Below are 53,857 nucleotides of genomic sequence, written 5' to 3' on the forward strand. Positions count from 1 at the left end.
CCTCCCAGCTCTCGCCGAGCGGGCCGCCGGCCAGGAGCTGCGCGGCGACCGCCGCGGCGGGCGCGCCCCTGGCGTGCAGCGCGCGGGCGGCGTGGGCGCGCAGGGCGGTGTGGGCGGTGGGGGAGAGGTCGGCGAGCAGGGCCTCGGCGAGGACGGGGTGGCGCGGGCGGCCGGTGTGGAAGAGGGCCGACGCGGTCAGGGCGTCGAGGGCGGGGCCGACGTCGCGGGGGGCGATGCCGGAGACGGTGGCCAGCAGGGTGGTGACGTCGGTGCCGCTGCCGTCGGTGTTGTCGGCGCTGTCGCCGAGCACGGCGACGGCGCGGGCCACGGCGAGCGCGTCGTCGCCGCTTCGGTGGACGCAGGCCAGGGCGGCCGCCCGGTAGGCGTCGCCCGGGACGGGGGCGGGGGTGGCCGCATCGGCGGTGTCGTCGAGCAGGGCGTGGAGCAGCAGCGGGTTTCCGCCGCTGAGCCGGTGGAACCCGGCGGCCAGGCGTTCGGCCGCGGGCTCGCCCAGCCGGCCCGCGACGATCCGGTCGACGCCGCTCGCGCCGAGCGGCGCGAGCGTCAGGCGGCGTATTCGGGGCTGGTACTGGAGTTCGCCCAGCAGGGTCCGGTGCGCGGTGCCGTGCGGGGCCTCGGTGACGACGAAGGCGGTACGGGCCGTGCGCAGCCGCCGGATCAGGTACAGCAGGCACTGCTGTGACGCGTGGTCCGCGTACTGGAGGTCGTCGACGCACAGCAGCAGGGGCTGCTCGGCGGCCAGGTCGAGGGCCGCGCAGTGGAGGCGGCGCATCACGTGCGGCGGGACGGCGGTGCCGTCCCGCCCGTCCGTGGCCAACGCCTCGTTGTGGAGGGCGAGTTCGGGGAACAGCTGGTCGGCGAGCGCGTACGGGTAGGGCTGCTCGGCGGGGCTGCCGAGGGCGGTCAGGACCGTGAAGCCGTGCTCCGCGGCGCGGGTGCGGAGGCTGTGCAGGAGCTCGGTCTTGCCGAGGGCGGTGCCGCCGCGGACTACCGCGAAGCCGGCGATGCCCCGGGCGCTCTCCGCCAGCATCGCGGAGAGGGCGGCCAGTTCGGCTTTGCGGTCGACGAGCATTGGGTGCCCCTTTCCCCCGGTGAGGCAGCCTCCGGAACGGCGGGGCAGCACGATAGCAAGGTGGGGTGGGGGTGGGGGGTGTGGTGCCGGTGGGGTCGGTGAAGCGCGGGTTGGGGGTGGGGGCCCCAGTCCCTCCCCCAGAGGGGGCACCCCCAACGGGCTAAGTGTTCTCCGGCCGCCAGATCCACGGGCTCGCGTCCGGCCCCAGCCCCACCACGCACAGCCGGTGCGCCCCGTCCGTATGGAGGGCCGGGGTGCCGACGGGGGCCGGGCGGCCGTCGGCGCGGGTCGGGCGGGCGTCGTCGGAGGTGGCGTCGATCACCTGGGCGCGGCCTTCGAGGTCCTTGCCGAGCACCATCAGGGCGTCCCGGTGGCCGCGCAGGGGGAGGGCCCGGGCGGTGAGGGCGCCGTAGCCGGTGAGGTCGCGGACGGAGGAGTCGCCGAGGTGCTCGGTGCCGGCGCCGCCGGTGAGGCGGTAGGCGGCCGGGCGGGCGTCCTGCGGGCGGCGGTAGACGACGACGAGCTTGCCGTCGTCGCCGGGGTGGGCGGCCACGGGGTCGCCCGCCGGCTTGGGGAGGCCGTCCAGGGGCAGGAAGCGCATCGGCTTGCCGGGGTCGTCCTGGCTCCAGTGGTGCACGGTGTCGCGGCCGACGCCGAGGACGTGGACGCGGCGGTCGCCGTCCAGGGCGACGGTCAGTCCCTCCTGGATCTCCGGGCCGCCGAGGTTGCGCCACTTGCCCCACTTGCCGTTGGGCTCGCGCACCCGGGTGGAGACGCCCTTGCCCGCGTTGCGGACGAACAGGTGGACGCGGCCGCCGGGGTCGGTGACCGCCGCCGGGATGCCCACCCGGCGGCCCCGGTCGGGGGTGTGCTCGGGGTTGCCGAGCCCCGCCCAGCCGGTGAACGGCCCGTCGGGGGAGCGCTGGGAGAGGACGACGATCTCGCGGGTGTCGGCCCGGCCCTCGCCCTCCAGGGCGGAGAAGCGCAGCGCGAACACCAGGCGCCGCCCGGCGGCGTCCTTGACCGTGGCCAGGGCGGGGGCCAGCGGGCCGCCGCCGAGGTTCTGCGGGGCGCCCCAGCGCCCGCTGCCCGCCGAGCTCTCCTGCCAGCGCACGGCGTGCAGGCCGAGGACCCCATAGGCCTCCAGGCGGCCGCCGCGGTCGCTGTCGACGACGGGGGTCGCGCCCGGGTGGCGGTAGTGGGTGGAGCGGATCCAGCCCTTGCGGTTCTTCAGCGCGCGGTCGCCGCCCTGCCCGTAGTCGCCGCAGCCGCCGTCGTTGCCGCAGTGCCAGTCGGGGCCGCCGCCGTAGGCCTCCACCAGCCGGTGCTTCTGCTTGATGATCTCCATCGGGAGGTTGTGGGGCCAGCGCTGGTTGTAGTAGCCGCGGAACGAGGTGGTGACGAACGGTGGCGGATGCTTGTCGCGCCGTGTCGCGTCGGCCGACCACTGGGAGAGCGCCTTCCAGGTGAAGAGCGCGGTCGGGGTGTGGTCGCGGTGGTCCGAGCACGCCCCGTAGTCGTTGTCCTTGGGGTGGGTGGCGTCGTGCACCTGGTAGTCGGGGTCCGGGTCCATGGTGTGGACCACGGTCGGCCGGAATCTGTCCATGATCGTTGCGAGTGCGTCCACCAGTGTGCTGTGCCGGTATCTGCTCACCTCGGTGCACGGCGAGCCCTTGGCCACCAGCGTCTTCGCCACCGCCCCCGGCTCGTCCCACAGCTGCGGCATGCGGACGTTGCGGTCGGAGAGCATCGCGATATTGAGGAAGACCAGCCGGGCCCGGCGGTTCCCGGCGACGAGCTCGTTGGTCTCCGCCTTGACGCCGCCCGGCAGGTCCATGACGGACTTCTGCCAGCGGGTGAACCGGTGCTTGCCGAGCATCTCCGCGTACGCCTGGCGGAGCCCCTGGTGGCGGGCGGAGGAGTACGCCGCCTTGTCGTGGTGCTCCTTCTCCTTCGGGGGCATGCCCTCGACCCAGTTCTGTCCTATGGCCTCGCCTGCCGTCACATAGACGGAGACCACCGGGACCCCGGCCCTGACCAGGTGCAGGGCGTCCGGGTTCATGAAGAACAGGTCGTCGTCGGGATGGGCCATGACCTGGAGCAGCAGCGGGCCGCGGGGGCGGCCGAACGACTGGGTGGTGCGGGGGTCCACGGCGCGGACGGGGGAGACGGAGGGCGCGGACTTCTCGGAACCGCTGTCGCTGCATCCCGTCGCCACGACGGCCGTGACGGCCGCGATCCCGGCGAGCACGGACCGACGGGTGACCGGACGAGCGTTCTGCAACGGAACGGTTCTGCGCTGTGAGATGTTCAACTACCTGACTCCGCTTCGTTGTCCAGCGCCCCCCAGCGTGAAAAGGGACGGGGAAGAGGCCCGGCGGGTTGCCCAACTTGCTACAAAGCCTGAATCCCGATCGTGTGACACAGCGCGTTTCGGCCACTGTGGCGCGTCGAGCACTCCCATGCCAGCACGCCATGGGGAACAATGGCCGTTCCGCCCGGAATGTCGGCAGGGCGGTTTGACATCTGCGCCGGTCGGGGTACCTTCTTCGGCTGCGATTGGCGCCCCTTCGGGCTCGTATGGCACACTGTTCAGGTTGCTCGGTTGAGTGCCGATGCTGCGCGCCTCCCGCCGGGAGGACTGGAAGCGAGTCCCGCAGTACTCGTCACCCCTTCTCAGGGGTGGAAGTACGGGAATCTTCCGGGAAGCGTCAGCGGGGCCCCAGCCAGGCACTCGGTGGGTGTCCTTCCCCCACGAACCCCTTGAGCAGGGATCTTCCTTCGGGGAGATCTGCTGGAAGGGGCGCGACACGCCCGACCGCGTGGGTCGGAGGTGAGCGGGAAGGGACGGTGCGGTTCCCCAGGGAACGGCACAGCCCGGCCGAGTCCCAGAGCGTTACGAGAGACAGGACTACTGAGTAGCCATGGCGGGACAGAAGATCCGCATCCGGCTCAAGGCCTACGACCACGAGGTCATCGACTCCTCGGCGAAGAAGATCGTCGAGACGGTGACCCGCACTGGTGCGTCGGTCGCGGGCCCGGTGCCGCTGCCCACTGAGAAGAACGTGTACTGCGTCATCAAGTCGCCGCACAAGTACAAGGACTCGCGCGAGCACTTCGAGATGCGCACGCACAAGCGCCTCATCGACATCCTCGACCCCACGCCGAAGACGGTTGACTCGCTCATGCGCCTCGACCTGCCGGCCGGCGTCGACATCGAGATCAAGCTCTGAGGTGACGCGCGAGATGGCTAAGAACATTAAGGGCGTCCTGGGCGAGAAGCTCGGCATGACCCAGGTCTGGGACGAGAACAACCGGGTTGTCCCGGTGACCGTCGTCAAGGCCGGGCCCTGCGTCGTCACCCAGGTCCGCACCAACGACAACGACGGCTACGAGTCGGTCCAGATCGCCTTCGGCGAGATCGACCCGCGCAAGGTGAACCGGCCCCTCAAGGGTCACTTCGCCAAGGCCGACGTCACCCCGCGCCGCCACCTGGTGGAGCTGCGTACCGCTGACGCCAGCGAGTACACGCTCGGCCAGGAGATCACCGCTGCCGTGTTCGAGTCGGGCGTCAAGGTCGACGTCACCGGCAAGAGCAAGGGCAAGGGCTTCGCCGGTGTCATGAAGCGCCACAACTTCCGTGGCCTCGGCGCCGGGCACGGCACGCAGCGCAAGCACCGCTCCCCCGGCTCCATCGGTGGCTGCGCCACCCCGGGCCGTGTGTTCAAGGGCCTCCGCATGGCGGGCCGTATGGGCAACGAGCGGGTCACCACCCAGAACCTGACCGTCCACGCCGTTGACGCGGAGAAGGGCCTGCTCCTGATCAAGGGCGCGGTCCCTGGTCCGAACGGCGGCCTCGTCCTGGTCCGTACCGCGGCCAAGGGGGCCTGAGGTAACGATGAGCACCATTGACATCCTTTCGCCGGCAGGCGACAAGGCCGGGACCGTCGAGCTCCCCGCGGAGATCTTCGACGCGAAGGTCAGCATCCCGCTGATCCACCAGGTCGTCGTCGCGCAGCTGGCCGCTGCCCGTCAGGGCACGCACAAGACCAAGACCCGTGGCGAGGTCCGCGGTGGTGGGCGCAAGCCCTACCGCCAGAAGGGCACCGGTCGCGCCCGTCAGGGTTCGACCCGCGCGCCGCAGTTCGCCGGTGGTGGCGTCGTGCACGGTCCCGTGCCGCGTGACTACTCGCAGCGGACCCCGAAGAAGATGAAGGCCGCCGCCCTGCGCGGTGCCCTCACCGACCGGGCCCGCCACAGCCGTATCCACGTCGTCTCCGGCGTGGTCGACGGCGCGGTGTCCACCAAGGCCGCGAAGACCCTGTTCGGCAAGATCTCGGAGCGCAAGAACCTGCTCCTGGTCGTCGACCGGGCCGACGAGGCCGCGTGGCTGTCCGCCCGCAACCTGCCCCAGGTTCACATCCTGGAGCCGGGCCAGCTGAACACGTACGACGTGCTCGTCTCCGACGACGTGGTCTTCACCCAGGCCGCCCTCGAGTCCTTCGTGTCCGGCCCCAAGGCCACCGTTGAGACCGAAGGGAGCGAGGCCTGATGACTGAGGCCGTCGTCACCAGCAAGACCTTCTCGGACCCGCGCGACCTTCTGGTCAAGCCGGTTGTCTCGGAGAAGAGCTACGCGCTGCTGGACGAGAACAAGTACACGTTCATCGTCGACCCGCGCGCCAACAAGACCCAGATCAAGCAGGCCGTCGAGGCGGTCTTCTCGGTCAAGGTCACCGGGGTCAACACGATCAACCGTCAGGGTAAGCGCAAGCGCACCAAGACCGGTTTCGGCAAGCGCGCCAACACCAAGCGCGCCATCGTGACCCTCGCCGAGGGCGACCGTATCGACATCTTCGGCGGTCCGACCGCCTGAGGGCGGTCTGGATCGTCCGGAATCGGACGAGGACTGAGAAATGGGTATCCGCAAGTACAAGCCGACGACCCCGGGCCGTCGTGGCTCCAGCGTCGCCGACTTTGTCGAGATCACGCGGTCCACGCCGGAGAAGTCGCTGGTCCGCCCCCTGCACAGCAAGGGCGGCCGTAACAACACCGGTCGTGTGACCGTCCGTCACCAGGGCGGTGGCCACAAGCGCGCCTACCGCGTGATCGACTTCCGTCGTCACGACAAGGACGGCGTGCCGGCCAAGGTCGCTCACATCGAGTACGACCCGAACCGCACCGCGCGCATCGCGCTCCTGCACTACGCAGACGGCGAGAAGCGCTACATCATCGCCCCGGCCAAGCTGAGCCAGGGCGACCGGATTGAGAACGGCCCCGGCGCCGACATCAAGCCGGGCAACAACCTCCCGCTCCGCAACATCCCGGTCGGTACCACGATCCACGCGATCGAGCTCCGTCCCGGTGGTGGCGCCAAGTTCGCCCGCTCCGCCGGTTCTTCCGTGCAGCTGCTGGCGAAGGAGGGCCAGTACGCCCACCTGCGTATGCCGTCCGGCGAGGTCCGCCTGGTCGACGTCCGCTGCCGCGCCACGGTCGGCGAGGTCGGCAACGCCGAGCAGTCGAACATCAACTGGGGCAAGGCCGGCCGTATGCGCTGGAAGGGCGTTCGCCCGACCGTCCGCGGTGTCGCGATGAACCCGGTTGACCACCCGCACGGTGGTGGTGAGGGCAAGACCTCCGGTGGTCGCCACCCGGTCTCCCCGTGGGGTCAGAAGGAGGGTCGTACGCGTTCTCCCAAGAAGGCGAGCAACAAGTACATCGTCCGCCGCCGCAAGACGAACAAGAAGCGCTAGGAGCGGGTTTAGATGCCGCGTAGTCTCAAGAAGGGGCCCTTCGTCGACGACCACCTCATCAAGAAGGTGGACGCCCAGAACGAAGCCGGCACCAAGAACGTCATCAAGACCTGGTCCCGTCGCTCCATGATCGTGCCGGCCATGCTGGGCCACACGCTCGCGGTGCACAACGGCAAGACCCACATCCCGGTGTTCGTCACCGAGTCGATGGTCGGCCACAAGCTCGGCGAGTTCTCGCCGACCCGCACCTTCCGCGGCCACGTCAAGGACGACCGCAAGTCGAAGCGCCGCTAAGCGGGGTGTGAACGACTATGACTGACACCGAAGGGACAACCATGGAAGCCAGGGCCCAGGCGCGGTACATCCGCGTCACGCCCATGAAGGCCCGCCGCGTGGTGGACCTCATCCGTGGCATGGACGCCACGGAGGCTCAGGCGGTCCTGCGTTTCGCCCCGCAGGCCGCGAGCGTGCCGGTTGGCAAGGTGCTGGACAGCGCCATCGCCAACGCTGCACACAACTACGACCACACGGACGCCTCCACGCTGGTCATCAGCGAGGCGTACGTGGACGAGGGCCCGACCCTGAAGCGGTTCCGTCCGCGTGCCCAGGGCCGTGCCTACCGGATCCGTAAGCGGACCAGCCACATCACCGTGGTCGTCAGCAGCAAGGAAGGAACCCGGTAATGGGCCAGAAGGTTAACCCGCACGGGTTCCGGCTCGGCATCACCACCGACTTCAAGTCGCGCTGGTACGCCGACAAGCTGTACAAGGACTACGTCAAGGAAGACGTCGCCATTCGTCGCATGATGACGAAGGGCATGGAGCGCGCCGGTATCTCGAAGGTTGAGATCGAGCGCACCCGCGACCGCGTCCGCGTTGACATCCACACCGCTCGTCCGGGCATCGTCATCGGCCGCCGCGGCGCCGAGGCCGACCGCATCCGCGGCGAGCTGGAGAAGCTGACCGGCAAGCAGGTCCAGCTGAACATCCTCGAGGTCAAGAACCCCGAGGTCGACGCTCAGCTGGTGGCCCAGGCCGTCGCCGAGCAGCTGTCCTCCCGCGTCTCCTTCCGTCGCGCCATGCGCAAGAGCATGCAGTCGACGATGAAGGCCGGCGCCAAGGGCATCAAGATCCAGTGTGGTGGCCGTCTCGGCGGCGCCGAGATGTCCCGCTCGGAGTTCTACCGCGAGGGCCGTGTGCCCCTGCACACGCTCCGCGCGAACGTCGACTACGGCTTCTTCGAGGCCAAGACCACCTTCGGCCGCATCGGCGTGAAGGTCTGGATCTACAAGGGCGACGTCAAGAACATCGCCGAGGTCCGCGCCGAGAACGCCGCCGCGCGTGCGGGCAACCGCCCGTCCCGTGGCGCGGGCGACCGCCCGGCCCGTGGTGGCCGTGGCGGCGAGCGTGGCGGCCGCGGCCGCAAGCCGCAGCAGGCTGCCGAGGCCCCCAAGGCCGAGGCCACCGCTGCTCCGGCTGAGTCCACCGGAACGGAGGCCTGACCGACATGCTGATCCCTCGCAGGGTCAAGCACCGCAAGCAGCACCACCCCAAGCGGAACGGCATGGCCAAGGGTGGCACCGAGCTCGCCTTCGGTGAGTACGGCATCCAGGCCCTGACCCCGGCCTATGTGACGAACCGGCAGATCGAGTCCGCTCGTATCGCCATGACCCGTCACATCAAGCGTGGCGGCAAGGTGTGGATCAACATCTACCCGGACCGTCCGCTGACGAAGAAGCCGGCCGAGACCCGCATGGGTTCCGGTAAGGGTTCCCCCGAGTGGTGGATCGCGAACGTCAAGCCCGGTCGGGTGATGTTCGAGCTGTCCTTCCCGAACGAAAAGGTCGCTCGTGAGGCGCTGACCCGCGCCGCCCACAAGCTTCCGATGAAGTGCCGCATTGTTCGGCGCGAGGCAGGTGAGTCGTGATGGCTGCCGGTACCAAGGCGACCGAGCTGCGTGAGCTGAACAACGAGGACCTCGTTGCCAAGCTGCGCGAGGCCAAGGAAGAGCTGTTCAACCTCCGCTTCCAGGCGGCGACCGGACAGCTTGAGAACCACGGCCGGCTGAAGGCCGTCCGCAAGGACATCGCCCGGATCTACACCCTGATGCGCGAGCGCGAGCTCGGCATCGAGACGGTGGAGAGCGCCTGATGAGCGAGAAGAACATGACTGAGACGAACGAGCGCGGCTTCCGCAAGACCCGTGAGGGCCTCGTCGTCAGCGACAAGATGGACAAGACCGTCGTCGTCGCTGTCGAGGACCGCGTCAAGCACGCGCTGTACGGCAAGGTCATCCGCCGTACCAACAAGCTCAAGGCGCACGACGAGCAGAACGCCGCGGGTGTCGGCGACCGTGTCCTCCTGATGGAGACCCGGCCGCTGTCCGCGACGAAGCGCTGGCGCGTCGTCGAGATCCTCGAGAAGGCCAAGTAATCACCTGAGGGCATTAGCCCCCAGGTAAGTTCCGCCAGGCTCGGCGCGGGGCCTCGAATACGCAGGTGTTCGGGGCCCCCGCCGGGAACCGGCAGACGATCAGGAGATAGACGTGATCCAGCAGGAGTCGCGACTTCGCGTCGCCGACAACACTGGTGCCAAGGAGATCCTTTGCATCCGTGTTCTCGGTGGCTCGGGTCGCCGCTACGCGGGCATCGGTGACGTCATCGTCGCCACCGTCAAGGACGCGATCCCCGGTGGCAACGTGAAGAAGGGTGACGTCGTCAAGGCGGTCATCGTTCGCACCGTCAAGGAGCGTCGTCGTCAGGACGGCTCGTACATCCGCTTCGACGAGAACGCGGCCGTCATCCTCAAGAACGATGGCGACCCCCGCGGCACCCGTATCTTCGGCCCCGTGGGCCGAGAGCTGCGCGAGAAGAAGTTCATGAAGATCGTCTCGCTCGCGCCGGAGGTGCTGTAAGCATGAAGATCAAGAAGGGCGACCTGGTACAGGTCATCACCGGCAAGGACAAGGGCAAGACGGGCAAGGTCATCCAGGCCATGCCCGCCGAGGACCGTGTCCTGGTCGAGGGTGTCAACCGGGTCAAGAAGCACACCAAGGCCGGCCAGACCGCCCGCGGTTCCAAGACCGGCGGGATCGTCACGACCGAGGCCCCGATCCACGTGAGCAACGTTCAGCTCGTCGTGGAGAAGGACGGCAAGAAGGTCGTCACCCGCGTCGGCTACCGCTTCGACGAGGACGGCAACAAGATCCGCGTTGCCAAGCGGACCGGTGAGGACATCTGATGACTGCCACCACCAACGCACCGCGCCTCAAGCAGCGCTACCGCGAAGAGATCATCGGCAAGCTGCGTGAGGAGTTCTCCTACGAGAACGTCATGCAGGTTCCCGGCCTGACCAAGATCGTGGTCAACATGGGTGTGGGCGACGCCGCCCGCGACTCCAAGCTGATCGAGGGCGCCATCCGCGACCTCACCACGATCACCGGCCAGAAGCCCGCCGTGACCAAGGCCCGCAAGTCCATCGCGCAGTTCAAGCTGCGTGAGGGCCAGCCGATCGGTGCCCACGTCACCCTCCGTGGCGACCGCATGTGGGAGTTCCTGGACCGCACCCTGTCGCTCGCGCTCCCGCGCATCCGCGACTTCCGTGGTCTGTCCCCGAAGCAGTTCGACGGCCGGGGCAACTACACCTTCGGTCTCACGGAGCAGGTCATGTTCCACGAGATCGACCAGGACAAGATCGACCGCGTCCGGGGTATGGACATCACCGTGGTCACCACGGCGACCAACGACGACGAGGGCCGCGCCCTCCTTCGTCACCTCGGCTTCCCCTTCAAGGAGGCGTGACCGAGATGGCGAAGAAGTCTCTGATCGCGAAGGCCGCGCGCAAGCCGAAGTTCTCGGTCCGCGCGTACACCCGCTGCAACCGCTGCGGCCGGCCGCACTCCGTTTACCGCAAGTTCGGCCTCTGCCGTGTGTGCCTTCGTGAGATGGCTCACCGCGGCGAGCTGCCGGGCGTGACCAAGAGCTCCTGGTAATCCCCTACTTGGGTAACCAGGGCTCTCGGTAAGCCTATGGTCGGCGGGCACCCGCCCCGGCTCTCCCGTAGAGTTGAGGGGTTGGGCGCCCGCCGCCCATGACCGCACGCGAGCCGTACCCCTGTACGGCCCGCATAACGTCGCTTACTACGCCGTAGGTCCCCGCGCCGCACCCGCTCCGACTGATGTTCGGGGAGAGGGATGGCGCAGATAGGAAACCCCGGCGAGAGAGGCCGAAGGCCAAACATGACCATGACCGATCCGATCGCAGACATGCTGACCCGTCTGCGGAACGCGAACTCGGCTTACCACGACTCCGTGGCCATGCCCCACAGCAAGATCAAGGCGCACATCGCCGAGATCCTGCAGCAGGAGGGCTACATCACCGGCTGGAAGGTCGAGGACGCCGAGGTCGGCAAGTCCCTGATCCTCGAGCTGAAGTTCGGCCCGAACCGCGAGCGCTCCATCGCGGGCATCAAGCGGATCTCGAAGCCGGGCCTGCGGGTCTACGCAAAGTCCACCAACCTGCCGAAGGTCCTCGGCGGCCTGGGCGTGGCGATCATCTCCACGTCCCACGGTCTCCTGACCGGCCAGCAGGCCAGCAAGAAGGGCGTGGGTGGGGAAGTCCTCGCCTACGTCTGGTAACCCGGGAACGGAGGAATAGCTCATGTCGCGTATTGGCAAGCTGCCCATCCAGGTTCCCGCTGGTGTGGACGTCACCATCGATGGCCGTGCCGTGCAGGTGAAGGGTCCCAAGGGCACCCTGAACCTCACCCTGTCGGCGCCCATCGTTATCGATAAGGGCGAGGACGGCGTGCTCAACGTCATCCGCCCGAACGACGAGCGTCAGAACAAGGCCCTGCACGGTCTGTCGCGCACGCTGGTGGCGAACATGATCACCGGCGTGACCCAGGGCTACAGCAAGAAGCTCGAGATCAGCGGTGTCGGTTACCGCGTCCAGGCGAAGGGCTCCAACCTGGAGTTCGCCCTGGGCTACAGCCACCCGATCCTGGTCGAGGCGCCCGAGGGCATCACCTTCAAGGTGGAGTCCCCGACCAAGCTGACGGTCGAGGGCATCGACAAGCAGAAGGTCGGCGAGGTCGCCGCGAACATCCGCAAGCTGCGGAAGCCCGACCCGTACAAGGCCAAGGGCGTCAAGTACGAGGGCGAAGTCATCCGCCGCAAGGTCGGAAAGGCGGGTAAGTAAGCCATGGCATACGGTGTGAAGATCGCGAAGGGTGACGCCTACAAGCGCGCCGCCGCGAAGCGCCGCCACATCCGCATCCGCAAGCGGATCTCCGGTACGGCCGAGCGCCCCCGCCTGGTCGTCACGCGCTCCAACCGTGGTATCACCGCCCAGGTCATCGACGACATCAAGGGTCACACCCTGGCGTCGGCGTCGACCCTGGACGCGTCGATCCGCGGTGGCGAGGGTGACAAGAGCGCCCAGGCCAAGAAGGTTGGCGCCCTGGTCGCCGAGCGTGCCAAGGCCGCCGGTGTCGAGGCCGTCGTGTTCGACCGCGGTGGCAACCAGTACGCCGGGCGCATTGCCGCTCTGGCGGACGCCGCCCGCGAAGCCGGGCTGAAGTTCTAAGCCCCGGTTCCGGAGCTAGCGGACGTAACAGAGAGAGGTAATTCCAATGGCTGGACCCCAGCGCCGCGGAAGCGGTGCCGGTGGCGGCGAGCGGCGGGACCGGAAGGGTCGCGACGGTGGCGCTGCCGCCGAGAAGACCGCGTACGTTGAGCGCGTAGTCGCGATCAACCGCGTCGCCAAGGTTGTCAAGGGTGGTCGCCGCTTCAGCTTCACCGCGCTGGTCGTGGTGGGCGACGGTGACGGCACGGTCGGTGTCGGTTACGGCAAGGCCAAGGAAGTTCCGGCTGCCATCGCCAAGGGCGTGGAAGAGGCCAAGAAGAACTTCTTCAAGGTCCCCCGGATCCAGGGCACCGTCCCGCACCCGATCCAGGGCGAGAAGGCGGCCGGTGTCGTCATGCTCAAGCCCGCGTCCCCCGGTACCGGTGTTATCGCCGGTGGCCCGGTGCGCGCGGTGCTCGAGTGCGCCGGCATCCACGACATCCTGTCGAAGTCGCTCGGTTCTTCGAACCCGATCAACATCGTGCACGCCACGGTGGAGGCCCTCAAGGGACTGCAGCGTCCCGAGGAGATCGCCGCCCGTCGTGGTCTGCCGCTCGAGGACGTCGCACCCGCCGCTCTGCTGCGGGCGCGTGCGGGGGCGGGTGCGTAATGGCTCGTCTCAAGGTCACCCAGACCAAGTCCTACATCGGCAGCAAGCAGAACCACCGCGACACCCTGCGTTCGCTCGGTCTCAAGAAGATCAACGACGTGGTTGTCAAGGAGGACCGCCCCGAGATCCGCGGCATGGTGCAGACCGTCCGCCACCTCGTGACGGTCGAGGAGGTCGACTGATATGGCGGAGCAGAACCCGCTGAAGGTCCACAACCTCCGTCCTGCCCCGGGCGCCAAGACCGCCAAGACCCGTGTGGGTCGTGGTGAGGCGTCCAAGGGTAAGACCGCAGGTCGTGGTACCAAGGGCACCAAGGCCCGTTACCAGGTTCCGGAGCGCTTCGAGGGTGGGCAGATGCCCCTCCACATGCGCCTCCCGAAGCTGAAGGGCTTCAAGAACCCCGCCCACAAGCAGTTCCAGGTCGTGAACCTGGACAAGCTGGCCGCGCTCTACCCGCAGGGTGGCGAGGTCACGGTGGCCGATCTGGTCGCCAAGGGCGCGGTGCGCAAGAACGAGCTCGTCAAGGTCCTGGGCCAGGGCGAGATCTCCGTGGCGATCCAGGTGACGGTCGACGCCGTCTCCGGTTCCGCCAAGGACAAGATCGCCGCTGCCGGCGGCACCGTCACCGAACTCATCTGAGTTCGTTGATCCGACAACCGGGGATGTCCCATCAGGGGCATCCCCGGTTGGTCGTTCCTAGCCGGGCACGGTCGCCGGTAAGGTGGCGTGGACTGTTGCTGTACCCATGGGGGGAATCACCCCCGGGCCGTGCGGACCGTGCCCGTACGGCCATGGCTGATATGTATTCGTCGATCCTCAAGACCGTTACCTCTCACGCGTGCGTGTGAGAGGCGCAGGAGGCACCGTGCTCACCGCGTTCGCCCGGGCGTTCAGGACGCCCGACCTGCGCAAGAAGCTGCTGTTCACATTGGGCATCCTGGTGCTCTACCGGTTGGGGTCCAACATCCCCGTACCCGGTATCGACTACCAGAACGTCCAGGCGTGCCTTGACCAGACCAAGAGTGGTGCGGGTCTGTTCGGCCTCGTGAACATGTTCAGTGGTGGCGCGCTGCTGCAGATCACGATCTTCGCACTGGGGGTCATGCCGTACATCACGGCGAGCATCATCCTCCAGCTGCTCACGGTCGTGATCCCCAGGCTGGAGGCCCTGAAGAAGGAGGGCCAGTCCGGTCAGGCCAAGATCACGCAGTACACGCGTTACCTGACCGTCGCACTCGCCGTGCTCCAGGGCACCGGACTCGTCGCCGTCGCGCGCAATGGTGCGCTCTTCCAGGGCTGTTCGGTGGGGAACGAGATCGTTCCCAACCCCTCGATCTTCACGACCATCACGATGGTCGTCACCATGACGGCGGGCACCGCGCTGATCATGTGGCTCGGTGAGCTCGTCACCGACCGCGGCATCGGCAACGGCATGTCGATCCTGATGTTCACCTCGATCGCCGCCCAGTTCCCGAGCGCGCTGTGGGCGATCAAGCTCCAGGGCAAGCTGATGGACGGCTGGCTGGAGTTCGGCCTGGTCATCCTCTGCGGTCTGGCCATGGTCGGGCTGGTGGTCTTCGTCGAACAGGCGCAGCGCCGCATCCCGGTGCAGTACGCGAAGCGCATGATCGGCCGCCGGTCCTACGGCGGGACGTCCACGTACATCCCGCTCAAGGTGAACCAGGCCGGTGTGATCCCGGTGATTTTCGCCTCGTCGCTGCTCTACATCCCGGCGCTGCTGGTGCAGTTCACCAACTCGAAGGCGGGCTGGGCGAACTGGGTCAACGCCAATCTGGTCAAGGGTGACCACCCGATCTACATGGCCACTTACTTCCTGCTGATCGTTTTCTTCGCCTTCTTCTACGTCGCCATCTCCTTCAACCCCGAAGAAGTTGCAGACAACATGAAGAAGTATGGTGGGTTCATCCCGGGCATCCGGGCGGGACGTCCCACCGCGGAGTACCTGAGCTACGTGCTGAACCGCATCACGTGGCCCGGCGCTCTCTATCTGGGTCTGATCGCCCTGGTGCCCACCGTGGCGCTGGTCACACTCAACGCGAACCAGAACTTCCCATTCGGGGGAACCAGCATCCTGATCATCGTGGGTGTCGGTCTGGAGACGGTGAAGCAGATCGAGAGCCAGCTTCAGCAGCGCAACTACGAAGGGTTCCTCCGCTGATGCGAATCGTCCTCGTCGGGCCGCCCGGCGCCGGCAAGGGTACGCAGGCCGCGTACCTCGCCAAGAATCTCGCGATCCCGCACATCTCGACGGGCGACCTCTTCCGGGCGAACATCAGCCAGGGCACCCCGCTGGGTGTCGAGGCCCAGGAGTACATGCGGGCCGGACAGCTGGTCCCGGACTCGGTGACCATCGCGATGGCCGAGGACCGGATGAACCAGACGGACGCCGCGGGCGGCTTCCTGCTGGACGGCTTCCCCCGCAACATCGGGCAGGCCGAGGCGCTGGATTCGTACCTCAAGGGCAAGGACCTGAAGCTGGACGCCGTCCTGGACCTGGAGGTCCCGGAGGACGAGGTCGTCAAGCGGATCGCCGGCCGGCGGATCTGCCGGGCGGACAGCAGCCACGTGTTCCACGTGATCTACAACCGTTCGAAGACCGAGGGTGTCTGCGACCTCTGCGGTGGCGAGCTCTACCAGCGCGACGACGACCGCGAGGACACGGTCCGGAAGCGGCTGGAGGTCTACCACAGCGAGACCGAGCCGATCATCGACTACTACAAGGCCCAGGGCCTGGTGGTGACGATCTCGGCGCTCGGCAAGGTCGCCGAGGTGACCCGGCGGGCCATGGAGGCGCTCCCCTCGCGGGACGGCGCCTGAGCCACAGGTGGTCTACGGCCGCGATGCCCGTTGGGGCGTCGCGGCCGTAGTGTTGTTTGAACAGTTTTCTCAGGACATGTCGTCGAGTCGAGGAAGGCCCCCATGGCGGTAGAGATCAAGACCCCGGACCAGATCGCGAAGATGCGCGAGGCGGGGCTGGTCGTCGCCGCCATCCACGCCGCCACCCGGGAGGCGGCCGTCCCCGGCGCCACCACCAAGGACCTGGACGACGTGGCCCGCAAGGTGCTGGCCGAGCACGGCGCCAAATCGAACTTCCTCGGGTACGGCGGCTTCCCCGCGACGATCTGCACCTCGGTGAACGAGGTCGTCGTCCATGGCATCCCGAGCTCGGAGACCGTCCTGAAGGACGGCGACATCATCTCGGTCGACGCCGGCGCGATCGTGGACGGCTGGCACGGCGACGCCGCCTTCACGGCCTTCGTGGGCACCGGGCACGCCCCGGAGCTGGTCGAGCTCTCCCGGGTGACCGAGGAGTCCATGTGGGCCGGCATCGCCGCCGTGAAGAACGGCAACCGGCTGGTGGACGTCTCCCGGGCCATCGAGACGTACATCCGCCGCCAGCCGCGTCCGGCGACCGGGAAGTACGGGATCATCGAGGACTACGGCGGGCACGGCATCGGCTCCGAGATGCACATGGACCCGCACCTGCTGAACTACGTCTCCCGCAAGCGGGGCCGCGGACCCAAGCTGGTCCCCGGCTTCTGTATCGCGATCGAGCCGATGGTCTCGCTCGGCACCCCCAGGACGCACGTCCTGGAGGACGACTGGACGGTCCTCACCGACGATCTGACCTGGTCATCGCACTGGGAGCACTCCGTTGCCCTGACGGAGCAGGGCCCGCTGGTCCTCACCGCGGTGGACGGCGGCAAGGCGAAGCTGGCGGAGCTGGGCGTCACGGCCGCTCCGGATCCGCTGGCTTAAGGATCACCGCGACCGGGCAAGCACCCCTGGATTAGTCTTTCCGGTTGCCCTGACGTAGACTGATGCGTCGGCTCTCGTGTATCGGCATGCCCGCGTTCGCGCGGGGGTACGAATCACGGAGTCGATCAAGGTAGCCGATTCGAAAGGCGAAGCGTGGCCAAGAAGCAAGGTGCCATCGAGATTGAGGGCACCGTGATCGAGTCTCTGCCGAACGCCATGTTCAAGGTGGAGCTCCAGAACGGTCACAAGGTCCTCGCGCACATCAGCGGCAAGATGCGGATGCACTACATCCGTATCCTTCCCGACGACCGGGTCGTGGTGGAGCTCTCTCCGTACGACCTGACGCGCGGACGGATCGTCTACCGCTACAAGTAGATCTTGCCCGCACCCCGTCCGCGGGGTGAAGGCACTGACCCGGAGAACCTCACATCCCATGAAGGTCAAGCCGAGCGTCAAGAAGATCTGCGACAAGTGCAAGGTGATCCGCCGCCACGGCCGGGTCATGGTCATCTGCGACAACCTGCGCCACAAGCAGCGCCAGGGCTGACGCACGCCGACCTGCACTCCGCAGTTCTTCGCGCGACGCAAGCGATATGTACATAAGCAGGACCCGTCCCTCTCTGTGATGGAGGGCGACACCCCCGGTCGGAGGCCGGGGACCCGGTCCGTACCACTGCCCCGTATCCGGGGCGGTCGGCGGTCGGGAGCGGTTCTGTGGAAGACCTCCGACGAACATCTGGAGCCATTCAATGGCACGCGTTTCCGGTGTTGACATCCCGCGCGACAAGCGCGTGGAGGTTGCACTCACCTACGTCTTCGGTATCGGCCGCACCCAGTCGCAGGCGACTCTCGCCGCGACCGGTGTGAACCCGAACACCCGCGTTCGTGACCTGGCCGAAGAGGACCTGGTCAAGATCCGCGAGTACGTGGACGCCAACCTCAAGACCGAGGGTGACCTCCGTCGCGAGATCCAGGCCGACATCCGCCGCAAGGTCGAGATCGGCTGCTACCAGGGTCTGCGCCACCGCCGTGGCCTGCCCGTCCACGGTCAGCGCACCAGCACGAACGCCCGTACCCGCAAGGGCCCGCGTCGCGCCATCGCCGGCAAGAAGAAGCCGGGCAAGAAGTAGTCCTCAGCGGACACTTGACCACGCGGTCTTCGCTGTAGGACCGACCACCTCCCTGTAGGAGTTATAGATGCCCCCCAAGGGTCGTCAGGGCGCTGCCAAGAAGGTGCGCCGCAAGGAAAAGAAGAACGTCGCTCACGGCCACGCGCACATCAAGAGCACGTTCAACAACACGATCGTGTCCATCACGGACCCGACCGGCAACGTGATCTCCTGGGCCTCCGCCGGCCACGTCGGCTTCAAGGGCTCGCGCAAGTCGACCCCGTTCGCCGCGCAGATGGCCGCCGAGTCGGCCGCGCGTCGCGCTCAGGAGCACGGCATGCGCAAGGTCGACGTCTTCGTCAAGGGCCCGGGCTCCGGTCGTGAGACCGCCATCCGTTCGCTCCAGGCGACCGGTCTCGAGGTCGGCTCCATCCAGGACGTCACCCCGACCCCGCACAACGGCTGCCGTCCGCCGAAGCGTCGCCGCGTCTGACGCTGCGCCGTTCGCACGGCTGCTGCCTTGAGAGTGTGGGCGGCACGGCTCTTCGGAGCCGTGCCGCCCGTACCCTTGTAGTACCTCAGGACATCAAATAGTGGGTGTCCATGACTGAAGGATTCATCGCATGCTGATCGCTCAGCGCCCCTCGCTGACCGAAGAGGTCGTCGACGAGTTCCGCTCGCGGTTCGTGATCGAGCCGCTGGAGCCGGGCTTCGGCTACACCCTCGGCAACTCCCTGCGCCGTACGCTCCTCTCCTCGATCCCGGGTGCGGCGGTCACGTCCATCCGCATCGACGGTGTCCTGCACGAGTTCACCACCGTGCCGGGCGTCAAGGAGGACGTCACCGACCTCATCCTCAACATCAAGCAGCTGGTCGTCTCCTCGGAGCACGACGAGCCGGTCGTGATGTACCTGCGCAAGCAGGGCCCGGGTCTGGTCACCGCCGCCGACATCGCCCCGCCGGCCGGCGTCGAGGTGCACAACCCCGACCTGGTCCTGGCGACCCTGAACGCCAAGGGCAAGCTGGAGATGGAGCTGACCGTCGAGCGCGGTCGCGGCTACGTCTCCGCCGTCCAGAACAAGCAGGTGGGCCAGGAGATCGGCCGTATCCCGGTCGACTCCATCTACTCGCCGGTCCTCAAGGTCACCTACAAGGTCGAGGCGACCCGTGTCGAGCAGCGCACCGACTTCGACAAGCTGATCGTCGACGTCGAGACCAAGCAGGCCATGCGCCCGCGCGACGCCATGGCGTCCGCCGGCAAGACCCTGGTCGAGCTGTTCGGTCTGGCCCGCGAGCTCAACATCGACGCCGAGGGCATCGACATGGGCCCGTCCCCGACGGACGCCGCCCTGGCCGCCGATCTGGCGCTGCCGATCGAGGAGCTCGAACTCACCGTTCGGTCCTACAACTGCCTCAAGCGCGAGGGCATCCACTCCGTGGGTGAGCTCGTCGCCCGCTCCGAGGCCGACCTGCTCGACATCCGCAACTTCGGTGCGAAGTCGATCGACGAGGTCAAGGCGAAGCTGGCCGGCATGGGCCTGGCGCTCAAGGACAGCCCGCCCGGATTCGACCCGACCGCCGCCGCCGACGCCTTTGGCGCCGACGACGACGCGGACGCCGGGTTCGTCGAGACCGAGCAGTACTAAGAGCTCGGGACCGACCACCGGTTCCTGGGTGTGGGTGCACTGTGCTTGATCGCACAGTTCCCCGCGCCCCTTCCGGAGCCCCTTCGGGGCGTTCCGGATCTCCGACAGGCGACCGCCTGCTCGGATACTGACCTCGGTACCTGATACGGCCGGGGCAGACCAAAGGAGAAACACCATGCCGCGTCCCACCAAGGGTGCCCGTCTGGGCGGCGGTGCCGCGCACGAGAAGCTGATGCTGGCGAACCTCGCCAAGTCGCTCTTCGAGCACGGCCGCATCACCACGACCGAGGCCAAGGCCCGCCGCCTGCGTCCGGTCGCCGAGCGCCTGATCACCAAGGCGAAGAAGGGCGACATCCACAACCGTCGCCAGGTGCTGCAGACGATCACCGACAAGGGCATCGTCCACACCCTCTTCACCGAGATCGCCCCGCGCTACGCCGAGCGTCCGGGTGGCTACACCCGTATCACCAAGATCGGTAACCGCCGTGGCGACAACGCGCCCATGGCCGTGATCGAGCTGGTCGAGGGCGAGATCGCCAAGAAGGCGACCGTCGCCGAGGCCGAGGCCGCCACCAAGCGTGCGGTCAAGGAGTCCGAGACGGCTGCCGCCGAGGCGCCGGCCGAGGAGTCCAAGGACGCCTGACGCATCCGGTGATGCGTGTGTGCACGGACGGGTCCGCTCCCTTTGCCGGGGGCGGGCCCGTCCCGCGTTTTTCTGAGAGGAACTCTGGGTGAGTGACGAGGTGGAGCCCGGCTTCGTCCGGGTGCGGCTGGACCTGTCGTACGACGGCAAGGACTTCTCCGGCTGGGCCAGGCAGCGTGAGGGACAGCGCACGGTGCAGGGGGAGCTGGAGGACGCGATCCGGACCGTGACGCGGTCCAAGGTGACGTACGAGCTGACGGTCGCCGGACGTACGGACGCCGGGGTGCACGCCCGCGGCCAGGTGGCCCACGTCGACCTGCCCGTCGAGGTGTGGGCGGAGCACGAGGACAAGCTGCTGCGCCGGCTCGCGGGCCGGCTGTCGCACGACGTCCGGGTGTGGCGGGTGGCGGAGGCGCCGGCCGGGTTCAACGCGCGGTTCTCCGCGGTCTGGCGGCGGTACGCGTACCGGGTGGTGGACCACCCGGCCGGGGTGGACCCGCTGCTGCGCGGGCACGTGCTGTGGCACGACTGGCCGCTGGACGTCGACGCGATGAACGCGGCGGCCGAACGCCTCGTCGGGGAGCACGACTTCGCCGCGTACTGCAAGAAGCGCGAGGGTGCCACGACCATCCGTACGCTCCAGCGGCTCGACTGGGAGCGGGACGCGGACGGAGTGATCACCGCGACCGTGAAGGCCGACGCCTTCTGCCACAACATGGTGCGGTCGCTGGTGGGCGCGCTGCTGTTCGTCGGGGACGGGCACCGGCCGGTGGACTGGCCGGGGAAGGTGCTGGCGGCCGGGGTGCGCGACTCGGCGGTGCACGTGGTGCGCCCGCACGGGCTGACCCTGGAGGAGGTCGGCTACCCGGCCGACTCGGAGCTCGCGGCCCGCAACCGGGAAGCGCGTAACAAGCGCACGCTCCCCGGCTCCTCCGGTTGCTGCTAGTCCGTCACTTCGCTTCGGCGGCCGGGCAGTTGACGGCCAGGTCGCTGTTGACGGTGAGGTAGGGGCGGACACCGCCGACGGTCGGGTAGATGTCCGTCTTGTTGCGGTCGACGATGTCGCCGACGATCCGGCCGATCCGCACCGGCTCGGCGTCGCCGGCCAGGCGCAGCGCCAGGTCCCAGATGGCGCCGTCGTCGCCGCGCGCCGCCTTGAGCTGGGAGTGGCGCAGGGTGAAACGGAAGGTCGTCGGGTCCATGACGGTGACCTCGGCCGAGATGTCGGCCGCGGTCTCCGAGCGCGGGGTGCCGATGACGAACGGCTTGGTGTCCTCGGTGAACGTGGTGCCGTACAGCCGGCCCTGGACCGTGAACGACGCCTCCGACTGACGGATCGTCAGCGCCTCGGCGTGGGCGGGGCGGTGCCAGGCGCGCAGCGCCAGGTACCCGTCCACGGTCGGGTAGGCGATCATCCAGGTGAACGGCGCGCCCGGCAGCGGCTCCAGGCCGAGCAGGTTCTTGCCCTCCGCGAGGTGGGAGACGACGCGGCGGCGCGCCTTGTCCTCGTCCCGGACGACGTGCAGGTCCCAACGGCCCTCGCCGAGCCGCAGTTTGGAGCGGTCCAGGACGGCGGTGTAGGGGGCTCCCGGGGTGGCGGGAGTGGCGAGGGGGACGCTGGCCGGCTTCCCCTCCTTGCGCCGGGTGACGGTCAGCGAGAGGTCGTCACCGGCCAGGCCCTTGCTGTCGACGGAGACGACGATGTTGCCGTCGGCGTCGACGCGGGTGGAGGCGGTCGCCTTCAGGGGCCGGCGCACTATCTCCTTGAGCGCCTCCGTGACCGGCTTGCGCGCAGGCTGGGCGACGGGGCGGCGGCGCAGCGGCCGGATGACCTTGCCGACGGTGCGGCGGAGGCTCTGGCCGAGCGGGACGGCCTTCTCGGGCGCGGGCGTGGCGGTGGACGTCCCGGGGGTGGTGTCGACGCCGAGGCTGCGGATCAGGTTCTCGTAGGCGTCGGCGATCTGCTCGGGGGAGTAGCGCTGGGACGAGACGCGGGCGGCGGCGCCCATGGTGCGGCGCAGGTCGTCGTCCCCGATGAGCTTGAGGAGGCCCTTGGCGATGCCCTCGCTGTCGCCGACGGGGACGAGGAGGCCGTCCTTGCCGTCGGTGATGATCTCGCCGGGGCCGTGCGGGCAGTCGGTGGCGACGACGGGGACGCCGCAGTTCATGGCCTCCACGATCGTCATGCCGAACGACTCCTCGCGGGAGGTGACGGCGGCGATGGAGCCCTTGGCCCACTCGGTCTCGATGGGCGAGTGGGCGCCCATGAGAGTGATCGTTTCCGTGAGGTCCAGACGCTCGATCTGGGCGCGGAGCTTGGCCAGTTCGGGGCCGCGGCCGTAGATGCGAAGGTTCCAGTCGGGGCGCTGGGCGTGCACGGTGGCCCAGGCGGCGACGAGCAGGTCGTAGCGCTTGACGGGGATGAGGCGGCCGGCGGCGACCACGAGCTTGGTGGCCGGGTCGGCGGGCTCGACCTCCGACGGCGGGCAGCCGTTGGGGATGCAGATGATCTTCGTCTTGACGTCGGGGAACTGCTCGCGGTGGGTGCGGGCGTCCGCCTCGGAGACGGTGGTGTGCGCGTCCAGGTGTGGGATGGCGCGGTCCTGCGCGGCGCGGATGTTCGGCTCGTGGGTGCCGTAGATCCGGTGCTCCTGGCCGATCTTCAGATAGCGGCTCTCCCCGAAGCCGGCCAGGTACATCACCAGGCCGGGCCGGGTGGCGACGACGACGTCGGCGTCCGTCTCGGCGAGGTGTTCGGCCACGCGGCGGTCGGTGAGGGCGCTGAAGTGGGCGCCCTTCGCCTCCTTGGGCGGGATGTAGGCGCTGTCCTGCGACAGAAGCGGGTCGTCGCGGTCGGCTCCGTGGTCCTCGCGGGTGTCGATGAGGTTGACCAGCTTGACCTTGGGGTGCAGGGGCAGCCGGGGGACCTTGCCGGTCCTGAGCGTCGACACGATCTCCACGTCGTGCCGGGCGGCGAGCGCACTGGCGACGTTGAACGTGGAGCGGATGGTGCCGCCGATGCCGTACGCGTTCTGCAACAGGAAAGAGATCTTCATGGCGGTGTGTGCGCGACGCGCTTCTGCCGCCGCGTCCGTCCTTCCCCCTGGCCTGGGTATCGGGGTCCGTCCCCTGCCGGACCGGCCCGTGAACGGCCGGTCTGTACCGGATGAGACTGCTGGCATGGGGTTCGGTTGCCTGCGCAGCCTACATTGTGGCCTCTGTCACGTCGTGGACGGCGGCGGGCCGGTCCCGTCCGGGGGCGAACCGGGGGCGCGCGAGGGGCGGGGAGGGCGTTCGCCGGGCCGTGCGCCGCCGCGAAGGACGGCCTTCCGGGGGACGGTTCGCCGTTGTGTTCGTGATGTGACGATTCCGTGGATGAATCACGGTGCTATTACCCGCATTCTGAGGTCACATGATCTTGATGTCCCGCTGGGGACCCGAGGGCCGGTACGACCGCCGGAGCCGGGTGTGGGACGCGGGGGCCGGGGGGCCGTCGGTGTGGCGCGACGGGCAGGCCCCGAACGACTGGGAGGGTGGGGGACGTGAAGGCGAGAGTGGCGGCCGCGGTGTGCGTGGCCGTGATGCTGGGGACGCTGGGATCCACGACCGGCTGTGCCGGGGGCCGGGGGGACCGCGAGGCCGACGGCAAGAGCGCGACCGGGACCGCGGCCGGGAGTGCTGTCACACGGAGCGGGGCCCCCGGACCCGGTGAGCCCGCGGAGCCGGAGGAGACCGAGGGGCCGGCGGTGACCGGCGACGACCGTGGGACCCCGCGCCTCCGCGGCGTCGAGCTGGGCAAGGACGAGGTGCCCGGGCTGGTGATCGAGCAGGCGCAGCCGGGTACGGCGGGCCGCGGGATGCCCGTCGCCGACAGCCCGGAGTGCCGCCCCCTGGCCGTCGCGCTCGGCTCACGGCCGCAGCCGCAGCCGCTGGGTTCCGTGGTGACCACCTTCGCCGGTGAGCAGGACGGCCCCGACGAGGGCCTGCTCGGCACCGTCCGGGTCGCCGAGTACCGGCCCGGCGACGCGGTGGACACCTTCCGGAGCCTGGAGGAGGCGGCGGAGGACTGCGCGGGCGGCTTCGGGATGCGCACCGGCGAGGGCGAGCGGCAGATGTTCGACGCGGTGGAGAGCGTGCCGGCGCCCCGGCTGGGCGACGAGGCCGCGGCGTACCGGCTGACCAACGCGGTGGAGGAGGCGCCCACGCTGATCACCGTCGTGCGGTCGGGCGACGTGCTCTCCATGTTCTTCGCCACCAGCCTCGGGGACCCGCAGCAGACGGAGATCCCCGAGCGGCTGGTCACGGCGCAGGTGCGGAAGGTCGAGGCGGCGGCCCGGCCGGAGGGGGCCGGGCCGGAGCGGCCCGAGGCCCAGGAGGTCCAGGAGGCTGACGGGGTCCGAGGGCCTCATGAGGCTGATGAGGCGGCGGAGGCGCAGGAGGGGAGCGAGGGCTGAGTCGCGGGGCGGTCAGTGGGTGACCGACGACGAGGCCGCGGCCGCCGCTGCCGCCCGTCCGCGGGCGAGGACCCGTCCGAAGGCGTACGTCGAGATGTCCCGCCCTGCGGCGAGCGCCTTGGTGTCGTCCCTGGTGACCGGCTTGTTGTCGGCGTACCCCGCGACCGTGAAGTACGCGTAGCGCCCCTCCGCGTTGGCGGTCAGCCGGCAGGCCGTGGCCCGGCAGAAGGGCGCGGCGCCGTCGCCCGGCAGCGCGGTGACGTTGCCGGTCGACTGTGCCTTCGCCTTGTCGGCCGCGGCCTTGGTGTCGAAGACGGCGACGCCGACCGTGACGGCCACCCCGTCGCGCACGTAGGTGGCGCGCAGCACCTGGCGGCAGCCGTTGGCGGCGAGGACGGATCCGAGGCCGCCCTGGGTGACGGAGGCGCAGTCCGGGGTGGCCGCCGTGGCCGTCCGCTCGTACGTCCGGCCGGACGGCACCGCCCTGCTGTCGGGGAACAGTGTCTCCGTGGACAGCGGCGCCTTGTCCTTCTCCGCGCTGGATATGAAGTCCCGCGGGTCCTGCGGGGAGGGCGGGGCCACCGGGGCGAAGGTGGGCTCGGGTGTCCCGGGGGAGCCGGACGGCGCGGAGGCATGGGAGGTGTTCTGCTTGCCGCCCCCGTCGCCCCCGTCCGAGCGCACGATCGCGGTGGCCACGATCGCGGCCACCCCGGCGGCGGCCAGCGCCCCGCCGCCGATCATCAGCAGCTTGCGCCGCCGGCCCCGCGCCGCCGTGTCGTCGGCGAGCGCCGCCCAGTCCGGCGTACCGCCGGGCGGCGATCCCGGCCCCCACGGCCCCTGCCCGCCCGGCTCCCCCTGGGCCCCGTGCGGCCCCCCCTGCCCAAAGCTCATGGGGCGCATCGTAGACCGGGCGACGGGACGTGTCGCCCTGCGCGACGGGTCGGGTGGCCGGACGCTGCGGGGCGGTGGCCGGGTGCTTCGGGGGCCGGTGGCCGGGCGCGGCCCGGCGCCGGGAATCCGGGGCCGGGCGCCGCCCCGTAAACCGGTTGGTGGGGGCCGGGAAAGCCGGGACAATCGCGGCATGGGTCATGTCGAGGTCGCACACGTCGAGTACTACCTGCCCGATGGGCGGCCGTTGCTCGGGGACGTGTCCTTCCGGGTCGGCGAGGGCGCGGCCGTCGCGCTGGTGGGGGCGAACGGGGCGGGCAAGACGACGTTGCTGCGGCTGATCGCGGGGGAGCTGCAGCCGCACGGGGGGTCGGTCACGATCGGTGGCGGGCTCGGGGTGATGCCGCAGTTCGTGGGGTCGGTACGGGACGAGCGGACCGTCCGGGACCTGCTGGTCTCGGTCTCCCAGCCGCGCATCCGGGCGGCGGCGGAGGCCGTCGACGCGGCCGAGCACCGCATCATGACCGTGGACGACGAGGCCGCGCAGATGACGTACGCGCAGGCGCTGAGCGACTGGGCGGAGGCGCGCGGCTACGAGGCCGAGACGCTGTGGGACATCTGCACGACGGCGGCGCTGGGGGTCCCGTACGAGAAGGCCCAGTGGCGCCAGGTGCGCACACTTTCCGGCGGTGAGCAGAAGCGGCTGGTCCTGGAGGCGCTGCTGCGCGGCTCGGACGAGGTGCTGCTCCTGGACGAGCCGGACAACTACCTGGACGTACCGGGTAAGCGGTGGCTGGAGGAGCGGCTGAAGGAGACCCGCAAGACGGTCCTCTTCGTCTCGCACGACCGCGAGCTGCTCGCGGGGGCCGCCGAGAAGATCGTGGCCGTGGAGCCGGGTCCTGCGGGCTCCGACGTATGGGTGCACGGCGGCGGCTTCGGTACGTTCCACGAGGCGCGGCGCGAGCGTTTCGCGCGCTTCGAGGAGCTCAAGCGCCGCTGGGAGGAGAAGCACGCCCAGCTGAAGAAGCTGGTGGTCAACCTGCGGCAGGCCGCCTCGATCAGCCATGAGATGGCCTCGCGCTACGCAGCGGCCCAGACCCGGCTGCGCAAGTTCGAGGAGGCGGGGCCGCCGCCCGAGCCGCCGCGCGAGCAGGACATCAGGATGCGGCTGCGCGGCGGGCGCACCGGGGTGCGGGCCGTGACCTGCGAGAACCTGGAGCTGACGGGCCTGATGAAGCCGTTCGGCCTGGAGGTCTTCTACGGGGAGCGGGTCGCCGTCCTCGGCTCCAACGGGTCGGGGAAGTCACACTTCCTGCGGCTGCTCGCGGGCGAGGACGTCGCCCATACGGGGATGTGGAAGCTCGGCGCGCGCGTGGTCCCGGGGCACTTCGCGCAGACCCACGCCCACCCCGAGCTGCTGGGCCGCACGCTTGTCGACATCCTGTGGACCGAGCACGCCAAGGACCGGGGCGGGGCGATGTCGGCGCTGCGCCGCTACGAGCTGGAGCGCCAGGGCGACCAGCCGTTCGAGAAGCTCTCCGGGGGGCAGCAGGCGCGCTTCCAGATCCTGCTGCTGGAGCTCGCGGGCACCACGGCCCTGCTGCTGGACGAGCCGACGGACAACCTGGACCTGGAGAGCGCGGAGGCACTGCAGGAGGGGCTGGAGGCGTACGAGGGGACCGTGCTCGCCGTCACACACGACCGCTGGTTCGCGCGTTCGTTCGACCGTTTCCTGGTCTTCGGGGCGGACGGGCGGGTGCGGGAGGTCGCGGAGCCGGTGTGGGGCGAGGGGCGGGTGGCCCGGGCGCGATAGGGGCGGACGGTGGCCCGGGTGCGTGGCCCGGGTACGTGGCTCGGCCACCGGTGGGACCATGTGTTTTGACCCCATGGGTACACGCCCGGTACTCTACGAGTTCGTTATGCGTATTGGCTTGGTCGTTCTCACGCGAGGGGCCCTTACGCTTGTCCGCCAGGCCGATCGCCGGCGGCCGGCACACGGGTTGCGTCCCCGTTGTGCGGCCAAGCCCGCGTGATCGTCCATGCGGACCGTGTCAGGACCCACACTCACTGAAGAAGCGAAGGCTACGACCGTGCGTACGTTCAGCCCCAAGCCCGGCGATGTCCAGCGCCAGTGGCACATCATCGACGCGCAGGACGTCGTCCTGGGCCGTCTGGCCTCGACGGCCGCATCCCTGCTGCGCGGCAAGCACAAGCCTGTGTACGCGCCGCACATGGACATGGGTGACTTCGTCGTCATCATCAACGCCGACAAGGTGCACCTGTCCGGCAACAAGAAGACCCAGAAGATGGCCTACCGCCACTCCGGGTTCCCGGGCGGTCTGCGCGCCGTGCGCTACGACGAGCTGCTCGACAAGAACCCCGAGAAGGCCGTCGAGAAGGCGATCAAGGGCATGCTGCCCAAGAACTCCCTCGGCCGTCAGATGCTCACCAAGCTGAAGGTGTACTCGGGCGACCAGCACCCGCACGCCGCCCAGCAGCCGGTGCCGTTCGAGATCACCCAGGTCAAGCAGGGCTAAGTCCCGGCCACCGCCGAACCAGAAAGTCTGAGGAGAATCGTGGCTGAGACCACCGCCGAGATGCCGGTCGAGGGCGTCGAGGAGTACACCACCGAGACCGAGGTCGTTGAGTCGGAGTACACCTCCGAGTCCCTCGCGTCCCGCTTCGGCGACCCGCAGCCGGCCGCCGGCCTGGGCCGTCGCAAGAACGCCATTGCCCGCGTCCGGATCGTTCCGGGCTCCGGCAAGTGGAAGATCAACGGTCGCACCCTTGAGGACTACTTCCCCAACAAGGTGCACCAGCAGGAAGTCAACGAGCCCTTCAAGGTGCTCGAGCTCGACGACCGCTACGACGTCATCGCCCGTATCTCGGGTGGCGGCGTCTCCGGCCAGGCCGGCGCCCTGCGCCTCGGCGTGGCCCGTGCGCTCAACGAGGCGGACGTGGACAACAACCGCGGCCCGCTGAAGAAGGCCGGCTTCCTCAAGCGCGACGACCGTGCGGTCGAGCGCAAGAAGGCCGGTCTGAAGAAGGCCCGCAAGGCTCCGCAGTACAGCAAGCGCTAATCCGGCGGTTCGCTGCTCTGCTCGAACGCCCCGGCGGCACGATCCGTGCTGCCGGGGCGTTCGGCTATTGGCCACCCGGGGCGGGTACCCCGTATACCTGGAAGACTCTTCGGATACCTGGCGGCAACGCCCCGGCCCAGGGCTCGACACCTCAAGTACACAGGGGCTCCCTCCCGGGCCCCGCACTCCCGCGTTATTCGGAGGACACCAGTGGGACGACTCTTCGGTACGGACGGTGTGCGCGGCGTCGCCAACGCCGACCTGACGGCCGAGCTGGCGCTCGGTCTGTCGGTCGCTGCGGCGCATGTGCTCGCCGAAGCGGGGACGTTCGAGGGCCATCGCCCGGTGGCGGTGGTCGGCCGTGATCCGCGCGCGTCCGGGGAGTTCCTGGAGGCCGCCGTGGTGGCCGGGCTGGCCAGCGCGGGCGTGGACGTGCTGCGCGTCGGCGTGCTGCCGACGCCCGCCGTCGCGTACCTCACCGGGGCGCTCGGCGCCGACCTGGGCGTCATGCTCTCCGCCAGCCACAACGCGATGCCGGACAACGGCATCAAGTTCTTCGCCCGCGGCGGTCACAAGCTCGCGGACGAGCTGGAGGACCGGATCGAGCGGACGTACCGCGCCCACTCCACCGGCGAGCCCTGGGACCGGCCCACCGGTGCCGGCGTCGGCCGCGTCCGCGACTACGACCAGGGCTTCGACAACTACGTCGCCCACCTGATCGGCGTGCTGCCGAACCGCCTCGACGGCCTCAAGGTCGTCATCGACGGCGCCCACGGTGCCGCCTCCCGCGTCTCCCCCGAGGCGTTCTCCCGGGCCGGCGCCGAGGTGATCACCATCGGCACCGAGCCCGACGGCCTCAACATCAACCACGAGTGCGGCTCCACCCACCTGGACAAGCTGCGCGCCGCCGTCGTCGAGCACGCCGCCGACCTCGGGGTCGCCCACGACGGCGACGCGGACCGCTGCCTGGCCGTCGACGCGACCGGCGCCGAGGTCGACGGCGACCAGATCCTCGCCGTCCTCGCCCTCGCCATGCGCGAGGCGGGCTCCCTGCGCAAGAACACCGTCGTCGCCACCGTGATGTCCAACCTGGGCTTCAAGCTGGCCATGGAGCGCGAGGGCGTCGAGCTCGTCCAGACCGCGGTCGGCGACCGCTACGTCCTGGAGGAGATGAAGGCCAACGGCTTCGCCCTCGGCGGCGAGCAGTCCGGCCACGTCATCGTCCTCGACCACGCCACCACCGGCGACGGCACGCTCACCGGCCTGATGCTGGCCGCGCGCGTCGCGGCCACCGGGCGGCCGCTGCGCGAGCTGGCCGGGGTGATGGAGCGGCTGCCGCAGGTGCTCATCAATGTCCGGGACGTGGACAAGACGCGGGTCGGGTCGTCGCAGGAGCTCGCGGAGGCCGTTACGGATGCGGAGCGGGAGCTCGGCGCTACGGGGCGGGTGCTGCTGCGGTCGTCTGGGACCGAGCCGCTGGTGCGGGTGATGGTGGAGGCTGCGGATATTGAGCAGGCTCGGGCTGTGGCTCAGCGGCTGGCGGATGTGGTGAAGTCGGCGCTGGGGTAGGCGGCGCCGGTCGGGGCGGGATGGGGGTTGCCCCTGTCCCTCCCCCAGAGGGGGCACCCCCACTTCCCGTTTCTTGCGGGGGCTGCGCCCCCGCCCCCCCCGAGCGCGCCTGCGGCGCGCGTCCTCAAACGCCGGACGGGCTGGAGGGCCTGCGCGCGCTGTCCTCAAGCGCCGGACGGGCCGGGGCGCCTTCGGGTCCAGAACCACTTCTGCGCCAGCAGCGTCAGCGTTCCCGCGGCCACGATGCCCAGGAGGTTCAGCGCCAGTTGGACCGCCGAGCCGCGGGTCTCCGTCCAGTTGCCGTAGGAGAGGGCCACGGCCGCGTTGGCGGCGGCCGGGACCGTGGTGACGGAGATCGCCACGCCGATGAGGGCGCCCGACTTGGCGGAGGTCAGGGAGAGGATCCCGGCGGCGCCGGCCAGGAACGCCACGACGAACGAGAAGGCGTCCGGCTGCCAGATGAACGAGGTCTGCGGCCGGCCCGCGAGGAACCGCGCCTCGTGGAAGAGGCCGAGCGAGTCCATCAGCAGGCTGAAGCCGCCGGTGACGGCCATCGCCACCGGGAACCCCACCAGCAGCGCCGCGAGCGACTGCCGGGCCAGCCGCGGCGCGCGGCGCACGATCGCCGTGCAGAGCCCGGCCAGCGGGCCGAACTCCGGGCCCACGGCCATCGCGCCCACGATGAGGATGGCGCTGTCGATGATCACGCCGCAGGCGGCGAGCATGGTCGCGAGGGTGAGGAAGGCGAGGAAGGTGAAGGTCAGGGTGGACTCCTCGTGGGTCTCCTCGACCAGTGACTCCCAGACGATCGCGTCCGCGCCCTCGCCGGGCGCCGCCTCCTCCGCGGCGTCGGCCCGCCGGGAGAGCGTCAGGCCCACGTCGTCGACGGAGACGGCGCCCCACTCGGGCACGCCCACCGCGCGCAGCGCCTCCAGCAGTTCGTCGGCGGCCTCCCGGGCCACGTCGCACAGCACGAGGTCGCCCCTCGGATCGCGGGCGGCGTCGGTCAGGACGGCGAGGTGGGTGGTGCCGGTGACGCCCTCGACGAGGGCGACGACCTCGTCGGTGCGGTCGGCGGGGGTGATCATCCGTACGTGCAGCATGGGGCTCCCCGGGGGTCAGAGCTTGCGCAGCGAGAGCCGCTGGACGGTGTGGTCCGGGCCCTTGCGGAGGATCAGGTTGGACCGTCCGCGGGTCGGGGCCACGTTCTCCAGGAGGTTGGGCTTGTTGATGGTCCGCCAGTTGCGGCGGGCGAAGGCCAGGGCCTCCTCCTCGGAGACCTGGGTGTAGCGGCGGAAGTAGGAGTCGGGGTCGTGGAAGGCGGTCTCGCGGAGCTTCTTGAACCGTGAGTAGTACCAGCGCTCGATGTCCTCGGCCCGGGCGTCCACGTAGATGCTGAAGTCGAAGAAGTCGGCGAGGCCGACGCGGGTCCGGCCGTCGCGGCCGGGCAGGGCGGGCTGGAGGACGTTGAGGCCCTCGATGATGAGGATGTCCGGGCGGTGCACGGTCAGCCGCTCGTCGGGGACGATGTCGTAGATCAGGTGGGAGTAGACGGGCGCGGACACCTCGTCCTTCCCGGCCTTCACGTCGGCGACGAAGCGCGTCAGCGCCCGCCGGTCGTACGACTCGGGGAAACCTTTCCTCGACATCAGGCCGCGCCGCTGGAGCTCCGCGTTGGGCAGCAGGAAGCCGTCCGTGGTCACCCGCTCGACGCGCGGGTGCTCGGGCCAGCGGGCGAGCAGGGCGCGCAGCAGCCGGGCGGTGGTCGACTTGCCGACGGCGACGCTGCCGGCGACGCCGATGACGAAGGGCGTGCCGCGCTGGGCGCCCTTCTCGCCGAGGAAGGTGTTGAGGGCGCCGCGCAGCCGCCCGCTGGCGCCCACGTAGAGGTTGAGCAGCCGGGAGAGCGGCAGGTAGACGTCGCGGACCTCGTCGAGGTCGATGACGTCCCCGAGCCCGCGCAGGCGCTCGACCTCCTCCGCGGTGAGGGGGAGGGGGGTGTTCTCGCGCAGGGCGCTCCACTCGGCGCGGGTCAGGTCGACGAAGAGCGACGACTGGTGCGCTGAGGAGGGAGCCGCGCGGCGTCGGTGCGGCGGCTGCTCTGAGGTGGTCGGCACGGGGCCCATTGTGCGGGGGAGGTGCCAGGCGATCACTGCGGGGTGTGGGGTTCGGGCGTATCGGTGGGATTTGCGGGGCACCCGTAGGGGACCGCGCGGCGCACGGGGGTGAAGTTCCGGCGCGGGCCCTGTACCTACTCACGGGTCAGGAATACGGTCCCACCTTCGGCCGCCCCGGCATCCTGCGAGGAACCCCCCGTGTTCGTTCTCCGGCTCGTGCTCAGGCTCATCCGCAAGACCGTCCACCGTGTCGTGCGCCCGCGCGCCGGCGCGTCCGGCGCCCGCCCGGGGGTGCCCGAGGCGGGGGATGCCTTCGCCGACCTCGTGCGCTCCGAGCTCTGCGACGAGCTGCCCGACGAGGACCTGGGCCAGGACCTGGGGGACTGCATCGACCAGTACCACCTGGGCAGCAAGCCGCGCTGTGAGGAGGTCGAGTACCTGGAGCTGGTCCAGGACGCCATCGACCGCATCGAGCGCGGCCGTTGACCGGCGGGCGGTGACGCCGGGGCCGTACGCTGCACTCCATGTGCGGAATCGTGGGTTATGTGGGAGGGCAGTCCGCCCTCGACGTCGTCCTGGCCGGGCTGCGGCGGCTGGAGTACCGCGGCTACGACTCGGCCGGGGTCGCGGTGCTGGCCGACGGCGGGCTCGCCGCGGCCAAGAAGGCGGGCAAGCTCGCCAATCTGGAGAAGGAGCTCGCCGGCCGGCCGCTGCCGTCCGGGACCACCGGCATCGGCCACACCCGCTGGGCCACCCACGGCGGCCCCACCGACGCCAACGCCCACCCCCACCTGGACAACCCGGGCCGCGTCGCCGTCGTCCACAACGGCATCATCGAGAACTTCGCCGTCCTGCGCGCCGAGCTCACCGACCGCGGCCATGCGCTGTCCTCCGAGACGGACACCGAGGTCGTCTCGCACCTGCTCTCCGAGTCCTTCTCCTCCTGCGGCGACCTCGCCGAGGCCATGCGGCAGGTCTGCCGCCGGCTGGAGGGCGCGTTCACGCTGGTCGCGGTGCACGCCGATGATCCCGACACGGTGGTGGGCGCCCGCCGCAACTCCCCGCTGGTGGTGGGCGTCGGCGACGGCGAGGCGTTCCTCGCGTCCGATGTCGCCGCCTTCATCGCCCACACCCGCGAGGCCGTCGAGCTGGGCCAGGACCAGGTCGTCGAACTGCGCCGGGACGCCGTGACCGTCACCGACTTCGACGGCGCCCCGGCCGACGTCCGGACGTACCACGTGGACTGGGACGCGTCCGCCGCCGAGAAGGGCGGCTACGACTACTTCATGCTCAAGGAGATCGCCGAGCAGCCGAAGGCCGTCGCCGACACCCTGCTGGGGCGCATCGACGCCTCGGGGTCGCTCACGCTGGACGAGGTCCGGATCCCGGCGTCGGTGCTGCGCGAGGTCGACAAGGTGGTGATCGTCGCGTGCGGGACGGCGTACCACGCCGGGATGATCGCCAAGTACGCCATCGAGCACTGGACGCGGATCCCCTGCGAGACCGAGCTGGCCAGCGAGTTCCGCTACCGCGACCCGATCCTCGACCAGCGCACGCTGGTGATCGCCATCTCCCAGTCCGGCGAGACGATGGACACGCTGATGGCCCTGCGGCACGCCCGCGAGCAGGGCGCGAAGGTGCTCGCCATCTGCAACACCAACGGCTCGACGATCCCGCGGGAGTCGGACGCCGTGCTGTACACCCACGCCGGGCCGGAGGTCGCCGTCGCCTCGACCAAGGCGTTCCTGACCCAGCTGGTGGCCTGCTACCTGGTCGCCCTCTACCTGGGCCAGGTGCGCGGGACGAAGTGGGGCGACGAGATCCAGTCGGTGATCCGCGAGCTGGACGGCATCGGGGACCAGGTCGAGGAGGTCCTGGAGACCATGGAGCCGGTGCGCGAGCTGGCGCGCTCGCTCGCCGGCAAGAACACCGTCCTCTTCCTCGGGCGGCACGTCGGCTACCCGGTGGCCCTGGAGGGCGCGCTCAAGCTCAAGGAGCTCGCCTATATGCACGCCGAGGGCTTCGCGGCCGGTGAGCTCAAGCACGGTCCGATCGCGCTGATCGAGAAGGACCTGCCGGTCGTGGTCGTCGTCCCGTCGCCGCGCGGCCGGTCCGTCCTGCACGACAAGATCGTCTCCAATATCCAGGAGATCCGGGCCCGCGGCGCCCGCACCATCGTGATCGCCGAGCGCGGCGACGAGGCGGTGCGGCCGTACGCCGACCACCTCGTCGAGATCCCGGCCACCCCGGTGCTGCTCCAGCCGCTCGTCGCCACCGTGCCGCTGCAGGTCTTCGCCTGCGAGCTGGCCACGGCCCGCGGCAACGAGGTGGACCAGCCGCGCAACCTGGCGAAGTCGGTGACCGTCGAATGATCGTCGGAGTGGGCATCGACGTCGCCGAGATCGACCGCTTCGACGCGGCCCTGCGGCGCACCCCCGGGATGGCCGGACGGCTCTTCGTCGAGCGGGAGTTGTACCTGCCCGGCGGCGAGCGGCGCGGCATCGCCTCCCTCGCCGCCCGCTTCGCCGCCAAGGAGGCCCTGGCCAAGGCCCTGGGCGCGCCGCCCGGCCTGCTCTGGACGGACGCCGAGGTGACCACCGGCGAGCACGGCCGCCCGGGGCTCACCGTCTCCGGGACCGTCGCGGCGCGGGCCGAGCTGCTGGGGGTGCGGTCCTGGCACGTCTCGCTCAGCCATGACGCGGGGGTGGCGTCGGCGGTGGTGATCGCGGAGGCGTAGCCCCGGCTTTCCGGTGCTCCGGTTCTCCGTTGCTCCGGCTCTCCGGCTTCGGTGTGATCTTGGCGCTGGCGGCCGGTGGTGGGTGTCGGGCACGATGCCGGGCATGGCAGACGCTACCCACATCACCCACATCGCGGCCCCCGAAGGGGTCGCCCCCGCCGGCGGCTACAGCCACGTCGTGACCGGGACCGGCCGGCTGGTCGCGATCTCGGGGCAGGTCGCGCTCGACGCGGACGGCCAGGTCGTCGGCGCGGGCGACATCGGAGCCCAGACGCGGCAGGTGTTCGAGAACCTGCGGCGGTGTCTTGTCGCGGCGGGCGCGACCTTCGACGACGTCGTCAAGCTCACGTACTTCCTGACGGATGTGGCGCATCTGCCGGTGATCCGGGGGGTGCGGGACGAGTTCGTGGATGCGGGGCGGTTGCCGGCGAGTTCTGCGGTGCAGGTGGTGGCGTTGTTCCGGCCGGAGTTGCTGATCGAGGTGGAGGCGTTCGCGGTGGTGCGGGGGTGACCCTTCGGGCGGGGTGCCCCGGGCCCGCCCCTTCCCGTTTCCCGGGGAGGGCCCCGGACCCCCTGCAAAAGCGGCTTCGCCGCTTTGTCCTCAAACGCCGGACGGGCTGAATCAGCCCGTCCGGCGTTTGAGGACAGCGCGCGCAGCGCGCTTCTGGGGGTGCGGGGGCTTGCCCCCGCAAGAAACGGTGAAAGGGCGGGCCAGGGGCACCCCACCCGATCCGCGCGTTCCCTCCCGCTCCCCATCTTCCCCGCGTATGGTCGGCGTTGGGGCTGGCGCGTGGGAAAGGGACGGATGTGCATCCCGCAAAGGAACGCATCGCGGCGGTGTTCGGACGCGGTCAGGGCAGTGGCTACCTGCTCACCCCCCGGGTGGTGCTCACCGCCGCCCATGTGGTGGGTGACTGCGAGGCGCCGCGGGTGATCGTCCCGGGTGGGGTGGGGCAGGTGTCCTGCCGGGTGGTGTGGGCGCGGGACGACAACCGGCGGTGCGATGCCGCGCTGCTGGTCGCGGAGCGCGACATCGTCCCGGAAGAGGTGGGGCTCGCGTTCGAACCGCTGGTGTGGGGGCGGGCGTACGACCTGCGGGCCTGGGCCGGGGCGCAGGCCATCGGGTTTCCGCAGATCCAGCGGGACGGGCTCGGCGAGCTCGACACCGAGCAGCTGCTCGGCACGCTGAAGCCGGGGAGCAATCTGCTGAGCGGCCGGCATGTTCTCGACTGCGAACACGGGGCGCCGGCGCCGGAGGGCGACGGCGGCTCGCCCTGGGCCGGGATGTCCGGGGCGGCCGTCTTCGTGGACGGGCTGCTCGCGGGCGTGGTGTGCGCCGATCCGGCCGGCTGGCGGCACGGCCGGCTGACGGTGACCCCGTCGGCGACGCTCTGGGCGGACTTCCGGTTCCTGAGCGACTGCCTGCTGGCCGGGCACAAGCCGGAGTCGCGGTCGCTGGCCTCGCCCCGGCAGCTGGAGACCGAGGAGTTCGAACGGCGGCTGCGCGACTACGTCGTGGAGAAGTCGGGCGAGCTGACGATCATCGGGCTGACCCTCTCCGACGGCGAGGCGGAGACCTGGCCGCTCGACACCGCGTACCTCAGCCTGGAGCTCGTCGGCCCGGCGGGGGACGCGCGCCGCGACGGGTTCGGGCTCCGGGCGGCCGTCGAGCCGCCCGACCGCTCCGAGCCGTCGCCCCGCCGCGCGGAGGAGGCGCTGGCCGGGCTCCGGCGGGTGCTGCTGCGGGGCGCGGCGGGCTCGGGCAAGACGACGCTGCTCCAGTGGCTGGCCACGGTCACCGCCCGCGGCGATCTCCCGCCGGGGCTCGGCCACTTGAGCGGCTGCTTACCGCTGATGCTGCCGCTGCGGACCCTCACCCGCGGGGGCGCGCTGCCGCAGCCGGAGGAGTTCCTGGCGGCGGCGGCCAAGCCGCTGGCCGGGCTGCCGGCCGCGCAGGGCTGGGTGACCCGCCGACTGGTCGAGGGCACGGTGCTGCTGCTGATCGACGGGGTGGACGAGGTCCCCGAGGCGGACCGCCGGCGCACCCTGATCTGGGTGAAGGACCTGCTGGCCGCCTATCCCGAGGCGCGCTACGTGATCACGACCCGGCCGTCCGCGGTCCGGGAGGGCTGGCTCGCCGACGCCGGCTTCAGCGAGCTGGAACTGCTGCCGATGGGCCGCGGTGACGTCCTCGCCTTCATCGACCGCTGGCACACGGCCGCCGGGCAGGAGCGGGACGAGCGGCTGCGCACGTTCCGGGACGCGCTGGCCGCGGCCGTCGTCACCAAACGGGACCTCGGCCGGCTGGCCACCAACCCGCTGATGTGCGCGATGATCTGCGCCCTCAACCGGTCCCGACGTGGCTATCTCCCGCACGGCAGAATGGAGTTGTACCGCGCCGCCCTGGACCTGCTGCTGATCCGCCGGGACCGCGAGCGCGACATCGCGGTCGGTCCGGAGGGGCCCGAGCTGGAGCAGGCCCAGCCCGCCCTGCTCCAGAAGATCGCGTACTGGCTGATCCGCAACGGCCGTTCGCAGATCGAGTGGCACAAGGCCGTCGAGATCCTGGAGCGGGCGCTGCCCGCCATGCCCGCCGTCGCCGCGCGCGGCAGCGCCGAGGAGATCCTGCGCCACCTGGTGCTGCGCAGCGGCCTGCTGCGGCAGCCCACGACCGAAAGCCTGGACTTCATCCACCGCACCTTCCAGGACTTCCTGGGGGCCCAGGCCGCCGTGGACGACTGGGATTTCGACCTCCTGGTCAACAACGCCCACGACGACCAGTGGGAGGACGTCCTGCGGATGGCGGTCGGCCACGCCCCGCCGCGCGCCCGCGGCGAGCTGCTGCGGATGCTGCTGGACCGCGGCGAACGCGAGGAGCACCACCGGCACCGGCTGCGGCTGCTCGCCGCGGCCTGCCTGGAGCACGCGACGGAGATCGCCCCGGACGTCCGGGACCTGGTCGAACGGGCCGCCGCCGAGCTGGTGCCCCCGCGCGACACGGAGGCGGCGAAGGCCCTCGCGGACGCGGGCGAGGTCGTCCTCGACCTGCTGCCCGGCCCGGAGGGGCTGAGCGACGAGGTCGCGCACGCGGTGGCCGTCACCGCGACGGCGGTCGCCGACGACCGGGCGATCCCACTGCTGGCGCGCTACGCCACGCACCCGTTCCGCCAGGTCAGGGCCCAGCTCGCCTGGTCCTGGGACAACTTCGACACCGAGCACTACGCGGAGGAGGTGATCGGCCGGCTGGCGTACGACGACGGGCTGGCGTTCGTCGCGAAGAGCGTCGCCCACCTGCGGGCGCTCGCCCGGCTGGGCGGGCGGCCCGAGGTGTGGTGCCGGGGGCTGTGGCGGGGCGAGGACCTGCGGGAGGTGGTGACGCCGGCCCTGCGGGACCTGTCGATCCGGGAGAGCCCGGAGGAGGTCGACCTCCGCGTCCTCCGCGACTGCCCGCCCCTGAGATCCCTGCGGATCGCCGACACCCGGCGCGTCGCCCACCTGGCGACGGTGCCGACCGGAGCGCTGGAGCGGCTGCGGCTCTCCCTCCGGGAGCGCCCGGACGGGATGGAGCGGCTGCCCGGCATGGTGCGGCTGCGCTCGCTCCACCTCGACTGGCTCCAGTCGGAGGGCGACACCCCCGCCCTGCGGCTGCCGCCCGGCCTCGACGAGCTGATCCTGGGCCGCTGGGCCTCGGCCTGGGAACCGGACGCCATCCGCCTGGAGGACCACCCCGGCCTGCGCCGGCTCTCCTTCGAGTACTCCCTCTTCCCCGCCGACGCGCGGTCCGCCCTCGCCACGCTCCGGGGCCTGCACACCCTGAGCATCATGGGCGAGGACCCGAAGTTCCTCGAACACGCCGAGCCCCTGCCCCAGGTCCGCCACCTCTCCCTGGGCCTGGAGGCCCTCTCCGGCCTCTCCCACCTGCCGTCCGCCTACCCCTGCCTCAAGGTGCTCACCCTCCACTCCCCCGAGGGCACGCCCGAGGTCATGGACCTGGCCTTCCTGCGCGACCTGCGGGGCGTCGAGGTGTACATCAAGCACTCGGGGCCGCTGGCCAACGCGCATTTGCTGACGGGGTATCAGGAGACAATGCGGGGGCGGTTCCTGACGTATCGGGGGGAGTGAGGCGGGAGTCGTCCGGTCCTCGTCAGCGGCCGACGTCGAGTACCCGGACCGTCTGGCCTGCCCAGCGGCCGGGGGCCGCGGTGGCGACGAAGGCGCCGTTCGGGCGGTCGGCGGTCGGCTGCGCCGCGTGCTGTGTGTGAGCCATGGCCCAAGTGCTGCCTCGGGCGACAGCCAGGGCAGCCGGCAGATCCAGATCCAGTACGACGATGGCGGGAAGGGCGGCGATGTGCTCGGCGGTGCCAGGGCGAGCGCGGTCGGCTTCCACGAGTGCGCATGTCGGTGCGTACACGTACCACCCTTGCTCTGCGCTCGCCCGGTGGATCAGCCGCGACGTCATGATGTTGCCTTGGCCGGCGGCGACCATGGCGGTGTCGTCGAGCACGACGTGCACGTGATCGCTCACTTGGCGGCCTCGGCGAGGCGGCGGTCCAGTTCCAGGTCGAGCTGTGCTTCTTCCTCGGGGGTCGGGTCGTAACCGTTCCACGCCTTCAGCAATTGGCTGGTGCGTGCGGCTTGTTCGGCCCGTTCTGCAGGCGTGAGGAGGCTGTCGGCGAGGCGCGCGAGGTAGGCGCGCAAGGACATGCCTTCTGCTGCGGCGACCTCGGCGAATCGATCACGCGCCTCGGCGGGGATGCGGATATTGGCGTCAGCCATGATGAGATGTCCCTTCACGTGCTTGAGGGTACGGGTGCGTACCCGTATCTTGCCCGGGATAACGAGAGAATCACCCGAAGGGGAGATTCGGATGTGTCGGACAACGGTGGACCATCAGCGACCGTCTGCCAAGAGCGTGTATTGACGCCGGAGTCGGACCCCAGGAAGCCACCGCCATCACCCCGCCGTCACGTCCCCCCACACCCCCCGCAGCTCCTCCGCCACCCCCATCGCCGTGAGCGGTGCCTCGCCCAGTTCGCGCGCCGCCAGGCCGTGGAGGTACGCCCCCGCAGTCGCGGCGTCGCGCCCGGGGAGGCCCGCGGCGAGGAGGGAGCCGGTGAGGCCGCTGAGGACGTCGCCGCTGCCGGCGGTGGCGAGCCAGGCGGTGCCGGTGGGGTTGACGCGGACGGGGGTGTCGCCGGGGGAGGCGATCACGGTGGTGGAGCCCTTGAGGAGGGCGGTGGCGCCGTAGCGCTCGGCCAGGGCGCGGACGGCGGCGAGGCGGGCGCCCTCGACCTCCTCGCGGGCGATGCCGAGGAGGGCGGCGGCCTCGCCGGCGTGCGGGGTGAGGACGGTCTCGGCGCGGCGGGAGCGGATGTCGGCGGGGGAGAGGAGGCGGAGGCCGTCGGCGTCCACCAGGACGGGGACGTCGGAGGACAGGACGTCGTCGAGGGCCCGCCGGGCCTCCGTGCCGTCGCCCAGGCCGGGGCCGACGACCCAGGCCTGGACGCGGCCGGCGTCGGCCGGGCGGCCGGAGGAGACCAGGGTCTCGGGGAAGCGGGCGATCACCGCGTCGGCCCCGGGCCCGGCGTAGCGCACCGCGCCGGCGCCGCCGTGCAGCGCGCCCGCGACGCAGATCACGGCCGCGCCCGGGTAGCGGGCCGACCCGGCGACGACGCCGACGACGCCCCGCCGGTACTTGTCGCTCTCCGCCGACGGGCGGGGCAGCAGCCGGGCCACGTCCGCGTGCTGGAGCGCCTCGACGTCCGGCCGGTCGGGCAGCCGCGGCCCGAGCCCGATGTCGACCAGGCGCAGCGCGCCGGCGTGCTCGCGGGCGGGGTCGACCAGCAGGCCGGGCTTGTACGTGCCGAAGGTGACCGTCGCGTCGGCGCGCACCGCGTCGCCGCGCACCTCGCCGGTGTCGGCGTCGACGCCGCTGGGCAGGTCCACGGCGACGACCAGGGCGCCCTCCGCCGCGCGCACCAGCGGCAGTGCCTCCGGGCGGAGGCCGCCCTTCCCGCCGATGCCGACGATGCCGTCCAGGACGAGGGCGGCGCGTCCGACGGCCCGGAGGCCCGCCGGGCCGGAGTCCACCGTGCGCCCCCCGGCGGCGAGCAGCGCCCGTACGCCGCCCGCGTGCGCCCGCTCCGGCGTGAGGAGCACGGCGGTCACGCCGGCGCCGCGCCGGGCGAGGCGGGCGCCGGCGTACAGGGCGTCACCGCCGTTGTCGCCGCTGCCGACCAGGAGCGCGACGCGCGCCCCCGACACCCGGCCCAGCAGGCCGGCGCAGGCGGCGGCGAGTCCGGCGGCGGCCCGTTGCATCAGGGCGCCTTCGGGGAGTTCGGCCATGAGGGCGCGCTCGGCGGCCCGTACGGTGTCCACGCGGAAGCCGGTTCTCATGCACCCAGTCTCCCCGCGGCCTCCGGAGCACACCTGCCGGGGTCCGGGCCCGGATCCCGGATTCCCTGAGAGACTGGCGGGGATGAACGAGACACCGATGCGCGCCCGTGCCGTGGTCGATCTGGCCGCGCTACGGGCCAATGTGCGCGTTCTGCGGGCCCGTGCCCCCAAGGCGCAGCTGATGGCAGTGGTCAAGGCGGACGCGTACGGGCACGGGGCGGTGCCCTGCGCCCGGGCCGCGCGGCAGGCGGGCGCGGCCTGGCTCGGCACCGCCACGCCGCAGGAGGCGCTGGCCCTGCGGGCCGCGGGCGACACCGGCCGGCTGCTGTGCTGGCTGTGGACGCCGGGCGGGCCGTTCCGGGAGGCCGTCGAGGCGGACATCGACATCACGGTGAGCGGGCTGTGGGCCCTGGAGGAGGTGCTGACGGCGGTACGGGCCGCCGGGCGCCCGGCCAGGATCCAGCTCAAGATCGACACGGGGCTCGGCCGCAACGGCTGCACCCCCGGCGACTGGGAGAAGCTGGTCGCCGCGGCCCGCGAGGCGGAGGCGGCGGGCGCCGTCCGCGTCACCGGCGTCTGGTCGCACTTCGCGTGCGCGGACGAGCCGGGGCACCCGTCCATCGGCGCCCAGCTGGCCGTCTTCCGGGACGCCGTGGCGTACGCGGAGGCCCAGGGGCTGACCCCCGAGGTGCGGCACATCGCCAACTCGCCGGCCGCCCTGACCCTCCCCGAGGCCCATTTCGACCTGGTGCGGACCGGGGTCGCCGTCTACGGGATATCCCCGAGCCCGGAGCTCGGCACCTCCGGCGACTTCGGGCTGCGGCCCGTCATGACGCTGACCGCCTCCCTGGCGTCCGTGAAGCGGGTGCCGGCCGGGCACGGCGTGTCGTACGGCCACCTGTACACGACCCCGGGCGAGACGACCCTCGCGCTCGTCCCCGTCGGCTACGCGGACGGCATCCCGCGCGCCGCCTCCGGCACCGGCGAGGTGCTGGTCGGCGGGAAGCGGCGGCGGATCGCGGGCCGTGTCGCGATGGACCAGTTCGTCGTGGACCTGGGCGACGACACCGCCGAGCCCGGCGACGAGGCCGTGCTCTTCGGCCCCGGCGACCGGGGCGAGCCCGGCGCGGAGGACTGGGGGCGGGCGACCGGCACCATCGGCTACGAGGTCGTCACCCGGATCACCGGGCGGGTGCCGCGGGTGTACGTGGGAGAGGCCGACGACGCGACGGCCGCGGCCGAGGCGAGTGCACCTTCCGCGGATCCCGCGGACGGGACGGGCCCGGGAGTCTCCGCATGAGCGAGGCCGACGGCGGCATCCCGGGCGGCGTCCGTCCGGGCCGGGGCGGCTCCTCCGGCTGGCTGCGCGGCGCGGGCGTCGCCGGGGCCGCCGTGGGCGTCCTGGCCGCCGGCGCGGCGGCGGGCGTCGCCGTGGAGCGGCTGACGGTCGGCCGCGGCGTGCGCCGCAAGGCGCGGCTGGCCCTGGACGCGACGGGCCCCTACGGGACGCTGCGGGGGACACCGGGGACGGCGGTCGCGGACGACGGGACCGAGCTGTACTACGAGGTCGAGGAGGCGGATTCCCCGGCCGGCTCCGGCCGCCCGCCCGTCACCGTCGTCTTCAGCCACGGCTACTGCCTCAACCAGGACTCCTGGCACTTCCAGCGCGCCGCCCTGCGCGGCGCCGTCCGCGCCGTCTACTGGGACCAGCGCAGCCACGGCCGCTCCGAGCGCGGCCGCGCGCAGCGCGAGGACGGCGGGACGGTCTCCATCGACCTGCTGGGCCGCGACCTCAAGGCGGTCATCGAGGCGGCGGCCCCTGAGGGGCCGCTGGTGCTGGTGGGGCACTCGATGGGCGGCATGACCCAGATGGCGCTGGCCGCCCAGTATCCCGGACTGATCGGGGAACGGGTGCTCGGCGCCGCCTTCGTCGGCACGTCCTCCGGCCGGCTCGCCGAGGTGACCTTCGGTCTCCCGGCCCTCGGCATGAACGTGGTGCGCCGCGTCCTGCCGGGCGCCTTCCGGCTGATGAGCACGCAGACGGACCTGATCGAGAAGGGCCGCCGGGCCGGCGCCGACCTGCTCGCCGGGGTCTACCGGCGGTACTCGTTCGGCTCCCGGGACGTCGACCCCGCGGTCGCCCGGTTCGCCGAGCGGCTGCTGGAGGCCACGCCGGTCGACGTCGTCGCCGAGTTCTACCCGGCCTTCGCCGAGCACGACAAGACGGCGGCACTCGACGTCTTCCGCGACCTGCCGGTGCTGGTCCTCGCCGGGGAGAAGGACCTGATCACCCCGGCCGGGCACAGCGAGGCCATGGCCGCGGCCCTGCCGGACGCCGAGCTGGTGATCGTCCCCGGCGCCGGGCACCTGGTGATGCTGGAGGAGCCCGCGACGGTCGACGCGCGGCTGGCCGGCCTGCTGGAGGCCGCGGGCGCGGGCGACGGCCTGCGGGAGGACGCGGCGGGGGCGCGGCGGGAGCGCTGAGCGGGCGTGGCGGGAGCGCTAGTGGGGCGGGAGCGTCCGCCGGGACGACGTGCCGCGCTCCGGCCCCGCCCGCCCGCACCCCGTACCATCGGGCGGTATGAACGCCCCGCTCGACTCCTCCGCCGTGCCCGGCACGGCCGCCGCGCAGCTCACCGTCAGGACGTCCGAGGACATGCGGGAACTGGGCCGCAGACTCGCCGGGCTGCTGCGCGCCGGTGACCTCGTGCTGCTCTCGGGCGAGCTGGGCGCGGGCAAGACGACGCTGACGCGCGGGCTCGGCGAGGGGCTGGGCGTCCGGGGCGCCGTCACCTCCCCGACCTTTGTGATCGCCCGGGTCCACCCGTCCCTGGTCTCCGGCCCTGCCCTGGTCCACGTCGACGCCTACCGGCTGTCCGGCGGCCTCGACGAGATGGAGGACCTGGACCTCGACGTCTCGCTGCCGGAGTCGGTGACGGTCGTGGAGTGGGGCGACGGCAAGGTCGAGGACCTGTCGGAGGACCGGTTGCGCGTGGTCATCGAGCGGGCCGTGGGCGCGGAGGCGGCCGCTCCGGGGAGCGACGAGGACGCGGACGACGTCCGGACCGTGACGGTGAGCGGCGTCGGCGAGCGCTGGCGCGGGGCGGATCTGTCCTCGCTCGTCTGAACCCGGGTAGCGCCTTCGGCAGGTCGCCGGCGCGTTCTCGCACGCCCTGGAACCGGAATCTTCCACTCCAGAAGCACGTCAAGCCGAGGCGGGCGAAAAGTAACCGACAGGGCGTCGGGAAGATGTTGCGCTGTTGCCGCCGGGCGTGGTGACATGGAGGAGAGACACGGTTAGGCATGCCTGACCTTGACCGGCTGCCCGAGGAGGCATATATGTCGGCCCAAGAGCCCCGCGCAGCCGTGGATCCCCGCTCCGCCGCCGACGAGCGCACCCCCTCGATGCGCGATCTGCTGGCCGCCTGTGCCGCCGCCGACGCGGTGTCCAGGCCGCCGCGGGCGCCGGCGCCCGAACCCGTGCCGGAGGCGGACGACGAGGAGGAGCAGGACAGCCCGGACCGCCGGGCCGCGGCCTGACGCGACACTCGCCGCGCCGCCCAGAAGAAGCGCCCGGCGAAGCGCCCCGCTACGGAACGACGACCACCTTCGTGCCCTTGGGCGCGAACTCCCACATGGCCAGCCCGTCGGCCGGCTTCTCGCGGACACCGCCCGTCTTCTTCGTCGGGTCCGGCTGCGGGGGAGAACCGTCCACGGCAGCGCTGAAGCCGAAGACGACGCCGTTCGCGTCCCTGAGGAAACGCACGATGTGCTCCAGACGCACGCCGTCCGATCCCGGGCCGTTGAGATCGCGCGAGGTCACCGCGTACGTCCCCGGCTGCGGGTTCACCGTGCTGGGCGTGACCTCGAAAGAACGGACGCCCTTGGCGTCCGCGGGCACCAGCCACACGCGCTTCTGGCCCACCGAGTAGACGACCCGCTTGCCCGTGCCCGAGCCGTCCGGAACCGCCGGGGGAGCGTCCTTCCGCTGACCGCCCTTGCCCTTGTCGTCCTTGCCGGAGCCCTTGGCGTCCCCGGGCGTCGCGGAGGCGGAGGCGGACGAGCGGTGCACGCGGTGGGGCGCGGCCGACGCCTCGTAGGCGAGGTAACCCACCACGGCCAGTGCCGCCGCGGTGAGCCCGGTCACGAACACCCCGGAGCTGCTGCGTGCCACCCTGCGCACCCTTTCGTCCCCCGTACGGCCATGCGGCGTACGGTCATCCGCCCCGACCGTAGCACCCGGGCGCACTACCGCCGCGCCCCCCGAGGGCCCCGTGCCGGGACCGTGCGGGCACCGGCGGCACCGCGGCGCGCCGTAGGCTTGGCACTGTGCTGCTGCTCGCTCTTGATACCGCCACGCCCGCCGTCACCGTAGCCCTCCACGACGGGGACTCCGTCGTCGCCGAGTCCAGCCAGGTGGACGCGCGCCGGCACGGGGAGCTCCTGCTGCCGGCCGTGGACCGGGTGCTCGGCGCGGCGGGCCGTACGCCGGACGAGCTGACCGGCATCGTCGTCGGCGTCGGCCCCGGCCCGTACACCGGCCTGCGCGTCGGCATCGTCACGGCCCTGACCTTCGGCGCCGCGCTCTCCGTCCCCGTGCACGGCCTGTGCACGCTGGACGGCATCGCCTACGCCGCCGGGCGGGCCGGACTGACCGGCGAGTTCGTGGTGGCCACGGACGCCCGCCGCAAGGAGGTCTACTGGGCGCGCTACGCCGACGCCCGGACGCGCGTCACCGAGCCGGCCGTCGACCGGCCCGCCGAGCTGACCGAGCCGCTCGCCGGGCTGACGGCCGTGGGTGCGGGCGCCGTCCAGTACGCCGACGCCTTCACGGACGTACGGGCCGACCTGCCGCAGCACCAGTCCGCGGCGGCGCTGGCCTCCCTCGCCGCGGAGAAGCTCCGCACGGACGGTCCCGACGCGGGGTTCCTGCCCGTCCAGCCGCTGTACCTGCGCCGTCCGGACGCCCAGGTCCCGGCCAACTACAAGGTGGTCACACCCAAGTGAGCGCTCTCGAGCCTCCTGAGCCTTCCGGGCCTCCCGAGCCCAGCGCCGGGAAGACGCGCATCCGCGAGATGCGCTGGTGGGACATCCCGGCCGTGCTGGAGCTGGAGCGCGCGCTCTTCCCGCAGGACGCCTGGTCCAAGGGGCTGTTCTGGTCGGAGCTGGCGCACGCGCGGGGCGCGAACGCCAACCGGCGCTACCTCGTCGCCCAGGACGACACCGACCGCGTCGTCGGCTACGCCGGCCTCGCCGCCGTCGACGGCACCGGTGACGTCCAGACGATCGCCGTCGCCTTCGACCACTGGAGCACCGGCCTCGGCTCCCGGCTCCTCGGCGAACTCCTCGCCGCCGCCACCGCCTTCGAGTGCCGCGAGGTGCTGCTGGAGGTCCGCGTCGACAACACCCGCGCCCAGCGCCTGTACGAGCGCTTCGGCTTCGAGCCCGTCGGCATCCGGCGCGGCTACTACCAGCCGGGCAATGTGGACGCCCTGGTGATGCGCCTCCCCGATCCGATCAACACTGTGCAAGGAATGGCTCATGGCTCCGCTGGCTGACGAACCCCTCGTCCTCGGCATCGAGACCTCGTGCGACGAGACGGGCGTCGGTGTCGTCCGGGGCCACACCCTGCTCGCCGACGCGGTCGCCTCCAGCGTGGACGAGCACGCGCGCTTCGGCGGCGTCGTCCCCGAGGTCGCCTCCAGGGCCCACCTGGAGGCCATGGTCCCGACCATCCAACGGGCCCTGAAGGAGGCCGGCGTCAGCGCCAAGGACCTCGACGGCATCGCGGTCACGGCAGGACCGGGCCTCGCGGGCGCCCTCCTGGTCGGCGTCTCGGCGGCCAAGGCGTACGCGTACGCGCTGGGCAAGCCGCTGTACGGCGTCAACCACCTCGCCTCCCACATCTGCGTCGACCAGCTCGAACACGGCGCCCTGCCCGAGCCGACCATGGCCCTCCTGGTCTCCGGCGGCCACTCCTCCCTGCTCCTCGCCCCCGACATCACCTCCGACGTCCGCCCCCTGGGCTCGACCATCGACGACGCGGCGGGCGAGGCGTTCGACAAGGTCGCGCGCGTCCTGCACCTCGGCTTCCCCGGCGGCCCGGTCATCGACCGCTACGCCCGCGAGGGCGACCCCACCGCCATAAAGTTCCCCCGCGGCCTCACCGGTCCCCGCGACCCCCTCTACGACTTCTCCTTCTCCGGCCTCAAGACAGCGGTCGCCCGCTGGATCGAGGCCAAGCGGGCGGCCGGCGAGACGGTGCCGGTGGCGGACGTCGCGGCCTCCTTCCAGGAGGCGGTCGTCGACGTCCTCACCCGCAAGGCCGTCCGCGCCTGCAAGGACCACGGCGTCGACCACCTGATGATCGGCGGCGGCGTCGCCGCCAACACCCGCCTCCGCGCCATGGCCGAACGCCGCTGCGAGGACGCCGGCATCACCCTCCGCGTCCCCCGCCCCAAGCTCTGCACCGACAACGGCGCCATGGTCGCCGCCCTCGGCGCCGAAATGGTCGCCCGCGGGCGCTCCGCGTCGTCGTGGGACCTGCCGGCGGACTCGTCACTTCCGGTGACGGAGACGCATGTGCCGGGGCATGGCCATGGGCATTCCCACTCGCACGATCATGGGCATGGCCACGACCACGACCATGTGCACGAGCTGAGCAAGCAGAACCTGTACGACGTGTAGCCCGCCTGCGGCGGGTTCCCTTCCCGCTCACGGCAGAGGAAAGGGGCCCGCTCCTCCGGTACGCAGGCCGCCGGCTAGGCCGTATCGTGCGGCGCGTCCCTCCCGCTGAGCACTGCCTCGACGAAGTCGTCGGGGGGGAGGTAGCCGTGGTCCGTCACGTAGTGGAGGACAAGGTCGGGAGCGATGAACCAGGTGCCGTCGGCGGACACCACCCTCAGCTCCGCGGTGCCGAGCAGCAGTGTCTGCTCCCCGGCCACGACCGTCACGGGTGAGCTGGTGCCCGGCGCATCATGGGGGAGCGCGCAGGCGTGCCAGCCCCGTGTCCTCGCGTGCGGAGCCTGTAGGCACAGGCGGCTCAGGGCTTCGACGAAGCCTTCCGGAGGCGTTCCCCGTGGGAACTCCCTTCCCGTGTCGAGCCAACCGATGTTGAGCGCCGTGACGACGTCCGGCACAGTCCCGGGCAGGTACACGTACGGTGAGCGGTCTTCGTAGTAAGTCACGTTTCTCCTAGACCACGCTTCTGCATGCTGCCCAGTGCACACGTCCCATGTTCGGTCTGAGCAGCTCCGAGAGATAGGTCTCCTGGGTGACCGTCAGGGTCCGCGGGCTGCCTTCGATCGTGAGCCCCGTCGGTGGGAAGAGAGAGTAGTCGGGCAGGCGTTCCCCAGGCCTGTATACCTCCAGGGGCCGGGCTTTGCCGAGCTCGATGTCGTTGCCCAGCGCGTCCGAAATGGAATCCCCATGCCGGCCGTACATGGCCACAGCCGTCCCTTCTGGAACGGTGACAGGGGTTCCGTCGCCGGCGTTGATGCCTCCATGGCCACTTAACACCAGCTCGTGATCTCGTCGTCCAAGTGTCCTGACGTCCTGAGTTGTGCCGGACGAACCGGTGACGAAGTCCGGAGCGCTGCGCTCGGCTCCCGCGCGTTCACAGGGAGACAGGCCCCAAGGGTCTGCGCCGTCAAGGGGATTGGGGACATACGCCACCGGATTCGGCCCCGGTGCCAGCCCCAGCGGATCCGGCGACACATACCGCGCCGTCTCCGGGTCGTAATGCCGGTGGACGTTGTAGTGCAGCCCAGACTCCGGGTCGAAGTACTGGCCCGGGAAGCGGAGAGGGGTGTAGGCGGTGCTGTCGGTCGCCCAGGTAGTGGTTCCCCAGAGGGTGGAGCGGGTGTGCCAGGCCGTGGTGCCGGATTCGTCGACGAGTTCGGTGGGGGTGCCGATGAGGTCGGTGACGACGGCGAAGAAGCGGTGGTCGATTTCGGACTGGGGGGTGGCGGGGGAGAGGCGTTCGGTCTGGGTGAGGGGGTGGAGGCCCTTGTGGTCCCAGGTGAGGGTGACGGGGTGGGGCAGGGCGGGGGAGTGGGTGGTCTGCTCGGCGAGGGTGGGGCCGTCCCAGGTGAAGGTGGTTTCCTCGGCGACCTCGCCGGACGGGGTGAGGCGTTGTTTGGCGGTGCGGCGGCCCAGGGGGTCGTAGAGGTAGCGCCACCGGGTGCCGTCGGGGGTGGTCACCCCGGTCAGGCGGTCCTCGGCGTCCCATGCGTAGCGCCAGACGTCCGGGCCCCGGGAGAGCCGCTTCCTGCGGCGGACGACGACGCGGCCGGCGGCGTCGTGCTCGTAGGTGACGGAGCCGGCGCGGCGGACGCGGGTGCCGGTGTACGTGCGGGGGCCGCGGGCCTCCGCGCCGGGGTGGTCGTCGGGCCAGTGGGCCTCGGTCTGGTTTCCCGCCGCGTCGTACGCGTACCGCTCGCCCCGGCCGGCGGCGTGGACGGCGGTGACGCGGCCGGCCGTGTCCAGGTCGAAGGTGCGCGGGCCGCCGGGGGTGTCCGTGATGCCGGTGAGGTGGCCGTCGGGGCGGTAGGCGTAGGCGCGGTGCAGGAGTGTGGCGGGCTCCGGGGCGGCGGCGGTGAGGGTCTGGGCGAGCAGGCGGCCGGCCGGGTCCCAGGCGTGGGCGAGGGTGACGTCGGCGCCGAAGCGGCGGGCGGTCTCGCGGCCGGCCGCGTCGTGGTCGAGGGCGAGGGTGTGCCCGGAGGCGGTCAGGGACGCCGGGCGGCCCGCCGCGTCGTACGACCAGCTGCTCACCGCGCCGGCCGGCGTCGTCCTGTCCGTCCGCCGGCCCGCCGGGTCGTACGCCGACCGGAGGGTGCGGCCGTTCACCGTCTCGCCGAGCGTGCGTCCCACCGCGTCGCGCTCGAACGTCACGGTCGCGTCCGGGCCCGCGGCCGTCAGCAGCCGGTCCGCCGCGTCGTAGGTGTAGACGGTGACCCGGCCCGCGGCGTCCTGGGCGACGGTCCGGCCGAGCAGGTCGTGGGTGTAGGTGATGTGCTCGCCGAGGCCGTTGGTGCGGGAGACGAGCCGGCCGGCCGCGTCGTACGCGTAGCCGAGCGTGCGTCCGTCGAAGTCCGTCTCCGCGACGAGGCGGCCGGCCGCGTCGTGGTCGTACGTCCAGGTCAGGCCCTGCGGGTTGGTGACCCGGCGCAGACGGAGGGCGGTGTCCCAGGTGAGTTCGTGGCGCGTGCCGTCGGGGTCGGTGCGGCTCGCCGGGCGGTCGAAGGGGGTGTACGTCCACCGCGTCACCCCGCCGAGCGGGTCGGTGTGGGCGACGCAGTTGCCCTCGCCGTCGTACTCCCAGCCCTCCCGCGCGCCGTCCGGCGCGGTGCGGGAGGCGAGGCGGCCCTCGACGGTCCAGGCGAGGCGGGTCGTCGCGCCGAGCGGATCGGTGACGGCGGTGACGCGGCCGAAGGCGTCGCGCGTGTACCGGGTGACGGCCCCCAGCGGGTCGGTGATCTCCGTCGGCAGGCCGGCGGCGTCGCACCGGACGCGGGTGGTGTGGCCGAGGGGATCGGTGACGGACGTGAGGTGGCCCGCCGCGTCGTACGCGTACGAGGTCATGGCTCCCGTGGGGTCGGTGAGCCGGACGAGGTTGCCGTGCGCGTCGTACTCCTGCCGCCAAACCGTGCCGTCCGGCTGGGTGACCGTCTCCGGCAGCCCGGGCGCCCCGTACCGCGCGGTCAGTTCGCTCCCGTCCGGGCGGGCGGCCCCGACGAGGTCGCCGGCCGTGTCGTAACGGAAGGAGGTCGTCCGGCCCAGCGGATCCGTCCGGGACAGGAGACGGTCGTGGCGGTCCCACGCCGAACGGGTCACGCTCCCCGTGGGGCCGGTCTCCTCGACGACCCGGAACGCGCCGTCGACCAGGTAGCGCGTGGTCGCGCCGAGGGGGTTGGTGGCCGTCGTGAGACGCAGCCCCGTGCCGGGATCGGGGTCCCCGTAGGCGAACGTGAACTCCATGTGCCCCTCGGCGCCCGCCTGGTGGACGCAGCGGTCGTGGGCGTCGTAGGCGAACGCGTAGCGGTGGCCGTTGCGGTCGGTCCACGAGGTGACGCGGCCGCGGTCGTCGTAGGTGTGACGGAGCGGCAGTCCGGACGAGTTGACGATCCCGGTGAGGTCACCGTCGGTGTAGTCGTAGCGGACGAGTTCCACGTCGCCCAGGTGCAGGGCCGTGATGCGGCCGCCGTGAACGGAGACGCGGACGCGGTAGCCGCCGTCATGGGTGATGGCGGTGGGGGTGCCGTCCGCCGAGTGGTCGAAGGTGATGCCGTTGCCGTTGCGGTCCGAGAGGCGGCGGAGCAGGGCGAGACCGGCGCCGAAGCGGGTGAAGTGCCAGGTGCGGCCGGTGCGCGGGTCGGAGACGACGTACTCGTCCCCGTCCCGCCGTTCCTCCAGCGGCCACCGGGGTCCTTCGACGGGCAGCGAGCGGCCGCCCGGACCGGGACGGGGGTAGTCGAGCAGCATGCCGTCGTCGAGGACGAGGACGATGCCCGCGGCGTCGATCTCCAGGCGCTGGTCCGCCGTGCTCGCCCAGGAGGGGCCGAACCACCGGCCCGCCCGGTAGCCGGACTCCGTCCTGCGCCGGAAGAGGAGGGGCGGCGAGCCGGGTAAGGAGACGTCGGTCTGGCCGAGCACCATGCGACCCGTCGCCATGTCCACGGGGTCGCCGTCGACGCGGCGGGCCGTCTCCGGGCGTGAGTGGTGACGCGGGTGCTCCGCCGTGTGGGCGCGGGCGGCACCGGTGGGCCGGGTGCCGGACCGGCCGCCGTCGCGGGCCGGCGCGACGGCCGGCCGGTCGCCGCCGCGGCGGAAGGTGTCGCGGATGTGCCGGTCCTGCTTCTTCTGGGCCCTGCCCGCTTCGGCCAGCCCCTTCCCGACGTCGTCCAGGTGCTTTTTGAGCTCGCCGTGCGCCGTCCCGAGGGACCGCATCGCCTTCTCGACGGCCTCCTCGATGGCCCTGGCGAGGGAGCCGCCGCCCCGTGTCCGGTTGAAGTGGTGGCGGGTCGTGCCGAGGTGCCGGCCGCCCTTCTCGCCGAGGTGACGGGAGTGGTCGTGGACGCTGCCGGTGAAGGTGTTGTGCTCGTGCTCGTCGAAGACCAGGTCACCGTTCCCGCCGCCACCCCCGCCGCCCGCGCCCGCCAGGACGAGCCCCCTGCCGTCGGCTCCGCCGGCCCCCTGGGCGCTCGCCGGGCGCAGGTGCTGCCGGCCCGCCTGGGCGGTCTGCTCCAGGTCCACGCCGTTCTGCGCGCCGAGGCCGTCGGAGACCACCTGGACGACGAGGTCCGTGGCCATCGCGTCCAGGGACGCGAACACCGGTCCCGTGACCACGGACAGCACTTCCTGCGCGGCGGCCTCCGCGGCTTCCTTCAGCAGGCGCTTCACCACCGTGCGCGTGGTGGCCACCCCGGCGACCGCGCCCAGCTCGGAGAGGCCGAGCGTGAACGGCGCCGCCGCCTGCGCCGCGGCCACCTCGGCCGCCAGGATGCCCAGTTGCACGACGGCCGCGCCCTTGGCGCCGGCCACGACCACCGCCGCCGCGTCCAGTCCTCCGGCCAGCAGCCGGCCGCCCTCGGCGAGGTTGTGCAGGTGCTTGCCGTTGAGCTTGCGGACGTGGGCGTCGATCGCCTCGGTCATCTGACCGCGGTTGGTCGACAGAAGCCGGTTGAGCGCCACTTGGGCGTTGCCGCGGCCGGTGTCCACGTCGTCGGCGAAGCCGCGTAAGGACCTGGCCATGTCGCGGTAGTCGTCCTCGTCGACGTTCGGCCAGCTGACGCCGATCAGGTCGAGGACGAAGGCCAGCTTGTCGGGCAGGACGACACCCATCCCTGAAACCCCCTACGGACGCAGGAAACTCTGCTGTACCGGGCGAGCGGAACGACTCTAGACAGCGGTCCGTTGCCCATCAACGGGGCTTTCAAGGGAAGGTGTTGACCCCAAGGGGGAGCCGTGCCGGTCAGGCCGGCCCCGGCCCCGCCGGATCGTCCTGGTGGTCCGCGTGGACGTAGCTCTCGGGGAGGAGGTCCGTGACCGGGACGGCGCGCAGTTCGTCGCCGCCGCCGACGATCACGTCGATGCCGGGGTAGTAGTCGAGGAGCACCTGGCGGCAGCGGCCGCACGGGGGGACGACGCCGCGGCCGCGGTCGCCCACGGCGACGATCGCCGTCAGGGAGCGGGCCCCCTGCGCCGCCGCGGCGCCCATGACGACCAGTTCGGCGCACGGGCCGCCGGTGAAGTGGTAGACGTTCAGGCCCGTGACGACACGGCCGTCGTCCGTGCGGGCCGCGGCGGCCATGGTGTGGTCCTCGCCGAAGGTGTGGGTCCGGGCGACGTGGGCGGCCGCCTC

61 protein-coding genes (1 of these 61 cut by a window edge) are annotated in these 53,857 nt (G+C 71.3%); 48 read left to right on the forward strand and 13 right to left on the reverse strand.

Annotation, left to right across the window (positions count from 1 at the left end):
• Both HN013_RS24250 and HN013_RS24255 read right to left on the reverse strand, forming a co-directional pair.
• On the reverse strand, positions 1–1,093 hold a 1,093-nt coding region (locus HN013_RS24250), incomplete at its 3' end, for an AAA family ATPase (RefSeq protein WP_171169715.1).
• A gap of 160 nt (positions 1,094–1,253) precedes the next feature.
• Complete coding sequence (locus HN013_RS24255) at positions 1,254–3,407, reverse strand: PIG-L family deacetylase (RefSeq protein WP_249375338.1); 2,154 nt, start codon at positions 3,405–3,407, stop codon at positions 1,254–1,256.
• 610 nt (positions 3,408–4,017) lie between these two features.
• Here HN013_RS24255 and rpsJ point away from each other — a divergent pair.
• The 31 genes from rpsJ to truA all read left to right on the forward strand — a co-directional run bounded on the left by rpsJ (position 4,018) and on the right by truA (position 21,201).
• On the forward strand, positions 4,018–4,326 hold the full coding sequence (rpsJ, locus tag HN013_RS24260; protein ID WP_003948644.1) for a 30S ribosomal protein S10: 309 nt from the start codon (positions 4,018–4,020) through the stop codon (positions 4,324–4,326).
• Positions 4,327–4,339: 13 nt separating this feature from the next.
• Positions 4,340–4,984, forward strand: a complete 645-nt coding sequence (rplC, locus tag HN013_RS24265; RefSeq protein WP_171169718.1) for a 50S ribosomal protein L3 — start codon at positions 4,340–4,342, stop codon at positions 4,982–4,984.
• 7 nt (positions 4,985–4,991) lie between these two features.
• Complete coding sequence (gene rplD / locus HN013_RS24270; RefSeq protein WP_171169720.1) at positions 4,992–5,645, forward strand: 50S ribosomal protein L4; 654 nt, start codon at positions 4,992–4,994, stop codon at positions 5,643–5,645.
• Positions 5,645–5,968 carry a 50S ribosomal protein L23 gene (gene rplW, locus HN013_RS24275; RefSeq protein WP_030368414.1) on the forward strand — a complete coding sequence of 108 codons (324 nt, stop codon included), beginning with the start codon at positions 5,645–5,647 and terminating at the stop codon, positions 5,966–5,968. The genes rplD and rplW overlap by 1 nt, the downstream gene beginning before the upstream one ends.
• Positions 5,969–6,008: 40 nt before the next feature.
• A complete protein-coding gene (rplB, locus tag HN013_RS24280; RefSeq protein WP_030368413.1) occupies positions 6,009–6,845 on the forward strand; it encodes a 50S ribosomal protein L2 in 837 nt (278 codons plus the stop codon).
• A gap of 12 nt (positions 6,846–6,857) precedes the next feature.
• The gene (rpsS, locus tag HN013_RS24285) at positions 6,858–7,139 is read left to right on the forward strand and encodes a 30S ribosomal protein S19 (RefSeq protein ID WP_003992359.1); all 282 of its coding nucleotides are present in this window, start codon (positions 6,858–6,860) and stop codon (positions 7,137–7,139) included.
• A gap of 41 nt (positions 7,140–7,180) precedes the next feature.
• Positions 7,181–7,528 (forward strand): 50S ribosomal protein L22, encoded by a 348-nt coding sequence (gene rplV, locus HN013_RS24290; protein ID WP_009997296.1) that lies wholly within the window; start codon positions 7,181–7,183, stop codon positions 7,526–7,528.
• Positions 7,528–8,346 (forward strand): 30S ribosomal protein S3, encoded by an 819-nt coding sequence (gene rpsC / locus HN013_RS24295; protein WP_071964543.1) that lies wholly within the window; start codon positions 7,528–7,530, stop codon positions 8,344–8,346. Before rplV ends, rpsC begins: the two co-directional genes overlap by 1 nt.
• A 5-nt stretch (positions 8,347–8,351) precedes the next feature.
• A complete protein-coding gene (rplP, locus tag HN013_RS24300) occupies positions 8,352–8,771 on the forward strand; it encodes a 50S ribosomal protein L16 (protein WP_106677952.1) in 420 nt (139 codons plus the stop codon).
• Positions 8,771–8,995: a 50S ribosomal protein L29 gene (gene rpmC, locus HN013_RS24305; protein ID WP_004950453.1), complete on the forward strand. Its 225-nt coding sequence runs from the start codon at positions 8,771–8,773 to the stop codon at positions 8,993–8,995. Before rplP ends, rpmC begins: the two co-directional genes overlap by 1 nt.
• Entirely contained in the window at positions 8,995–9,276 is a 282-nt protein-coding gene (rpsQ, locus tag HN013_RS24310) for a 30S ribosomal protein S17 (RefSeq protein ID WP_004950457.1), read from the forward strand. The genes rpmC and rpsQ overlap by 1 nt, the downstream gene beginning before the upstream one ends.
• A gap of 112 nt (positions 9,277–9,388) precedes the next feature.
• On the forward strand, positions 9,389–9,757 hold the full coding sequence (gene rplN, locus HN013_RS24315) for a 50S ribosomal protein L14 (RefSeq protein WP_171169722.1): 369 nt from the start codon (positions 9,389–9,391) through the stop codon (positions 9,755–9,757).
• A 2-nt stretch (positions 9,758–9,759) separates the two neighbouring features.
• A complete protein-coding gene (gene rplX, locus HN013_RS24320; protein WP_004946679.1) occupies positions 9,760–10,083 on the forward strand; it encodes a 50S ribosomal protein L24 in 324 nt (107 codons plus the stop codon).
• Complete coding sequence (rplE, locus tag HN013_RS24325) at positions 10,083–10,643, forward strand: 50S ribosomal protein L5 (protein ID WP_171169724.1); 561 nt, start codon at positions 10,083–10,085, stop codon at positions 10,641–10,643. Before rplX ends, rplE begins: the two co-directional genes overlap by 1 nt.
• 5 nt (positions 10,644–10,648) lie before the next feature.
• A complete protein-coding gene (locus HN013_RS24330) occupies positions 10,649–10,834 on the forward strand; it encodes a type Z 30S ribosomal protein S14 (protein ID WP_004946670.1) in 186 nt (61 codons plus the stop codon).
• Between the two features lie 246 nt (positions 10,835–11,080).
• A complete protein-coding gene (gene rpsH, locus HN013_RS24335; protein WP_171169726.1) occupies positions 11,081–11,479 on the forward strand; it encodes a 30S ribosomal protein S8 in 399 nt (132 codons plus the stop codon).
• A 22-nt stretch (positions 11,480–11,501) separates the two neighbouring features.
• On the forward strand, positions 11,502–12,041 hold the full coding sequence (rplF, locus tag HN013_RS24340) for a 50S ribosomal protein L6 (protein WP_171169728.1): 540 nt from the start codon (positions 11,502–11,504) through the stop codon (positions 12,039–12,041).
• 3 nt (positions 12,042–12,044) lie between these two features.
• Positions 12,045–12,428, forward strand: coding sequence for a 50S ribosomal protein L18 (rplR, locus tag HN013_RS24345; protein ID WP_004946663.1), 384 nt, complete (start codon positions 12,045–12,047; stop codon positions 12,426–12,428).
• Positions 12,429–12,474: 46 nt separating this feature from the next.
• Entirely contained in the window at positions 12,475–13,077 is a 603-nt protein-coding gene (rpsE, locus tag HN013_RS24350; RefSeq protein ID WP_004946659.1) for a 30S ribosomal protein S5, read from the forward strand.
• Complete coding sequence (rpmD, locus tag HN013_RS24355) at positions 13,077–13,259, forward strand: 50S ribosomal protein L30 (protein ID WP_171169730.1); 183 nt, start codon at positions 13,077–13,079, stop codon at positions 13,257–13,259. The genes rpsE and rpmD overlap by 1 nt, the downstream gene beginning before the upstream one ends.
• A gap of 1 nt (position 13,260) precedes the next feature.
• Positions 13,261–13,716, forward strand: coding sequence for a 50S ribosomal protein L15 (gene rplO / locus HN013_RS24360; RefSeq protein ID WP_171169732.1), 456 nt, complete (start codon positions 13,261–13,263; stop codon positions 13,714–13,716).
• 226 nt (positions 13,717–13,942) lie between these two features.
• Entirely contained in the window at positions 13,943–15,256 is a 1,314-nt protein-coding gene (secY, locus tag HN013_RS24365) for a preprotein translocase subunit SecY (RefSeq protein WP_171169734.1), read from the forward strand.
• Positions 15,256–15,915: an adenylate kinase gene (locus tag HN013_RS24370; protein WP_171169736.1), complete on the forward strand. Its 660-nt coding sequence runs from the start codon at positions 15,256–15,258 to the stop codon at positions 15,913–15,915. Before secY ends, HN013_RS24370 begins: the two co-directional genes overlap by 1 nt.
• A gap of 102 nt (positions 15,916–16,017) precedes the next feature.
• Positions 16,018–16,857 (forward strand): type I methionyl aminopeptidase, encoded by an 840-nt coding sequence (gene map / locus HN013_RS24375; protein WP_171169738.1) that lies wholly within the window; start codon positions 16,018–16,020, stop codon positions 16,855–16,857.
• A gap of 153 nt (positions 16,858–17,010) precedes the next feature.
• On the forward strand, positions 17,011–17,232 hold the full coding sequence (infA, locus tag HN013_RS24380; protein ID WP_003956442.1) for a translation initiation factor IF-1: 222 nt from the start codon (positions 17,011–17,013) through the stop codon (positions 17,230–17,232).
• A 58-nt stretch (positions 17,233–17,290) separates the two neighbouring features.
• Positions 17,291–17,404 (forward strand): 50S ribosomal protein L36, encoded by a 114-nt coding sequence (rpmJ, locus tag HN013_RS24385; protein ID WP_003956441.1) that lies wholly within the window; start codon positions 17,291–17,293, stop codon positions 17,402–17,404.
• Positions 17,405–17,606: 202 nt separating this feature from the next.
• Positions 17,607–17,987 carry a 30S ribosomal protein S13 gene (gene rpsM / locus HN013_RS24390; RefSeq protein ID WP_171169740.1) on the forward strand — a complete coding sequence of 127 codons (381 nt, stop codon included), beginning with the start codon at positions 17,607–17,609 and terminating at the stop codon, positions 17,985–17,987.
• 67 nt (positions 17,988–18,054) lie between these two features.
• Positions 18,055–18,459, forward strand: coding sequence for a 30S ribosomal protein S11 (gene rpsK / locus HN013_RS24395; protein ID WP_003948617.1), 405 nt, complete (start codon positions 18,055–18,057; stop codon positions 18,457–18,459).
• A gap of 130 nt (positions 18,460–18,589) precedes the next feature.
• Positions 18,590–19,612: a DNA-directed RNA polymerase subunit alpha gene (locus HN013_RS24400; RefSeq protein WP_004946635.1), complete on the forward strand. Its 1,023-nt coding sequence runs from the start codon at positions 18,590–18,592 to the stop codon at positions 19,610–19,612.
• Between the two features lie 175 nt (positions 19,613–19,787).
• Positions 19,788–20,255 carry a 50S ribosomal protein L17 gene (rplQ, locus tag HN013_RS24405; protein ID WP_171169742.1) on the forward strand — a complete coding sequence of 156 codons (468 nt, stop codon included), beginning with the start codon at positions 19,788–19,790 and terminating at the stop codon, positions 20,253–20,255.
• An 88-nt stretch (positions 20,256–20,343) separates the two neighbouring features.
• Positions 20,344–21,201, forward strand: coding sequence for a tRNA pseudouridine(38-40) synthase TruA (gene truA, locus HN013_RS24410; RefSeq protein WP_171169744.1), 858 nt, complete (start codon positions 20,344–20,346; stop codon positions 21,199–21,201).
• A gap of 4 nt (positions 21,202–21,205) precedes the next feature.
• On the opposite strand, the gene HN013_RS24415 is transcribed toward truA, so the two are convergent.
• The gene (locus HN013_RS24415; RefSeq protein WP_171169746.1) at positions 21,206–23,311 is read right to left on the reverse strand and encodes a glycosyltransferase; all 2,106 of its coding nucleotides are present in this window, start codon (positions 23,309–23,311) and stop codon (positions 21,206–21,208) included.
• A gap of 486 nt (positions 23,312–23,797) precedes the next feature.
• Between HN013_RS24415 and HN013_RS24420 the strand changes: the two genes are divergently transcribed.
• Positions 23,798–24,709: a hypothetical protein gene (locus HN013_RS24420; RefSeq protein ID WP_171169748.1), complete on the forward strand. Its 912-nt coding sequence runs from the start codon at positions 23,798–23,800 to the stop codon at positions 24,707–24,709.
• A gap of 12 nt (positions 24,710–24,721) precedes the next feature.
• Here HN013_RS24420 and HN013_RS24425 read toward each other — a convergent pair whose 3' ends face one another.
• Positions 24,722–25,600: a hypothetical protein gene (locus HN013_RS24425; protein WP_249375340.1), complete on the reverse strand. Its 879-nt coding sequence runs from the start codon at positions 25,598–25,600 to the stop codon at positions 24,722–24,724.
• A gap of 190 nt (positions 25,601–25,790) precedes the next feature.
• Between HN013_RS24425 and HN013_RS24430 the strand changes: the two genes are divergently transcribed.
• The 4 genes from HN013_RS24430 to glmM all read left to right on the forward strand — a co-directional run bounded on the left by HN013_RS24430 (position 25,791) and on the right by glmM (position 30,246).
• Positions 25,791–27,410 carry an ABC-F family ATP-binding cassette domain-containing protein gene (locus HN013_RS24430; protein ID WP_171169752.1) on the forward strand — a complete coding sequence of 540 codons (1,620 nt, stop codon included), beginning with the start codon at positions 25,791–25,793 and terminating at the stop codon, positions 27,408–27,410.
• A gap of 277 nt (positions 27,411–27,687) precedes the next feature.
• Positions 27,688–28,134 carry a 50S ribosomal protein L13 gene (gene rplM, locus HN013_RS24435; RefSeq protein WP_171169754.1) on the forward strand — a complete coding sequence of 149 codons (447 nt, stop codon included), beginning with the start codon at positions 27,688–27,690 and terminating at the stop codon, positions 28,132–28,134.
• 39 nt (positions 28,135–28,173) lie between these two features.
• Positions 28,174–28,677, forward strand: coding sequence for a 30S ribosomal protein S9 (gene rpsI, locus HN013_RS24440; protein ID WP_004951313.1), 504 nt, complete (start codon positions 28,174–28,176; stop codon positions 28,675–28,677).
• 210 nt (positions 28,678–28,887) lie between these two features.
• Positions 28,888–30,246, forward strand: coding sequence for a phosphoglucosamine mutase (gene glmM, locus HN013_RS24445; RefSeq protein WP_171169756.1), 1,359 nt, complete (start codon positions 28,888–28,890; stop codon positions 30,244–30,246).
• A gap of 164 nt (positions 30,247–30,410) precedes the next feature.
• On the opposite strand, the gene HN013_RS24450 is transcribed toward glmM, so the two are convergent.
• Entirely contained in the window at positions 30,411–31,349 is a 939-nt protein-coding gene (locus HN013_RS24450) for a DUF389 domain-containing protein (RefSeq protein ID WP_171169757.1), read from the reverse strand.
• Between the two features lie 15 nt (positions 31,350–31,364).
• Positions 31,365–32,372 (reverse strand): type I pantothenate kinase, encoded by a 1,008-nt coding sequence (gene coaA, locus HN013_RS24455; protein ID WP_249375342.1) that lies wholly within the window; start codon positions 32,370–32,372, stop codon positions 31,365–31,367.
• Positions 32,373–32,561: 189 nt separating this feature from the next.
• Here coaA and HN013_RS33230 point away from each other — a divergent pair, with 189 nt between their 5' ends.
• From HN013_RS33230 to HN013_RS24480, 5 genes are all read left to right on the forward strand, one after another.
• Positions 32,562–32,849, forward strand: a complete 288-nt coding sequence (locus tag HN013_RS33230; protein ID WP_171169713.1) for a hypothetical protein — start codon at positions 32,562–32,564, stop codon at positions 32,847–32,849.
• Positions 32,850–32,887: 38 nt separating this feature from the next.
• On the forward strand, positions 32,888–34,735 hold the full coding sequence (gene glmS / locus HN013_RS24465; RefSeq protein WP_171169761.1) for a glutamine--fructose-6-phosphate transaminase (isomerizing): 1,848 nt from the start codon (positions 32,888–32,890) through the stop codon (positions 34,733–34,735).
• Complete coding sequence (locus HN013_RS24470; RefSeq protein WP_171169763.1) at positions 34,732–35,100, forward strand: holo-ACP synthase; 369 nt, start codon at positions 34,732–34,734, stop codon at positions 35,098–35,100. The genes glmS and HN013_RS24470 overlap by 4 nt, the downstream gene beginning before the upstream one ends.
• A gap of 103 nt (positions 35,101–35,203) precedes the next feature.
• Entirely contained in the window at positions 35,204–35,611 is a 408-nt protein-coding gene (locus tag HN013_RS24475; RefSeq protein WP_398980653.1) for a RidA family protein, read from the forward strand.
• 296 nt (positions 35,612–35,907) lie between these two features.
• The gene (locus HN013_RS24480; protein WP_171169765.1) at positions 35,908–39,222 is read left to right on the forward strand and encodes a serine protease; all 3,315 of its coding nucleotides are present in this window, start codon (positions 35,908–35,910) and stop codon (positions 39,220–39,222) included.
• 22 nt (positions 39,223–39,244) lie between these two features.
• On the opposite strand, the gene HN013_RS24485 is transcribed toward HN013_RS24480, so the two are convergent.
• The 3 genes from HN013_RS24485 to HN013_RS24495 all read right to left on the reverse strand — a co-directional run bounded on the left by HN013_RS24485 (position 39,245) and on the right by HN013_RS24495 (position 41,496).
• A complete protein-coding gene (locus tag HN013_RS24485; RefSeq protein WP_171169767.1) occupies positions 39,245–39,625 on the reverse strand; it encodes a hypothetical protein in 381 nt (126 codons plus the stop codon).
• Positions 39,622–39,876: an Arc family DNA-binding protein gene (locus HN013_RS24490; RefSeq protein ID WP_171169849.1), complete on the reverse strand. Its 255-nt coding sequence runs from the start codon at positions 39,874–39,876 to the stop codon at positions 39,622–39,624. Before HN013_RS24490 ends, HN013_RS24485 begins: the two co-directional genes overlap by 4 nt.
• 177 nt (positions 39,877–40,053) lie before the next feature.
• The gene (locus HN013_RS24495) at positions 40,054–41,496 is read right to left on the reverse strand and encodes an NAD(P)H-hydrate dehydratase (RefSeq protein ID WP_171169769.1); all 1,443 of its coding nucleotides are present in this window, start codon (positions 41,494–41,496) and stop codon (positions 40,054–40,056) included.
• 82 nt (positions 41,497–41,578) lie between these two features.
• On the opposite strand from HN013_RS24495, the gene alr reads away from it, so the two are divergent.
• The 4 genes from alr to HN013_RS24515 all read left to right on the forward strand — a co-directional run bounded on the left by alr (position 41,579) and on the right by HN013_RS24515 (position 45,036).
• The gene (gene alr / locus HN013_RS24500; RefSeq protein WP_249375343.1) at positions 41,579–42,796 is read left to right on the forward strand and encodes an alanine racemase; all 1,218 of its coding nucleotides are present in this window, start codon (positions 41,579–41,581) and stop codon (positions 42,794–42,796) included.
• Complete coding sequence (locus tag HN013_RS24505) at positions 42,793–43,980, forward strand: alpha/beta fold hydrolase (protein ID WP_171169771.1); 1,188 nt, start codon at positions 42,793–42,795, stop codon at positions 43,978–43,980. The genes alr and HN013_RS24505 overlap by 4 nt, the downstream gene beginning before the upstream one ends.
• A gap of 97 nt (positions 43,981–44,077) precedes the next feature.
• Positions 44,078–44,623, forward strand: a complete 546-nt coding sequence (gene tsaE / locus HN013_RS24510) for a tRNA (adenosine(37)-N6)-threonylcarbamoyltransferase complex ATPase subunit type 1 TsaE (RefSeq protein ID WP_171169779.1) — start codon at positions 44,078–44,080, stop codon at positions 44,621–44,623.
• A 176-nt stretch (positions 44,624–44,799) separates the two neighbouring features.
• Positions 44,800–45,036, forward strand: a complete 237-nt coding sequence (locus tag HN013_RS24515) for a hypothetical protein (RefSeq protein WP_249375345.1) — start codon at positions 44,800–44,802, stop codon at positions 45,034–45,036.
• A gap of 49 nt (positions 45,037–45,085) precedes the next feature.
• Here the strand turns inward: HN013_RS24515 and HN013_RS24520 are convergent, their stop codons facing one another.
• A complete protein-coding gene (locus tag HN013_RS24520) occupies positions 45,086–45,670 on the reverse strand; it encodes a hypothetical protein (protein WP_171169782.1) in 585 nt (194 codons plus the stop codon).
• A 155-nt stretch (positions 45,671–45,825) separates the two neighbouring features.
• Here HN013_RS24520 and tsaB point away from each other — a divergent pair, with 155 nt between their 5' ends.
• From tsaB to tsaD, 3 genes are all read left to right on the forward strand, one after another.
• Positions 45,826–46,503, forward strand: coding sequence for a tRNA (adenosine(37)-N6)-threonylcarbamoyltransferase complex dimerization subunit type 1 TsaB (tsaB, locus tag HN013_RS24525; RefSeq protein WP_171169792.1), 678 nt, complete (start codon positions 45,826–45,828; stop codon positions 46,501–46,503).
• Positions 46,504–46,571: 68 nt separating this feature from the next.
• On the forward strand, positions 46,572–47,054 hold the full coding sequence (gene rimI / locus HN013_RS24530; protein WP_171169852.1) for a ribosomal protein S18-alanine N-acetyltransferase: 483 nt from the start codon (positions 46,572–46,574) through the stop codon (positions 47,052–47,054).
• Entirely contained in the window at positions 47,038–48,183 is a 1,146-nt protein-coding gene (tsaD, locus tag HN013_RS24535) for a tRNA (adenosine(37)-N6)-threonylcarbamoyltransferase complex transferase subunit TsaD (protein ID WP_171169800.1), read from the forward strand. The genes rimI and tsaD overlap by 17 nt, the downstream gene beginning before the upstream one ends.
• A gap of 74 nt (positions 48,184–48,257) precedes the next feature.
• On the opposite strand, the gene HN013_RS33235 is transcribed toward tsaD, so the two are convergent.
• The 3 genes from HN013_RS33235 to HN013_RS24550 form a co-directional block, all read right to left on the reverse strand.
• Positions 48,258–48,449, reverse strand: coding sequence for a hypothetical protein (locus HN013_RS33235; RefSeq protein WP_249375347.1), 192 nt, complete (start codon positions 48,447–48,449; stop codon positions 48,258–48,260).
• A gap of 241 nt (positions 48,450–48,690) precedes the next feature.
• Positions 48,691–53,337, reverse strand: coding sequence for a putative adhesin (locus HN013_RS24545; RefSeq protein ID WP_249375349.1), 4,647 nt, complete (start codon positions 53,335–53,337; stop codon positions 48,691–48,693).
• 130 nt (positions 53,338–53,467) lie between these two features.
• Positions 53,468–53,857, reverse strand: partial view of a cytidine deaminase gene (locus tag HN013_RS24550; RefSeq protein ID WP_171169804.1) — the 3' portion only. The gene runs 42 nt beyond the window's last position; 390 of the gene's 432 nt are visible here — the last part of the coding sequence; its start codon lies off the right edge, out of view — the gene reads right to left on this strand; its stop codon occupies positions 53,468–53,470.

It is taken from the genome of Streptomyces sp. I05A-00742 (assembly GCF_013055795.1).
In the GTDB taxonomy this organism is placed as follows: domain Bacteria; phylum Actinomycetota; class Actinomycetes; order Streptomycetales; family Streptomycetaceae; genus Streptomyces.

Excerpts from the sequence above, each read along its gene's own strand:
- rpsJ (WP_003948644.1), top strand. The coding sequence starts at position 4,018 with ATGGCGGGACAGAAGATCCGCATCCGGCTCAAGGCCTACGACCACGAG.
- rplC (WP_171169718.1), top strand. The coding sequence starts at position 4,340 with ATGGCTAAGAACATTAAGGGCGTCCTGGGCGAGAAGCTCGGCATGACC.
- rplD (WP_171169720.1), top strand. The coding sequence starts at position 4,992 with ATGAGCACCATTGACATCCTTTCGCCGGCAGGCGACAAGGCCGGGACC.
- rplW (WP_030368414.1), top strand. The coding sequence starts at position 5,645 with ATGACTGAGGCCGTCGTCACCAGCAAGACCTTCTCGGACCCGCGCGAC.
- rplB (WP_030368413.1), top strand. The coding sequence starts at position 6,009 with ATGGGTATCCGCAAGTACAAGCCGACGACCCCGGGCCGTCGTGGCTCC.
- rpsS (WP_003992359.1), top strand. The coding sequence starts at position 6,858 with ATGCCGCGTAGTCTCAAGAAGGGGCCCTTCGTCGACGACCACCTCATC.
- rplV (WP_009997296.1), top strand. The coding sequence starts at position 7,181 with ATGGAAGCCAGGGCCCAGGCGCGGTACATCCGCGTCACGCCCATGAAG.
- rpsC (WP_071964543.1), top strand. The coding sequence starts at position 7,528 with ATGGGCCAGAAGGTTAACCCGCACGGGTTCCGGCTCGGCATCACCACC.
- rplP (WP_106677952.1), top strand. The coding sequence starts at position 8,352 with ATGCTGATCCCTCGCAGGGTCAAGCACCGCAAGCAGCACCACCCCAAG.
- rpmC (WP_004950453.1), top strand. The coding sequence starts at position 8,771 with ATGGCTGCCGGTACCAAGGCGACCGAGCTGCGTGAGCTGAACAACGAG.
- rpsQ (WP_004950457.1), top strand. The coding sequence starts at position 8,995 with ATGAGCGAGAAGAACATGACTGAGACGAACGAGCGCGGCTTCCGCAAG.
- rplX (WP_004946679.1), top strand. The coding sequence starts at position 9,760 with ATGAAGATCAAGAAGGGCGACCTGGTACAGGTCATCACCGGCAAGGAC.
- rplE (WP_171169724.1), top strand. The coding sequence starts at position 10,083 with ATGACTGCCACCACCAACGCACCGCGCCTCAAGCAGCGCTACCGCGAA.
- HN013_RS24330 (WP_004946670.1), top strand. The coding sequence starts at position 10,649 with ATGGCGAAGAAGTCTCTGATCGCGAAGGCCGCGCGCAAGCCGAAGTTC.
- rpsH (WP_171169726.1), top strand. The coding sequence starts at position 11,081 with ATGACCATGACCGATCCGATCGCAGACATGCTGACCCGTCTGCGGAAC.
- rplF (WP_171169728.1), top strand. The coding sequence starts at position 11,502 with ATGTCGCGTATTGGCAAGCTGCCCATCCAGGTTCCCGCTGGTGTGGAC.
- rplR (WP_004946663.1), top strand. The coding sequence starts at position 12,045 with ATGGCATACGGTGTGAAGATCGCGAAGGGTGACGCCTACAAGCGCGCC.
- rpsE (WP_004946659.1), top strand. The coding sequence starts at position 12,475 with ATGGCTGGACCCCAGCGCCGCGGAAGCGGTGCCGGTGGCGGCGAGCGG.
- rpmD (WP_171169730.1), top strand. The coding sequence starts at position 13,077 with ATGGCTCGTCTCAAGGTCACCCAGACCAAGTCCTACATCGGCAGCAAG.
- rplO (WP_171169732.1), top strand. The coding sequence starts at position 13,261 with ATGGCGGAGCAGAACCCGCTGAAGGTCCACAACCTCCGTCCTGCCCCG.
- HN013_RS24370 (WP_171169736.1), top strand. The coding sequence starts at position 15,256 with ATGCGAATCGTCCTCGTCGGGCCGCCCGGCGCCGGCAAGGGTACGCAG.
- map (WP_171169738.1), top strand. The coding sequence starts at position 16,018 with ATGGCGGTAGAGATCAAGACCCCGGACCAGATCGCGAAGATGCGCGAG.
- rpmJ (WP_003956441.1), top strand. The coding sequence starts at position 17,291 with ATGAAGGTCAAGCCGAGCGTCAAGAAGATCTGCGACAAGTGCAAGGTG.
- rpsM (WP_171169740.1), top strand. The coding sequence starts at position 17,607 with ATGGCACGCGTTTCCGGTGTTGACATCCCGCGCGACAAGCGCGTGGAG.
- rpsK (WP_003948617.1), top strand. The coding sequence starts at position 18,055 with ATGCCCCCCAAGGGTCGTCAGGGCGCTGCCAAGAAGGTGCGCCGCAAG.
- HN013_RS24400 (WP_004946635.1), top strand. The coding sequence starts at position 18,590 with ATGCTGATCGCTCAGCGCCCCTCGCTGACCGAAGAGGTCGTCGACGAG.
- rplQ (WP_171169742.1), top strand. The coding sequence starts at position 19,788 with ATGCCGCGTCCCACCAAGGGTGCCCGTCTGGGCGGCGGTGCCGCGCAC.
- HN013_RS24415 (WP_171169746.1), bottom strand. The coding sequence starts at position 23,311 with ATGAAGATCTCTTTCCTGTTGCAGAACGCGTACGGCATCGGCGGCACC.
- HN013_RS24425 (WP_249375340.1), bottom strand. The coding sequence starts at position 25,600 with ATGAGCTTTGGGCAGGGGGGGCCGCACGGGGCCCAGGGGGAGCCGGGC.
- HN013_RS24430 (WP_171169752.1), top strand. The coding sequence starts at position 25,791 with ATGGGTCATGTCGAGGTCGCACACGTCGAGTACTACCTGCCCGATGGG.
- HN013_RS24450 (WP_171169757.1), bottom strand. The coding sequence starts at position 31,349 with ATGCTGCACGTACGGATGATCACCCCCGCCGACCGCACCGACGAGGTC.
- coaA (WP_249375342.1), bottom strand. The coding sequence starts at position 32,372 with ATGGGCCCCGTGCCGACCACCTCAGAGCAGCCGCCGCACCGACGCCGC.
- glmS (WP_171169761.1), top strand. The coding sequence starts at position 32,888 with ATGTGCGGAATCGTGGGTTATGTGGGAGGGCAGTCCGCCCTCGACGTC.
- HN013_RS24470 (WP_171169763.1), top strand. The coding sequence starts at position 34,732 with ATGATCGTCGGAGTGGGCATCGACGTCGCCGAGATCGACCGCTTCGAC.
- HN013_RS24475 (WP_398980653.1), top strand. The coding sequence starts at position 35,204 with ATGGCAGACGCTACCCACATCACCCACATCGCGGCCCCCGAAGGGGTC.
- HN013_RS24490 (WP_171169849.1), bottom strand. The coding sequence starts at position 39,876 with ATGGCTGACGCCAATATCCGCATCCCCGCCGAGGCGCGTGATCGATTC.
- HN013_RS24495 (WP_171169769.1), bottom strand. The coding sequence starts at position 41,496 with ATGAGAACCGGCTTCCGCGTGGACACCGTACGGGCCGCCGAGCGCGCC.
- alr (WP_249375343.1), top strand. The coding sequence starts at position 41,579 with ATGAACGAGACACCGATGCGCGCCCGTGCCGTGGTCGATCTGGCCGCG.
- HN013_RS24505 (WP_171169771.1), top strand. The coding sequence starts at position 42,793 with ATGAGCGAGGCCGACGGCGGCATCCCGGGCGGCGTCCGTCCGGGCCGG.
- tsaE (WP_171169779.1), top strand. The coding sequence starts at position 44,078 with ATGAACGCCCCGCTCGACTCCTCCGCCGTGCCCGGCACGGCCGCCGCG.
- HN013_RS24515 (WP_249375345.1), top strand. The coding sequence starts at position 44,800 with ATGCCTGACCTTGACCGGCTGCCCGAGGAGGCATATATGTCGGCCCAA.
- rimI (WP_171169852.1), top strand. The coding sequence starts at position 46,572 with ATGCGCTGGTGGGACATCCCGGCCGTGCTGGAGCTGGAGCGCGCGCTC.
- tsaD (WP_171169800.1), top strand. The coding sequence starts at position 47,038 with ATGGCTCCGCTGGCTGACGAACCCCTCGTCCTCGGCATCGAGACCTCG.
- HN013_RS24545 (WP_249375349.1), bottom strand. The coding sequence starts at position 53,337 with ATGGGTGTCGTCCTGCCCGACAAGCTGGCCTTCGTCCTCGACCTGATC.